This window comes from Mesorhizobium sp. 1B3 (assembly GCF_050958605.1).
Classification (GTDB): Bacteria; Pseudomonadota; Alphaproteobacteria; order Rhizobiales; family Rhizobiaceae.
In genome coordinates this window covers 1-43,540 of record NZ_JBJHDO010000024.1, presented here as the reverse complement: position 1 = coordinate 43,540, position 43,540 = coordinate 1, and the positions used below count along the sequence as shown (strand labels likewise).

General features: G+C 64.9%; 39 protein-coding genes and 2 pseudogenes. 19 read left to right on the top strand and 22 right to left on the bottom strand.

The window, feature by feature from the left end:
- Positions 1-149: 149 nt before the first annotated feature.
- From ACCO56_RS32595 to ACCO56_RS32580, 4 genes are all read right to left on the bottom strand, one after another.
- On the bottom strand, positions 150-1,067 hold the full coding sequence (locus ACCO56_RS32595) for an amidohydrolase family protein (RefSeq protein WP_433645131.1): 918 nt from the start codon (positions 1,065-1,067) through the stop codon (positions 150-152).
- A gap of 18 nt (positions 1,068-1,085) precedes the next feature.
- A complete protein-coding gene (locus tag ACCO56_RS32590; RefSeq protein WP_433645130.1) occupies positions 1,086-2,936 on the bottom strand; it encodes a feruloyl-CoA synthase in 1,851 nt (616 codons plus the stop codon).
- A 26-nt stretch (positions 2,937-2,962) separates the two neighbouring features.
- Positions 2,963-3,748, bottom strand: coding sequence for a crotonase/enoyl-CoA hydratase family protein (locus ACCO56_RS32585; RefSeq protein WP_433645129.1), 786 nt, complete (start codon positions 3,746-3,748; stop codon positions 2,963-2,965).
- A gap of 322 nt (positions 3,749-4,070) precedes the next feature.
- Positions 4,071-4,550 (bottom strand): MarR family winged helix-turn-helix transcriptional regulator, encoded by a 480-nt coding sequence (locus tag ACCO56_RS32580; protein WP_433645128.1) that lies wholly within the window; start codon positions 4,548-4,550, stop codon positions 4,071-4,073.
- 127 nt (positions 4,551-4,677) lie between these two features.
- On the opposite strand from ACCO56_RS32580, the gene ACCO56_RS32575 reads away from it, so the two are divergent.
- The 3 genes from ACCO56_RS32575 to ACCO56_RS32565 are packed head-to-tail and all read left to right on the top strand — an operon-like array spanning position 4,678 to position 8,181.
- A complete protein-coding gene (locus ACCO56_RS32575) occupies positions 4,678-5,712 on the top strand; it encodes a branched-chain amino acid ABC transporter permease (protein ID WP_433645127.1) in 1,035 nt (344 codons plus the stop codon).
- 1 nt (position 5,713) lies between these two features.
- The gene (locus tag ACCO56_RS32570; RefSeq protein ID WP_433645126.1) at positions 5,714-7,474 is read left to right on the top strand and encodes a branched-chain amino acid ABC transporter ATP-binding protein/permease; all 1,761 of its coding nucleotides are present in this window, start codon (positions 5,714-5,716) and stop codon (positions 7,472-7,474) included.
- Complete coding sequence (locus ACCO56_RS32565; protein ID WP_433645125.1) at positions 7,471-8,181, top strand: ABC transporter ATP-binding protein; 711 nt, start codon at positions 7,471-7,473, stop codon at positions 8,179-8,181. Before ACCO56_RS32570 ends, ACCO56_RS32565 begins: the two co-directional genes overlap by 4 nt.
- A 295-nt stretch (positions 8,182-8,476) precedes the next feature.
- Here the strand turns inward: ACCO56_RS32565 and ACCO56_RS32560 are convergent, their stop codons facing one another.
- From ACCO56_RS32560 to ACCO56_RS32520, 9 genes and pseudogenes are all read right to left on the bottom strand, one after another.
- On the bottom strand, positions 8,477-9,619 hold the full coding sequence (locus ACCO56_RS32560) for an ABC transporter substrate-binding protein (protein WP_433645124.1): 1,143 nt from the start codon (positions 9,617-9,619) through the stop codon (positions 8,477-8,479).
- A gap of 140 nt (positions 9,620-9,759) precedes the next feature.
- On the bottom strand, positions 9,760-10,449 hold the full coding sequence (phoB, locus tag ACCO56_RS32555; protein WP_433645123.1) for a phosphate regulon transcriptional regulator PhoB: 690 nt from the start codon (positions 10,447-10,449) through the stop codon (positions 9,760-9,762).
- Between the two features lie 79 nt (positions 10,450-10,528).
- Positions 10,529-11,236, bottom strand: coding sequence for a phosphate signaling complex protein PhoU (gene phoU, locus ACCO56_RS32550; RefSeq protein ID WP_433645122.1), 708 nt, complete (start codon positions 11,234-11,236; stop codon positions 10,529-10,531).
- 43 nt (positions 11,237-11,279) lie between these two features.
- The gene (pstB, locus tag ACCO56_RS32545) at positions 11,280-12,104 is read right to left on the bottom strand and encodes a phosphate ABC transporter ATP-binding protein PstB (RefSeq protein ID WP_433645121.1); all 825 of its coding nucleotides are present in this window, start codon (positions 12,102-12,104) and stop codon (positions 11,280-11,282) included.
- 17 nt (positions 12,105-12,121) lie between these two features.
- Complete coding sequence (gene pstA, locus ACCO56_RS32540; protein ID WP_433645120.1) at positions 12,122-13,438, bottom strand: phosphate ABC transporter permease PstA; 1,317 nt, start codon at positions 13,436-13,438, stop codon at positions 12,122-12,124.
- Entirely contained in the window at positions 13,435-14,901 is a 1,467-nt protein-coding gene (gene pstC, locus ACCO56_RS32535; protein ID WP_433645119.1) for a phosphate ABC transporter permease subunit PstC, read from the bottom strand. The genes pstA and pstC overlap by 4 nt, the downstream gene beginning before the upstream one ends.
- 68 nt (positions 14,902-14,969) lie before the next feature.
- Complete coding sequence (locus tag ACCO56_RS32530) at positions 14,970-16,007, bottom strand: PstS family phosphate ABC transporter substrate-binding protein (protein ID WP_433645118.1); 1,038 nt, start codon at positions 16,005-16,007, stop codon at positions 14,970-14,972.
- Between the two features lie 413 nt (positions 16,008-16,420).
- Positions 16,421-18,478 (bottom strand): annotated as a pseudogene (locus ACCO56_RS32525) (response regulator); the annotation flags it as partial.
- Between the two features lie 33 nt (positions 18,479-18,511).
- Positions 18,512-19,258: pseudogene (locus ACCO56_RS32520) on the bottom strand (PAS-domain containing protein); the annotation flags it as partial.
- Positions 19,259-19,705: 447 nt separating this feature from the next.
- On the opposite strand from ACCO56_RS32520, the gene ACCO56_RS32515 reads away from it, so the two are divergent.
- Entirely contained in the window at positions 19,706-19,945 is a 240-nt protein-coding gene (locus ACCO56_RS32515; RefSeq protein ID WP_433645117.1) for a hypothetical protein, read from the top strand.
- 253 nt (positions 19,946-20,198) lie between these two features.
- Positions 20,199-20,405, top strand: coding sequence for a hypothetical protein (locus ACCO56_RS32510; protein WP_433645116.1), 207 nt, complete (start codon positions 20,199-20,201; stop codon positions 20,403-20,405).
- Between the two features lie 25 nt (positions 20,406-20,430).
- On the opposite strand, the gene ACCO56_RS32505 is transcribed toward ACCO56_RS32510, so the two are convergent.
- On the bottom strand, positions 20,431-20,751 hold the full coding sequence (locus ACCO56_RS32505; protein WP_433645115.1) for a sulfurtransferase TusA family protein: 321 nt from the start codon (positions 20,749-20,751) through the stop codon (positions 20,431-20,433).
- A gap of 111 nt (positions 20,752-20,862) precedes the next feature.
- Positions 20,863-22,119 (bottom strand): molybdopterin molybdotransferase MoeA, encoded by a 1,257-nt coding sequence (locus ACCO56_RS32500; RefSeq protein ID WP_433645114.1) that lies wholly within the window; start codon positions 22,117-22,119, stop codon positions 20,863-20,865.
- Positions 22,120-22,280: 161 nt separating this feature from the next.
- Between ACCO56_RS32500 and fdhD the strand changes: the two genes are divergently transcribed.
- Both fdhD and mobA read left to right on the top strand, forming a co-directional pair.
- Positions 22,281-23,174, top strand: a complete 894-nt coding sequence (gene fdhD / locus ACCO56_RS32495; RefSeq protein WP_433645113.1) for a formate dehydrogenase accessory sulfurtransferase FdhD — start codon at positions 22,281-22,283, stop codon at positions 23,172-23,174.
- Complete coding sequence (gene mobA, locus ACCO56_RS32490) at positions 23,164-23,793, top strand: molybdenum cofactor guanylyltransferase MobA (protein WP_433645112.1); 630 nt, start codon at positions 23,164-23,166, stop codon at positions 23,791-23,793. The genes fdhD and mobA overlap by 11 nt, the downstream gene beginning before the upstream one ends.
- 240 nt (positions 23,794-24,033) lie before the next feature.
- Here mobA and ACCO56_RS32485 read toward each other — a convergent pair whose 3' ends face one another.
- Genes ACCO56_RS32485 through ACCO56_RS32465 form a run of 5 tightly spaced genes read right to left on the bottom strand, consistent with a single transcriptional unit; the run spans position 24,034 to position 29,440 of the window.
- Complete coding sequence (locus tag ACCO56_RS32485) at positions 24,034-25,983, bottom strand: molybdopterin biosynthesis protein (protein WP_433645111.1); 1,950 nt, start codon at positions 25,981-25,983, stop codon at positions 24,034-24,036.
- Positions 25,980-27,122 (bottom strand): molybdopterin-binding protein, encoded by a 1,143-nt coding sequence (locus ACCO56_RS32480; RefSeq protein WP_433645110.1) that lies wholly within the window; start codon positions 27,120-27,122, stop codon positions 25,980-25,982. The genes ACCO56_RS32485 and ACCO56_RS32480 overlap by 4 nt, the downstream gene beginning before the upstream one ends.
- Before the next feature lie 42 nt (positions 27,123-27,164).
- Positions 27,165-28,001: an extracellular solute-binding protein gene (locus tag ACCO56_RS32475; RefSeq protein ID WP_433645109.1), complete on the bottom strand. Its 837-nt coding sequence runs from the start codon at positions 27,999-28,001 to the stop codon at positions 27,165-27,167.
- Between the two features lie 20 nt (positions 28,002-28,021).
- Positions 28,022-28,744, bottom strand: coding sequence for an ATP-binding cassette domain-containing protein (locus tag ACCO56_RS32470; protein WP_433645108.1), 723 nt, complete (start codon positions 28,742-28,744; stop codon positions 28,022-28,024).
- 3 nt (positions 28,745-28,747) lie between these two features.
- A complete protein-coding gene (locus ACCO56_RS32465) occupies positions 28,748-29,440 on the bottom strand; it encodes an ABC transporter permease (protein ID WP_433645132.1) in 693 nt (230 codons plus the stop codon).
- Positions 29,441-29,540: 100 nt separating this feature from the next.
- Here ACCO56_RS32465 and ACCO56_RS32460 point away from each other — a divergent pair, with 100 nt between their 5' ends.
- Complete coding sequence (locus ACCO56_RS32460) at positions 29,541-30,416, top strand: substrate-binding domain-containing protein (protein WP_433645107.1); 876 nt, start codon at positions 29,541-29,543, stop codon at positions 30,414-30,416.
- Positions 30,417-30,445: 29 nt separating this feature from the next.
- Here the strand turns inward: ACCO56_RS32460 and ACCO56_RS32455 are convergent, their stop codons facing one another.
- Positions 30,446-30,652 (bottom strand): DUF6494 family protein, encoded by a 207-nt coding sequence (locus ACCO56_RS32455; RefSeq protein ID WP_433645106.1) that lies wholly within the window; start codon positions 30,650-30,652, stop codon positions 30,446-30,448.
- A 106-nt stretch (positions 30,653-30,758) separates the two neighbouring features.
- On the opposite strand from ACCO56_RS32455, the gene ACCO56_RS32450 reads away from it, so the two are divergent.
- The gene (locus ACCO56_RS32450; protein WP_433645105.1) at positions 30,759-32,045 is read left to right on the top strand and encodes a hypothetical protein; all 1,287 of its coding nucleotides are present in this window, start codon (positions 30,759-30,761) and stop codon (positions 32,043-32,045) included.
- Here the strand turns inward: ACCO56_RS32450 and ACCO56_RS32445 are convergent.
- Positions 32,042-34,087: a 4Fe-4S binding protein gene (locus ACCO56_RS32445; RefSeq protein ID WP_433645104.1), complete on the bottom strand. Its 2,046-nt coding sequence runs from the start codon at positions 34,085-34,087 to the stop codon at positions 32,042-32,044. The genes ACCO56_RS32450 and ACCO56_RS32445 overlap by 4 nt on opposite strands.
- A gap of 88 nt (positions 34,088-34,175) precedes the next feature.
- Between ACCO56_RS32445 and ACCO56_RS32440 the strand changes: the two genes are divergently transcribed.
- The 10 genes from ACCO56_RS32440 to ACCO56_RS32395 all read left to right on the top strand — a co-directional run bounded on the left by ACCO56_RS32440 (position 34,176) and on the right by ACCO56_RS32395 (position 43,349).
- Positions 34,176-34,922 carry a biotin/lipoate--protein ligase family protein gene (locus ACCO56_RS32440; protein ID WP_433645103.1) on the top strand — a complete coding sequence of 249 codons (747 nt, stop codon included), beginning with the start codon at positions 34,176-34,178 and terminating at the stop codon, positions 34,920-34,922.
- Complete coding sequence (locus tag ACCO56_RS32435; RefSeq protein ID WP_433645102.1) at positions 34,913-35,455, top strand: DUF6505 family protein; 543 nt, start codon at positions 34,913-34,915, stop codon at positions 35,453-35,455. The genes ACCO56_RS32440 and ACCO56_RS32435 overlap by 10 nt, the downstream gene beginning before the upstream one ends.
- Positions 35,452-36,468, top strand: coding sequence for a DUF6352 family protein (locus ACCO56_RS32430; protein WP_433645101.1), 1,017 nt, complete (start codon positions 35,452-35,454; stop codon positions 36,466-36,468). Before ACCO56_RS32435 ends, ACCO56_RS32430 begins: the two co-directional genes overlap by 4 nt.
- A gap of 9 nt (positions 36,469-36,477) precedes the next feature.
- Positions 36,478-36,990 carry a DUF3305 domain-containing protein gene (locus ACCO56_RS32425; RefSeq protein ID WP_433645100.1) on the top strand — a complete coding sequence of 171 codons (513 nt, stop codon included), beginning with the start codon at positions 36,478-36,480 and terminating at the stop codon, positions 36,988-36,990.
- Positions 36,987-37,721, top strand: a complete 735-nt coding sequence (locus tag ACCO56_RS32420) for a DUF3306 domain-containing protein (RefSeq protein ID WP_433645099.1) — start codon at positions 36,987-36,989, stop codon at positions 37,719-37,721. Before ACCO56_RS32425 ends, ACCO56_RS32420 begins: the two co-directional genes overlap by 4 nt.
- Positions 37,722-37,797: 76 nt before the next feature.
- A complete protein-coding gene (locus tag ACCO56_RS32415; RefSeq protein ID WP_433645098.1) occupies positions 37,798-38,502 on the top strand; it encodes a TorD/DmsD family molecular chaperone in 705 nt (234 codons plus the stop codon).
- Positions 38,503-38,540: 38 nt separating this feature from the next.
- Positions 38,541-38,753 (top strand): formate dehydrogenase, encoded by a 213-nt coding sequence (locus ACCO56_RS32410; RefSeq protein ID WP_433645097.1) that lies wholly within the window; start codon positions 38,541-38,543, stop codon positions 38,751-38,753.
- Between the two features lie 7 nt (positions 38,754-38,760).
- Entirely contained in the window at positions 38,761-41,673 is a 2,913-nt protein-coding gene (locus tag ACCO56_RS32405) for a formate dehydrogenase subunit alpha (protein WP_433645096.1), read from the top strand.
- A gap of 15 nt (positions 41,674-41,688) precedes the next feature.
- Entirely contained in the window at positions 41,689-42,285 is a 597-nt protein-coding gene (gene fdh3B, locus ACCO56_RS32400) for a formate dehydrogenase FDH3 subunit beta (protein WP_433645095.1), read from the top strand.
- A gap of 50 nt (positions 42,286-42,335) precedes the next feature.
- Entirely contained in the window at positions 42,336-43,349 is a 1,014-nt protein-coding gene (locus ACCO56_RS32395) for a formate dehydrogenase subunit gamma (RefSeq protein ID WP_433645094.1), read from the top strand.
- Positions 43,350-43,540: the final 191 nt, after the last annotated feature.

Sequence of the window (43,540 nt, the reverse complement as noted above, 5' to 3'; positions counted from 1 at the left end):
CCAAGCGGGGAGAGAGACGCCTGCCGCTTGGCTTTCGCCAATCGGCAACGTTGGCGATTAGCGAAGGCGGAGATGAGAGCGGTCTTCTCCCCGTGCAAACGGGGAGAAGTGGCCGGCAGGCCGATGAGGGGCTGCCAAAGCGGTCATTCCTAGCTGCCACCCGCGTTAGACCGCTGCTCAGTCCTGATGCTGCCCCCTCCCAGCCCCAGCAGCTTCATCGCGTTCTGCTTGAGGATGAGCGGGCGCACTTCGGGCTTGATGTCGATCTTCTCGAAATCGGAGAGCCAGCGGTCGGGCGTGATCACCGGCCAGTCCGAGCCGAACAGCACCTTGTGCCTCAGAAGCGTATTGCAGTAGCGCACGAGGATCTCGGGGAAATATTTCGGCGACCAGCCGGAGAGGTCGATATAGACATTAGGCTTGTGGGTCGCGACCGCCAGCGCCTCCTCCTGCCAGGGAAAGGAGGGGTGGGCGAGGATGATCGGCATGTCCGGGAAGTCGGTCGCCACGTCGTCGAGATACATGGGATTCGAATATTTGAGCCTGATGCCGTTGCCGCCCGGCATGCCCGCCCCGACGCCGGTCTGCCCGGTGTGGAAGAGCGCCGGCACGCCGGCCTCGGCGATCGCCTCGTAGAGCACATAGGCTGAGCGGTCGTTGGGAAAGAAGCCCTGCATGGACGGGTGGAACTTGAAGCCGCGAATGCCGAAGCTCTGGACCAGGCGCCGCGCCTCGCGCGCGCCGAGCTTGCCCTTGGCCGGGTCGATCGAGGCGAAGGGAATGAGCACGTCGCTGTTTTCGGCGGCGAGCTCGGCCATCTCCTCGTTGTTGTAGCGGCGGAAGCCGGTCTCGCGCTCGGCGTCCACGGGAAAAATCACGCAGGCGATCTTGCGCTCACGGTAATAGGCGGCCGTCTCCGGAACCGTCGGTGGATGGGCGTGCGGCGACTTGAAATATTTCGCCATCGCCGCCTGGAAATCGTCATAGCCGTCGTCGGGGTGCGTGCCGCATGGTTCCTCGGCATGGGTGTGGATGTCTATGGCGACGACGTCGTCGGGATTGATCATCGGTCTCTCCTCCTGAACTCAGGCGACCAGGACACGCGGTGAATACGGCTTGGCGTAGAGTTCCTCGACAAGGTCGCGCCGGCTGGCGAGCACCGCCATCTGGCTGATCGTGCCCTTGTCGGTGAGTTCGCCGCGGTCGATGTCGGGCGGCGCGGCAAGCAGCAGCGCGCGGGCGACGCGATTGGACGAGCCCGTGGCGGCGCGCGCCGCGGCGGCAAGCCTTTCCGCGAAAACCGAACGGATTTTCGGATCGGCAAGCAGCGCCTCGCCGGAAAGACCCGGCGCGAGGCGGGCAAGCGCATCGAAGTCGGGAAAAATGAGAATGGCGATTTCGTCGCGGTTCAAGCCGGCGACGATCACGTCACGGGCAAGCGGCGCAAAGCGCGAGACGAGGTCGGCGCGCAACGGCCCGACGCTCACCCAGGTGCCGGAAGACAGCTTGAAGTCTTCGTTGATGCGTCCGTCGAAGACGTAACCTTTCACCGGGTCCGTTTCGTCGGCCAGCCGCAGCGCGTCGCCCAGGCGATAATAGCCGTCTTCGTCGAACGCGGCCGCCGTCAGCTCTGGTTCGCGCCAATAGCCCGGTGTGACGCTCGGCGCCCTCACCCGCGCCTCCATCTTGCCGTTGACCGGGGCGAGCTTCAGCTCGACCCCGGGCACGGGAAGGCCGACCCGTCCGGCGCCGGCATGTTCGAGGTCGCAGACCATGGCGAAAGGCGCGGTCTCGGTGGCGCCGAGCCCTGTCAGGATCGGAACCCGGTGGCCGATGGTCTCGACGGCAAGATCCTCCATCGCCTTCCAGACCGCGGGCGATATGCCGGCGCCGGCGAAGAACAGCATCTTGAGCCTGGAGAAGAATTGCCCGCGAAGGGCGTCATCTGCCTTAAGGCGTGGGACGAGCTCCTCGAACCCTTTGGGCACGTTGAAATAGACGGTGGGCGCGATCTCGCGCAGATTGCGCAGCGTCTCCGGAATGCCGGCCGGGGTGGGCTTGCCGCCGTCTATATAGAGCGAGCCGCCATTAAAGAGCACCAGCCCGCAATTGTGGCTGCCGCCGAAGACGTGGTTCCACGGCAGCCAGTCGATCAGCACCGGCGGCTCGTCCTTCACGAAGGCAAGGGTCTCGCGCAACATCACCTGGTTGGAGCAGAGCATGCGCTGCGTGGTGACGACGCCTTTCGGATTGCCGGTCGAGCCCGAGGTGTAGAGGAACTTGGCGATCGTATCGGGCCCGACCGTGCGATGGGCGGCTTCCGCCGCATCGGTGGGTTCGGTCGCAAGCAGATCGGCAAAAGGCGTCGCCGCGCGACTGCCCTCGCCGCGCGAGACCACGATCTCCACATCCGCCGGAACGACAGCGTCGAGCGCTCGGCCATAGGCCTCGACATCCGATGCGAAAACGAGCCCCGGCGTCAGCTTGGCCATGATGTATCGGAGCTTGTCGAAATCGGCGGAGACCGTCGAATAGGCGGGCGAGATCGCGGCGAACGGAATGCCGGCATAGAGGCAGCCCAGCACCAGCATGGCATGATCGAGGTCGTTGCCGGAAAGGATCGCCACCGGTCGCTCGGCCGAAAGCCCGCGCGCCACGAGCGCCGAGGCCACGGCCCGCGCATGGGCGAGCGCCTCGGCATAGGTGATCTCACGCCAGCCGCCGGCGGAGCCGCGTTCGGCCATGTAGACGCGATCCGGCGCAACCTCGGCCCAATGGAGAAGCCGTTCTGTCAGCTTGTCGGGATAGGGCGGCAACGGCTCGGTCGGCCTGACATGGACGACGCCACCCGGCTCGTGCGTGAAGTCGACGCTGTTCCTGCCAAGCGGCACCGGCAACCAGCCGGGATCCCCACCTTGCCTTCTCTTGTCCAGCATCTCCGGCCCTCCCTGCCGTCCTCTGCCTAGCCTCTATGGGAAATCTTCGGCGTTCTTTTGGCGAGGAAATCCTGGAGCCGCTGCTTCGCTTCCCGGTCGTCCTGGGCGATGGAGGACAGCAGCGCCTCCACTAGATAACCCGTCGGGCGGTCGGCGTCGGCGATACGCGGCAGCCCGTGGATCAGGGCAAAATTGGTCATGGAAGCATTGCGCGCTATCGCTGCCGCGAGCTCCAGCGCCTTGGCCTCCGCCTCGCCGGGCTCGACAAGATAGTGCGACAAGCCGAGGCGCTCGCCCTCCTCCGCCGAGAGCGTTCGCCCGGTCAGCATCATCTCCATCATGCGCGAGGTGCCGATGAGGCGCGGCAGCCTGACGGAACCACCGCCCCCCACATAGATGCCGCGCTGTCCTTCGGGCAGGGCATAGTAGGCGGTGCGATCGGCGACGCGCACATGGGTCGCGCTGGCGAGCTCCATGCCTCCGCCGATGACGGCGCCATGCAGCGCCGAGACGACCGGCACGGGACCGAACTCGATCGCCTCGGTGACGCGGTGCCACATGCGCGAATGTCTAATGGCTTCCGCGACCTCGGTCTCGATCAGTTCCGAAAGGTCGAGTCCGGCGCAGAAATGCTCCCCTTCACCGAGCAGAACGGCGACCTTCACCGCACCCGGGAAAGACGCGAAAGCTTCTTCCAAGGCCAGCATGGAAGCCTCGTTGAGCGCATTGCGCTTGCGCGGCCGCGCCAGGCGCACCACTGCGATCGTGTCCCTGATCTCGACTGTGACGGGTTGTTCCTGCGGTGCTCTCACGGGCTCGCTCGTTCATGGTTATTGTTATGTGATATAACTAATTTATGTGGGAAGCAAGCCGTCCCTTTTGGGCTTGCGTCGCCCCTCATCGGCCTGCCGGCCACTTCTCCCCGTAAAACGGGGAGAAGAACGCTGGCTTCTCCACTTTCGCCAACCGTCAATGTTTCCGATTGGCGAAACCAGGGCGGCCGGCTCTCTCGCCCCGCTTGCGGGGAGAGATGTCCGGCAGCACAGTGAGGGGCCAGCTAGAACGGCCAATCATTGCCCCCGAAAGATGTAACGCACGCCAGCCCATGGTCGGGATGAAAACTGCCCGACGGCATCATCCGAGCATGCGCCGGAGCAGGCCGAGAAGCTGCTCGCGCTCCCTGGGGCGGAGCCGGGTGAGGACTCGGGCCTCATGCTCGGCCTGCACTTCCATGGCATCGGCGAGCAGCTTCTCCCCCGCCTCGGTGAGGAACAGAGCATGGGAGCGGCGATCGTTGGGAGCCGGCTCGCGCCGGGCTAGACCACGTTCCTCGAGAGCGTCGATGATCGCCACGAGATTGGTGCGCTGAAGCCCGAGGGCCTCGCTCACCGCAGTCTGGGTGGAGCCGGGATTGGCCTTGATGACGCAGAGCGCGCTGAAGGATGCGGGCCTTAGGCCCACGGCTGCCATGGAGCCGATGAAGTCCTCGAAGACGACGAGTTGCGCGCGCCGCAGCATGTAGCCGACGAAGGACGGCAAGGGCGAAAGATCGAGCTGCGGCGAAAGAGTATCGTTTCCCGTCTGCTTCGGCTCGACTGCAGTATGGTCCGCCAAACTCGGATCCTCCCCGTTTTTTCCGCAAACAGCCTCTTGGCTTCACCCGCAAGATAGTTATACGATATTACAATCTGAGGGGTCCGGCTTCAATCCCTCGGGCCACGACCTCGGGAGGAGAAAGAGGGTGGACCCAACAGTCCTTGCGTTCCTGATTCAGGACGGCGTGACGAACGGCGCGATCTATGCGCTGCTCGGCCTGGCCCTCGTCCTCGTCTTCGCGGTGACGCGCGTGATCTTCATTCCGCAGGGCGAATTCGTTACCTATGGCGCGCTCACCCTTGCGAGCCTCGATGCGGGCCGCCTTCCGGGAACGGCCTCGCTGCTCGTCTGCTTCGGCGTCGCAGCCTTTCTTCTCGACGTCTGGGAGGTCCGGCGCGGACTGCAGCTTTCCGCCCTGGCGCGAAACGCGCTGCTCAACCTCGCCCTTCCCCTTGCGATCTACGGCATCGTGGTGCTGATCGATCCCGCTGCGTTGCCCCCGATCGGCAAGGCGCTTCTCACGATAGCGCTTATCGCGCCGATGGGCCTCTATCTTTACCGCATCGCCTTTCGGCCGCTGGCCGACGCCTCCGTGCTGGTTCTGCTCATCACCTCGGTGGGCGTGCACCTTGCCATGATGGGGCTCGGGCTCTTCTTCTTCGGCGCGGAAGGCTTGCGCGGCCAGCCTCTGGCGCCCGGCACCTACACGATAGGCTTCCTGCCCGTCTCGGCGCAGAGCCTGTGGATATATGGCACGACCATCGCGGCGATGGCCGGGCTTTACTTCTTCTTCGAAAAGACGATTCTCGGCAAGGCCCTCAGGGCGACGGCTGCCAACCGGCTGGGCGCACGGCTGGTGGGCATCCGCACCCAGCTTACCGGCGGCACGGCGTTCGTGCTCGCGGCAATTATCGGCGCCGTTTCCGGCGTGCTCATCTCGCCCGTCACCACGATCTACTACGACACGGGCTTCCTCATGGGACTCAAGGGGTTCGTGGGCGCGATCCTCGGCGGGCTCGCAAGCTTCCCGGTCACCGCGCTCGCGGCTCTCGGCGTTGGACTGGTCGAAGCTTTCGCCTCCTTCTTCGCCAGCAGCTACAAGGAGATCATCGTCTTCGCCCTGATCATCCCCATCCTGCTCTGGCGCTCCCTTGCGGCCGGCGAGCATGAGGAGGAATAGGATGCGCTCGCTTCCAGGGCTTCTCGCGATCGGCGTGCTCGCCGCGATCCCGCTCCTGCCGGTGCCGCCCTTCTGGATCACGCTTCTCAACAATATCGGCCTGGCGTCGCTGGTGGCGATCGGGCTGGTGCTGCTGACCGGCGTCGGAGGGCTGACCTCCTTCGGCCAGGCGGCCTTCTGCGGCTTCGGCGCCTACACGACCGCGGTGCTGACGACAGCCTACGGCTTCTCGCCCTGGGCGACCCTGCCGTTCTCTCTCCTCGTCGGCGCGGCGGCGGCCCTGCCGCTCGGCCTGATCACCGTGCGGCTCTCCGGCCATTACCTGCCGCTCGGCACCATCGCCTGGGGGATTGCGCTTTATTACCTCTTCGGCCAGATCGAGTTGCTCGGCCGCTTCGACGGCATTTCCGGCATTCCACCGATCGAGCTCGCGGGCCATCGTTTCATCTCCGGCCAGTCGATCTATTATCTCATCTGGGCCTTCGTCATCGCCACGGCGCTTGCCGCCCGAAACCTGCTGGATTCCAGGGTCGGGCGCGGCATACGCGCGCTGCGCGGCGGCCGGCGCGCGGCCGAGGCCTTCGGCGTGGACATCGTGCGGGCCAAGCTGACCGTCTTCGTTCTTGCAGCGGTGGTGGCGGCATTGTCGGGCTGGCTCTATGCGCATATGCAGCGCACCGTCAATCCGACCCCGTTCGGCCTCAACATGGGCATCGAATATCTGCTCATGGCCGTCATCGGAGGGGCAGGCCATGTCTGGGGCGCCATCTTCGGCGCGGGCATCGTGCTCATCCTCAAGGAAGTGCTCCAGCGCGTCCTGCCCGGGCTTGTCGGCGCCACCGGCAATTTCGAGATGATCGTATTCGGCATCCTTCTGGTAGCAATGCTGCAATTCGCCCGGGACGGGCTGTGGTCCTTCGTGTTCAAGCTTTTGCCCAGCCGCGCCCCGGCTGCCCTGCCGGTCCCGCAAAGGGCGCTCCCCAGGCGCGAACCGGCGCCCGCGGGCACGCCGCTCATCCAGGTGCAGAAAGCGCGCAAGACCTTCGGCGGCCTCGTCGCCGTCAACGATCTGAGCTTCGAGGTCAAGGCCGGAGAGATCGTCGCTCTCATCGGTCCGAACGGCGCCGGCAAGAGCACGACCTTCGATCTCATCACCGGCATGCTCTCCCTCACAGGCGGCCGTATCGTCTTCGGCAACCGGGACGGAGAGCTGCGCCGGCCCGGCGCGATCGCCCGACAGGGCATCGCCCGCACCTTCCAGCACGCCAAGATCCTGCCGGACATGACGGTGCTGGAGAATGTCGCCCTCGGCGCGCATCTTCGCGGCAAGGCGGGTGTGGTGCGCAGCCTACTGCATCTCGAACGCGAGGAAGAGGGGGTGCTGCTGGCGGAAGCCGAGCGGCAGCTCGAGCGCGTCGGCCTCGCCGAGCACAGGGACCGGCCGGCCGGCGATCTCGCGCTCGGACAGATCCGTATCCTCGAGATCGCCCGTGCGCTGTCGCTCGATCCGAGCGTACTGCTGCTCGACGAGCCCGCAGCCGGTTTGCGTCACGGCGAGAAGCAGGACCTCTCGGCGCTTCTCGCCAAGCTGCGCGGCCAAGGAATGGCCGTGCTTCTGGTGGAGCATGACATGAGCTTCGTCATGGGGCTTGTGGATCGTGTCGTGGTGATGGATTTCGGCACGCTGATCGCCGAAGGCGTGCCGGCCGATGTGCGCCGGCATCCCGCGGTGATCGCGGCCTACCTCGGAGGCGTGGCGTGAGCGGCAAGCTTCTCCAGGTGAACGACATCCGCGTCTCCTATGGCCATGCCGAAATCCTGCACGGCATTTCGTTCGGGATGGATGCGGGCAGCATCGTCACGGTGATCGGCGCCAACGGCGCCGGCAAGACGACGCTTCTCAACGCCATCATGGGCGTCGTCCCCTGTTCGGGAACCGTCCTTTACCAGGGCCGCCCGGCGCCCCGCTCCGTCGAAGGCAGGGTTTCGGCCGGCATGTGCCTCGTGCCCGAACGGCGCGAGCTCTTCGCCACAATGTCGGTCGAGGACAATCTGGAGCTCGGCGGCTTCCTGCGCCGCGCCGCCGACCGCAAGGAGACGCTCGGCGAGGTGTATCAGCGCTTTCCCCGGCTGGCCGAGCGGCGCCGCCAGCTCGCCGGCACGCTTTCAGGCGGCGAGCGGCAGATGCTGGCGCTGGGCCGCGCGCTGATGAGCCGGCCGCGGCTCCTTCTGCTCGACGAACCGAGTCTGGGGCTCGCGCCGAAGATCGTCGCGGAGATCCTCACGATCGTTTCGGAGCTGCGCTCGTCCGGCGTCTCGATCCTGCTGGTCGAGCAGAACGCGCGGGCGGCGCTGGAGATCGCCGACGAGGGCCATCTCGTCGAGCTCGGCGAAATAAGGCGCTCGGGCCCGGCGGCGGAACTCGCCGTCGACCCCGCACTGATGGCAAGCTATCTCGGCGGGGAGTAGAAAGACATCCGCTATTGCAGCGCTGCGGCTGCGGCAGCTTCGGAACCGCCGGGCGGCCTGCCGCGATGACACGGAATGGATCCTCGGATCACCTTCGGCTTCGCTTCGCTCGCCTGCGGGTCCAGGATGACGATGTCATCTAGGCCGCCGCCAATCACAAACGTTGGCGATTGGCGTCAGCCTCAATGCGATCGTCATCCTCGGGCCGGCGCCGAGCGAAGCGATGGCGGCGTGACCCGTGGATCCATTCCGTTCCCTGGCGGCCGGCCACCCAACAGTGCAGAACCCGGCCGTCTTACTTCACCAGTTCGAACTTGCCATCCTTCGCGGTCAGCAGCACCACGGCGCGCTCGTCGAGACCGTAGTGATCGTCCGCCTTGTATTCGAAGACGCCCTGGCTGGCCGGGAACGGGCCGCCGCTTTCGATGGCGTCACGAAGGGCCGCCTTGAATTCCGGCGTGCCAGGCTCCGCCTTCTTCTTGGCCTCGGGGATCGCCTTCTTGAGGATCGCCATGGCGTCATGGATATGGGCGCCGAACTGGGTGCGGGTGCCCTCACCGAACTTCGCCTCGTAGGCGGTCACATAATCCAGCCCCTCCTTCTTGGTCTCGGAGGAATCCGGTTGCAGCTCGGCCACCATCACCGGTCCCGAGGCGAAGACGGTGTTGTCGACCGAAGCGCCGGCGATACGCAGGAAGTCGAAGGTCACCGCGCCGTGGGTCTGGTAGATCTGCCCCTTGAAGCCGCGCTCGCGCAGCGCAAGCTGAGGCAGCGCCGCGCCGGTGCCGGAGGCGCCGACGAAGACGGCGTCGGGCTGGGCGGCGACCAGCTTCAGAACCTGACCGGAAACGGACGTATCGGGCCGGGCATAGCGTTCCTCGGCGATGAGGTTCAGCCCATAGTCCTTGCCCATCGCCTTGAACTGGTTGACCCAGAGATCACCGTAGGAATCGGAGAAGCCGATATAGCCGACATTCTTCACCCCATCCTTCTGCATCCTGGCGAAGAGGGTGCGGGCGATGAGATCGGCGGCCTGCGGCAACACGAACGTCCATTTGGCGCCGGCGACATTGGGCGGCACCGGCGAGCAGGCGAGGTGCGGCGTGCCGGTTTCGGTCGCCACGCTGGAGACAGCGATGGATGCCGGAGTGAGCGCCGAGCCGATGATGACGTCGACCTTGTCGTCATTGGCGAAGCGCCTTGCATTGGTGGTCGCGACCGACGGGTCACCCGCGTCATCGAGCACGATGACGTTGAGTTTTTCGCCGTCGATTTCACTGGGCCACAGCTCGACGGAGTTCTTGAGCGGAATGCCGAGCGCCGCTCCCGGTCCGGTCGACGAGACGGTGACGCCGATCGTGACGTCGGCGCTGGCCGCCCCGGCCAGCAAGGGAAGCAAGAAGGTGGCGGCAGCCGCCGCGCGAATGAATCTTTTCATGCCAGTCCTCCCGATTGAGCGGATGGCGGCAGCCGCCCCCGCGCCAATTGTTATATTGTATAAGTATTATTCGGGAGTCAACGAGCCTCGCGAAGCGAGGTCGGATGAGGGGTTTTCGAGCGCCGGACAAGAAGGATCGTCTACGCCTCGTTGATGGCGTAGCCGGCGCCGCGGATGGTGCGGATGACGTCGGGCGCGCGCGGCGTGTTCACTGCCTTGCGCAACCGCCCGACATGGACGTCCACGGTGCGCTCGTCGATGTAGATCGTCTCGCCCCAGACATTGTCGAGAAGCTGGCTGCGCGAGAAGACGCGGCCGGGATGCTGCATCATGAATTCCAGCAGCCGGAACTCGGTCGGGCCGAGCTTGATCTCGCTTTTCTTGCGGTAGACGCGGTGCGACTCGCGGTCGAGCACGATGTCGCCCACCTTGAGCACGGTCGACAGCACTTCGGGCTTGGCCCGGCGCAGCAGCGCCCGCACCCGCGCGATGAATTCAGGCGTCGAGAAGGGCTTGACCAGATAGTCGTCGGCGCCGGTGGAGAGGCCGCGCACGCGGTCGCTTTCCTCGCCGCGCGCCGTCAGCATGATGATCGGCAGCCGCTCGGTCTCCGGCCGCATCCTGAGCCGACGGCAGAGCTCGATGCCGGAGACGGCCGGCACCATCCAATCGAGTACCAGGAGGTCGGGCACGTTTTCCTGAAGGCGAAGCTCGGCTTCGTCGCCGCGCGTGACGACCTCCACCTGATAACCCTCGGCTTCGAGATTGTAGCGCAGGAGAACGCAAAGCGGCTCCTCGTCCTCGACGACCATGATCTTGGGTGCAATCATCCGTCCTTGGCCTCCGTGGGCTAAGCAGGTTTCGAAAAAGTGGCCGACGTTTTTCCGACAGAAACCTGCTTGGAAGGGATTATTCGGCGAGCGCGATCTGCGATGTCTCGTCGAGCTTGGGGCGCTGCACCGGCAATTGCTCACCCGTCATCACATAATAGGCGTTCTCGGCGATATTGGTGACGTGATCGCCGATCCGCTCCAGATTCTTCGCGCAGAAGAGCAGATGCGTGCAGGCCGTGATGTTGCGCGGATCCTCCATCATGTAGGTGAGGAGTTCGCGGAAAATGGCCGTGTACTGGATGTCGATCTTCTCGTCGTCGGCGCGCAGCTTCACCAGCGCCTGCGTGTCGCGCGCCACATAGTGCTCGACCACGGCGTTGACCTGGACGAGCACCAGCGCCGACATCGCCTCGATGGAATGCGACAGCCCGCGCGGCATGACGCTCTGGCCGACCGCACCGACCCGCTTGGCGATGTTCTTGGCGAGATCGCCGACCCGTTCGAGATCGGCAGCCATGCGGATGGCGCCGACCACGGCCCTCAGATCCTGCGCCATGGGCTGGCGCTTGGCGATGATGGTGATGGCACGCTCGTCGAGCTCGCGCTGCTTGGCGTCCATCACCGCATCGTCGGAAATGACGCGCTGGGCGAGCGCGGTGTCGGAAGCGAGCAGTGCCTTGATCGAACCTTTCACCATCGCGCCGCCGAGATCGCCCATGTCGCGGATCAGCCGGTCGATGTGGCCGAGTTCCTCGTCGAATGACCTGACCGTATGTTGGGCCATGTTTACGTCCTCGTAAGTGTGTCCGCCGCAACCCGTCGCCGGCTCAGCCGAAGCGGCCGGTGATGTAGTCCTGGGTGCGCTTGTCGTCGGGGTTGGTGAACATCTTGTCGGTCGCCCCCTCCTCGACGAGATAGCCGAGATGGAACATGGCCGTGCGCTGCGAGACGCGCGCCGCCTGCTGCATGGAGTGGGTGACGATGACGATCGTGTAGTTCTCGCGCAGTTCGTCGATCAATTCCTCCACCTTGGCCGTGGCGATCGGATCGAGTGCCGAGCACGGCTCGTCCATCAGGATCACCTCGGGCGAGACCGCGATGGCGCGGGCGATGCAGAGCCGCTGCTGCTGGCCGCCGGAAAGGCCTGTGCCCGGCTCGGCGAGGCGATCCTTCACCTCGTTCCAGATCGCTGCCCGCTGCAGGCTGCGCTCCACGATCTCGTCGAGTTCGGCCTTGTTCTTGGCGAGCCCATGGATACGCGGGCCGTAAGCGACATTCTCGTAGATCGACTTCGGGAAAGGGTTGGGCTTCTGGAACACCATGCCCACCCGGGCGCGCAACTCGACCACGTCGATCTTCGGGTCGTAGATGTCCTCGCCGTCGAGCGTGATCGTGCCGCCCACCTTGGCGCTGTCGATCGTATCGTTCATGCGGTTCAGGCAGCGCAGGAAGGTCGACTTGCCGCAACCGGAGGGCCCGATGAGAGCCGTCACCTGGTTCTCGCGCACGTCGAGATCGACGTCGAACAGGGCCTGCTTGTCGCCGTAATGGACCGTGACCTTGTCGCCGCGGATCTTGATCGCTTCGTTCGGCGTCCCGGCCATCTTGTTCCTCACTGCTTCTTCGAGCTTGTTTTCCGTCATCACATTCATGGGGACATGGCTCCTTTTTACCAGCGCCGTTCGAAGCGGCGCCGCAGCACGATCGCCGTGATGTTCATCGCCATCAGGAAGATGAGAAGGATGATGATGGCTCCCGACATGCGCTCCACGAAAGCGCGCTCGGCTTCGTTGGCCCACATGTAGATCTGCACCGGCAGCGCCGTCGCCGGGTCGAGCGGCGTGGAGGGATAATCGGCCACGAAAGCGACCATGCCGATAAGGAGCAGAGGCGCGGTCTCGCCGAGGGCGCGGGCGAGCCCGATGATCGTGCCGGTCAATATGCCCGGTGCGGCGAGCGGCAGGACATGGTGGAAGACCATCTGCGTCTTCGAAGCGCCCAGGCCGAGCGCGGCCGAGCGGATCGACGGCGGCACGGCGGCGAGCGCGGCGCGCGTCGCGATGATGATGGTGGGCAGCGTCATCAGCGTCAGCACCATGCCGCCGACCAGCGCGGCCGACCGCGGCAGGCCGAGGAAGTTGATGAAGACGGCGAGGCCGAGCAGGCCGAAGACGATAGACGGCACCGCTGCCAGATTGTTGATATTGACCTCGATGATATCGGTGAGCCGGCTCTTCTTGGCGAATTCCTCAAGATAGATGGAGGCCGCGACACCGATGGGCAAGGCCAGCAAGAGCACGATCACCATCATGTAGAAGGAGCCGATGATGGCGACGCCCATGCCCGAGGTTTCCGGCCGGCTCGACGCGCCATAGGTGAAAAGGCCGGTGTTGAAGCGTCCGGTTATGCTGCCTTCGGCCTTGAGCTGGTTCATCCAGGCGATCTGCTGGTCAGACACCTTGCGGTTCGTTTCTGCGACGTCGAGATCGATCTGGCCCTTGAAGGCGGAGTCGATGTTCGCCCCGGCCAGTACCCAGACGTTTCGGGTCGTGCCGATGATCGAGGGATCGGCCATGACCATGTCGCGCAGCTGAGTGCGTACGCCGTCGGACAGAAAGCCCTTCAGCTTGCCCACCGCTGCCCTGTCGTCCGGATCGATGCCGAGCTTGGCGGCGAGCGCATCGCGGGCAAGGTTCGGATAGTTCGCCCTGATCAGCACGTTCGGGTCACTGTCGCGCTTGCCCTGTGGATCGATGGTCTTCTCGCTGAAGGTGATCGGCAGGTTGACCGAGGTCTGCCAGAAGGCGGTGTAGCCTTTCGACACGATCGAAGAGAGCATGATCGCCAGGAACAGGAGGCCGACCGAGATCGCCAGCACCCCATAGATCCGGAAGCGGCGTTCCGCGGCATAGCGGCGCTTGAGGCCGATGTCGCGGCGCGGCTTGGCGGTCGCCCCGGCGAATGTATCGAGCGGTATGTCGGTCATTCGTACTGCTCCCGGTATTTCCGCACGATGTAAAGCGCGACGATGTTCATGACGAGCGTGATCGCGAAGAGCGTGATGCCCAGCGCGAAGGCGACCAGCGTCTGCGGGCTGTTGAATTCGAGATCGCCCGTCAACTGGTTCACGATCTTGACCGTGATGGTGGTCATCGCCTCGAAAGGATTGAGCGTGAGATTGGCGGCAACGCCCGCGGCGAGCACCACGATCATGGTCTCACCGATAGCGCGCGAGGCGGTCAGCAGCACCGCGCCGACGATGCCCGGCAGCGCCGCCGGCAGGATGACACGCTTGATCGTCTCCGACTGGGTCGCGCCGAGGCCGAGCGAGCCATCGCGCATGGCGCGCGGCACGGCCGTGATGATGTCGTCGGAAAGCGAAGAGACCACCGGGATCAGCATGATGCCCATGACGAAGCCGGCGGTGAAGATGCTCTGGGCCTGGATGAAGGGCGAGCCGCCGGTCAGCGCCGCGCTCAGGTCGCGCAGGAAGGGCCCAAGCGTCACCAGCGCGAAGATACCGTAGACGATCGTCGGGATGCCGGCGAGCAGTTCGAGAGCCGGCTTGACCACGGAGCGGACGCGGCGCGAAGCGTATTCCGACATGTAGACGGCCGACATCAGCCCGATCGGCACGGCCACCAATAGCGCCACCAGCGCGATGTAGAGCGTGCCGGCGAGCAGCGGGATCAGGCCGAACTGGCCTTCGGTATTGCCGGCGCCGGCGGCTGCGAAGCGCGGATCCCAGACGGTGCCGAAAAAGAAGTTCGTCACGGACACGCGGCTGAAGAAATGCAGCGTCTCGAACAGCATCGACAACACGATGCCGACCGTCGTGAGGATGGCGATCATCGAGGAGCCGAGCAGCGCTCCGAGCACGACGCGCTCGACCTTGTTGCGGGCGCGGCCGCGCGGCTCGATCTGGCGGATGCCGAACGCGGCGCCCGCGATGGCGAGCAGGAAGCCGAGGCCAGCGCCGATCAGGCTGAGCCGGTCGCTCGTGCGGTTCGCCTCGACGGCGATCGGGATCATGTAGTCCTGGGTGTCGGGAGCGAGCGCAATGCCTTTGGCCGAAAGCAGCGGCTGCAGCTCGCCGAAGGTGCTCGGCAGCTTGGAAAGCGTCTCGCCGTCGAGCCTTCGCAGGCCATTGGCGAGGCTCCTGACCATGCCGAGCTCGAGAGACTGGTTGGCGATGGGGCTCTCGGCGGTGTGCTCGGGCAGCAGGCCCTCGACATGGGTCCGCATATAGACCGACGAGCCGATGCTCCACAGCACCAGGAAAATGACGGCGGGCACGGTGGCGAGCAGGAATGCCCACCAGCCGTGATAGTGGATGCGCGAATGCTGCTTCACGCCGGAACCGGCCTGGGACACGGCGCGCTGCCGTCCGACGACGAAGGCGACGATGCCGATGAGGGCGACGATGGCAAAGGCGTAGATCAGCGGCATCCATTACCCCTGAAAGGATCGGAAAGGAAAATGCGGCGCGGACATGATGTCCGCGCCGCAGGCCAAACTTACATGGTCTTTCCGGCGGTGAAGGCGTCGCGCTGTTCCTGACGCTCGGCGTCCGGAGCGGCGACCAGGCCATAGTCGGCGAGCGGGCTGTCCGGGCCGATCATCTGGTCGTCGAGGAAGAACTCGACATACTCCTTGAGACCGGGAACGACCCCGAGATGCGCCTTCTTGACGTAGAAGAAGAGCGGACGCGACACCGGATATTCGCCGGAAGAGATCGTCTCGGTGGACGGCGTGACGCCGCCGACGGTCGCCACCTTCAGCTTGTCGGCATTGTTCTCGTAGAAGGACAGGCCGAACACGCCGACGCCGGTCTTGTTGCTGTCGATGCGGGCGAGCGTCTCGGTGTAGTCGCCGTCGATGTCGACGGCCTTGCCGTCCTTGCGCACCGCCTTGCAAGCGGCCTCGGCCGCCTTCTCGTCGAGGCCCGAAGCCTTGGCCGCTTCGATACCGCCCGATTCCTCGCAGCCGGCGATCAGCAGCTTCTCTTCGAAGACTTCGCGGGTGCCGTGCTTCTCGCCGGGGATATAGGCGGCGATGTCCCAGTCGGGCAGGTTCGGATTGACCTGGTTCCACTTGGTGTTCGGGTTGTCCACGAGCTTCCCGTCGACCGCGACCTTGGCGGCCAGCGCCTTGTAGATGTCGGCCGGGGTCAGCGCCCAGTCCGGACCCTTGATATCGGTGGCGAAGACGATGCCGTCATAGCCGATCTTGACTTCCTGGATGTCCTTCACGCCGGCGGAGACGCAGGACTTCACCTCGTCTTCCTTGATCTTGCGCGAGGAGTTGGCGATGTCGATGGTGTTGTCGCCGACGCCCTTGCAGAATTCCTTGATGCCGGCGCCGCTGCCGCCGGATTCGACCACCGGGGTCTTGAAGTCGGTGAAGGTCTCGCCGAAGGTCTCGGCGACGATCTTGGCATAGGGCAGCACGGTCGACGAGCCTGCGATCTGCACCTGGTCACGCGCGGCGGCGTAACCGGCGGACGCGGCGAGCGCGAAAGCCGCGGCCGACGCCGTGAGGAGGAATTTGTTCATCTGGCCTACTCCTGTCCGGAATTTGTTGCCGACGCCTGACTTCAGCGTCCGGCCATGGCCAATAAGGGCGTTATGTAACAGTTCGATGACAGTTTTATGTCGCCCCGGTAAAGCTTCGCGGGGAAGCTTTCAAGGACTGGGTGATGGTTTCGCTTAAGTCGTTGAGAATGTAGAATATCGGACAGATAGCCGATTAAGAAAGTCCGCTCTCTTTGAAATTGCATCAGTCGCGGCTGGCCCCACCCCCCTCTGTCCTGCCGGACATCTCCCCCTCAAGGGGGGAGATTGGCAGCTTTGGTCTCGGCGCCTCTTCCGCAACGTCGAGGATTGGCGAAACCAGGCGGGGCAGCCAATCTCCCCCCTTGAGGGGGAGATGTCCGGCAGGACAGAGGGGGGTGCCTCGCGCCGACGCCCTACCCTGCCTTGCGCTCGCCCTTGCCTCCCGTCCACCGCTCGACCTTTTCGAGCAGCGCGCGGGGGCTGATCGGCTTGGGCAGATAGTCGTCCATGCCGGCGTCCAGGCAGCGCTCTCGGTCGCCCTTCAGCGCATGGGCCGTGACGCCGATGATCGGCACGTGCCCGCCCGAGACCGCCTCGGCTTCGCGGATAGCAGCCGTCGCCTGGAGCCCGTTCATCTCGGGCATCGACACATCCATCAGGATCATGCGCGGTCCGAACTCGCGCCACGCTTCGACGGCGCGGCGGCCGTTGTCGACGATCTCGAAGCCCAAGCCGGTATCGACGAGGATCTGGGTGAAGACGAGCTGGTTCACCTCGTTGTCCTCGGCCACCAGTATGTCGAGCCGACCGCTCGGCGTCGCGGCCTGCGTCTCGCCTGGCGTAGCTGGAGCGATGGAGGCTGCAGTTGCCTGCGCCGCCAGCCGCACGGGAATGGCCGGGGCGGCGCCGGCGCGGCGCTTCTGGATCACTGAGACCAGCGTCTCCAGGAGGATTGAGGCGCGAGCGGGCTTGATGAGATGCGCGTCGATGCCGAGACCGCGATAGGCGGCCAGCGACTGGTCGACCGATGTCAGCATGACGATCGGGGTGGCGGCAATCGATGGCGTCTCCCGGATCAGACGGGCGGCCTCCCCACCCGTCATGCCGGGCATCTGATAGTCAAGGATCACGCAGTCGACGGCGAGGCCGAACCGCGCCGCTGCCGCGAGTACTTTCAATCCTTCGGATCCGCTCTCGGCCGCGCAGGCGTCGAAGCCCCAGGAGGCCATCTGCTCGGAAAGGATCGCCCGGTTCACCTGATTGTCGTCGATGATGAGCACACGGGCACCGCTGACGTCGATCGGCGTCACACTCGCCTTTGCCGGCTTTCCGGCGTTAGGCAAGGCGAGGGTGAACCAGAAGGTGGAACCTTCTCCGAGCCTGCTCTCGACTCCGATCTTCCCGTCCATCAGCGCGACCAGGCGGGACGTGATGGCGAGCCCCAGGCCGGTCCCCTCGTGGCGGCGCGTCGAGGAGCCGTCGACCTGGCTGAATTTCTCGAAGACGAGCTGCAGCTTGTCTTCTGGGATGCCGATGCCGGTATCGGTGACGCGGATCTTGAGGCGCGTCGCGTCCGCCTCGCGCTCCCCGGTCACCTCGACCAGCACGTGACCGGCCTCGGTGAACTTCACGGCATTGCCGACGAGGTTGGTGATGATCTGCCGGATGCGGCCCACATCGCCGACATAAAGCCCGTGGAGCTTCGGCTCTACCCGCACGATGAGCTCCAGATCCTTCTCCTTGGCGCGCGCGGAGACGAGCGTGGCGACGTCCTCCACAGCCTCGGCGAGGTTGAAGGGCGCGGGATCCAGCACGAGCTGGCCGGCGTCGATCTTGGAGAAGTCGAGAATGTCGTTGATGATGGTGAGCAGCGCGTTGCCCGACTTCACGATGATGTCGGTGAAGGTCTTCTGCTTGGGGTCGAGATCGGATTTGGCCAGCAGCTCGGCCATGCCGAGCACGCCGTTCATCGGCGTGCGGATCTCATGGCTCATATTGGCGAGGAACTCGGATTTGGCGCGGTCGGCGAGCACGGCCCGGCTCTGCGCGTCGCGCAGCTCCTGCTCGCGGCGCTTGAGCTCGGTGATGTTGGTGGTGGAGCCGATGAGATATGGTGAGCCGTCCGACGCCACCATGGCGCTCTTTCGGGCGATCTGCCAGCGGATCGATCCGTCGGCCTCGGTGACCGTCTCCTCGATCTCCCGGGCCTCGCCGGTGGCGAGCACGGCGCGATCGCCTTCCATGAAGGCCTCGCCGTCGAAACCGAAGATCTCGGCATCGGTGCGGCCGATCGCCTGCTCCCTGGTGAAACCGGTGAGATCGCACCAGCTCTTGTTGACATAGGCGAGGCGAAGGTCCGGCCGCTTGGCGTAGATCGACACCGGAACGTTGTCGATGAGGCTCTGGTAAAGTTCGTTGGCGCGCAGGCTGTCCTGCAGGCGGCCTTCGCGTTCCTTCATCTCGGTGATGTCGTAATAGCAGACCAGCCGCTTGCCTTGGGAAAGCGCGGTCACCGAATAGATCATGGTGCGGCCGTCGGCTCTGGCGAATTCTCGCGGCGCGACGTCGCCGGCCCTGATCTCGCCGAGACGCGAGGCGACATAGTCCTCCCAGCGTTCGTCGTCGATGTCGTAGATGCCGTTGTGCCGGTTGATGTCCATCAGCGCCCGGAACGGCCTGCCGACGCCGACATCGTCCGGCGTGACCTTCCAGAGATCGTAGAAGGCCCTGTTTATGATGCTCGCCGTCATGTCCTTGTCGAGCAGCACGATCGCCATCGTCATGGCATCGAGCGTGCGCTGGAGATCGGCAAGCAGCGTGTCGCCGCCGGGCTCGTTTCCCTTGAGGGCCGCGACATCCGTAGCGATGGCGACGGTGCCGCCGTCCCGGGTCCGCGTCTCGCGCCAGACGACGCATCGTCCGTCGGCGAAGCGTGCCGTGGCCCGGGAGCGGTCGCTGCCCTGCCGCCGCGCCAGCGCCGCTTTCAGCCACTCGGCCTGGGACATGTTCTTGATATCCCAGATGCCGCGACGAAGCCCCGCCTGAACGAGATCGCGATAGCGAGTGCCGGGCCGGATGACATCCTCTAGCCCCGGATGCATTTCCACCATCGCCTGGTTGAAAAGCACGAGCCGATCGTCCGGGTCGTAGTAGCAGAAGGCGTCCTGCAGCCCGTCGAGCGCGTCGGCGAGCAATGCCGCGAGGCCGCCAGCGCCTGCGACCGGTTCCGTCTCGCCATGTCCTCCCGGCATGAGGGGTGGTTCTTCACCCGCCATACCTCGCCCATCCCGCAATGCCATCGGCAGAGCCCCCTCGGTCGAGCCAAGTCTGGAGCGGACTGTGCCCGAGAAGCCTTAACGATGGGCTAACCATCGCGGCGTCGCGGAGAGCAGCCGGCTAAATCTCACGTGCCGGCTCTCACGGGGAAAAACCGGCCGGGACGTGCCCGACCGGTTGCCCCCATGGGAACGGACTGACGGTTGGGGAGGGACAGCCCGTCCTATCGTATCAGGGACGAAGCCACGCTGGAGCGCTGCGAGTGTTTCGCCCTGGGTCCCATGCCGGTGGGACGACGCCACAATGACGGGAAACCGTGATGGTGCCGTGACGGCACCGTGAAAGGCCGGCCACCTGCGCCGGCGGGCGGGAACGGCCGAACCGTTTGCACGTTGAAGAGGATGCAAGCGGAAAATACCTCTGTGAAAACTATTCGCGAGACCATTCGGCGCGGTGCTCCCCGGACAGGAGACGAAGCCCGCCAGCTGATGGCCGTGGTGCGCGAGTGTTTTCCCGCCGCGCCGGCGGAATGGGAGGGGCGCCTTTCCACCGCGCTCACCGAAATCCTCATCGGCGCGGTGCTTCACCAGCCAACCTATGAAGCGCGCGCCCAGGCGATGGGAGCGCTCGACGCGATGGAGCGCGACCTCAGAAAAACGTGATCCAAGAACTTCAACGAGCAGCGCGCGGCCGATCGGACACGCAGGGGCGCTCTATGGCCTTGAATCCGTTGAATTGGGCCGAGGCCCGCATTCGTTAACGATCGAATCGAGTTTCCGGCCAAAACCGGTGGCCCAATCGGAATGCCCAAGTTTGCGCTGGTCAGCCGGAACGATTTGCGTATGATCCGTTGCGGGGACGTAAGGCGTTCGCGTTTCGGAGGTGCCCTCCATGGCATGTCTGGCGGAGAAATCCTTGATTGTGTCCGACGAGAGCGAGACCGTCTCTTCGGTGCTCTCCGGTTACCAGGCTGGCGACATCGTCTCCACCGCCGCGCTTCTCAGGGACATCAGACAGCGCCTTCCCGGCAGCCGCATGACGGACGAGGATCTCGTCGGGCTGATCCTGCAAGGATTGTCCGGCAAGGCTCTCGGATTGAGCTTCGACCACCGCACCGGCTAGACCGTCGAAAGTTGGGCCGCAACGCCTACACGGGTGCAGCCTGGATCTTCTCGATCAAGAACACGATGCCGTCTCCGCTCCGCTCCGTGGCCTTGAGGCGATCGCCCATCTCGTTGAGCAGATTAGGTATATCGATGATCGCCATTGGATCGGTGCAGTGAACTTCGAGCCGCTCACCCGGTTTCATGCCCTTAAGCGCCTTGCGGGTCTTCAGCGCGGGCAAAGGACATTTCAATCCGGTCAGGTCGAGCTTTGTGATCGTCATGATGCCGTGCACGATGCCGGACCGGTACCGGATCGTCAATCGACACGAAGCGCCGCCGAGGCCGGCTGCTATCGGATTCACACTTTCCTGCACGGTTGCCTGGCGGCCAATCTTTTGCAGATAAACGTCGCGCGTGCGCCAGAGGGGGACCTGCCAAGCAATGGGGAAGGACTTTTTCAAATGTGTGGAGCCTCAGAGAAGGCTTGCATAGGCGAGGAACGGGACGGTATGGCCTGGCTCGACGCGTGTCGTTTTCTCCCCAAGCTCGACGAGACCATCCGTCTCCACCAGGGATGACAGCAGGCCCGCGCCCTCGCGTGGGAATTTGACGACTTCGTATGAGCCGTTTTCGTGCCGGCGCAGGCTCGCCCGTACATATTCTCTCCGCCCCTCCTTCTTCTTGTACGAGAAGGCCGCGCGCACGAATGCGGGAACGAGGGGCTGCTGTCGCGCCCCCGCGAGTGCGAGGATCGCGGTGCGCGCGATATGGGCAAAGGTCACGAAGCTGGCCACCGGATTCCCGGGAAGTCCGATGAAAGCCGTTCCCCCGATAACCCCCATGGCGACCGGCCGGCCGGGCTTTATGGCCACACGCCAGAACACGAGCTTCCCCACGCTCTCGACGGCGCTCTTGACGTAGTCGGCCTCTCCGGTCGAGACCCCTCCCGAGGCCAGTATCAAATCATGTTTCGGGGCGACTTCGCTCAATGCATCCGCGATGCGCCTGCTGTCGTCGGTCAGAACACCGAGGTCGGTGATCTCGCAGCCCAGCCTCGTAAGCATGGCCATCAGCATGAAACGGTTCGAATCGAAAAGCTGCGCGGCTCCGCGAACGCTTCCGGGCGCGACGATCTCGTCTCCGGTCGAGAAGATCGCGACGCGTATCTTCCGCCGCACCTCGATTTGCGTCATGCCGAGAGCCGCGGCCAGCGCGATATCCTGCGGGCGCATGGCTTGGCCCGCTTGCAGGCCCACCTTCCCCACCGGGATATCTTCGCCCGCCGGCCGAACATTGGCGCCCCTTTTCAGCCCGGGCGGAAGAACCACCCTGCCGGCATCGTCGAGGCGCACGTCTTCCTGCATATACACCGTATCGGCCCCATCGGGCATGGGCGCGCCGGTAAAGATGCGCGCCGCCTGTCCAGGCGCCACGGACAGGCCCCTCGCCATCCCGGCCTGGATCCTGCCTGCCACGGGAAAAACCTTCTCGACCGTTTGCGGCAGGTCTTCACCGTGCACTGCATAACCGTCGACAGCCGAGTTGGTAAACGGCGGCAGCGGCAGCGGCGCCACGATATCCCTCGCCAGAATACGGCCGTCGGCGCCTAGCAGCGGGACCAGCTCGCTCTCCGTGACAGCGTCGAGCCGCGATGCGATGATCGCCGTGGTTTCGTCGACCGTCTGCATGGGACCGCCGAACGCGAAGCAGTCATCCGAAAGCTGTGCCATTCACTCTTCAGTCTCTGCGACCTTTACCGAACCAGAGGCCGGCGCCACCTCAACCGCGGCTGGCTTGCGTTATTGTCGACCAGCCTTTTTGAACAGTCTATAGGTTAGAGGTCAAGCTCGCGCCGCCATGCGGCGGCCCGGGACGCTGAGTTGGGGTCGACATGCAACTGATGAAAAACCGACCAAATCCAGACATCATCCTGCCGAATCCGGCGGATCCGCGGTTGACGGAACTCGTCGGCGGCCTGGATCATACCGGCGCGGCAGTCGAGGTGCGCGTGCCGGTCGAACGTCCGCTGACGCTTTATCTGAATGCTCAAGAGATCGTCACCATGATGACGATCAGCGACTATCCCGAATACCTGGCGCTTGGCTATCTGCTCAACCAGAACATGCTCAAATCCGACGACGTCGTGACCGAGGTCGAGCACGATGACGACCTCCAGGTCGTGATCGTACGCACCGAGCGCAATACGAACTACGAACAGAAGCTCAGAAAACGGACGCAGACTTCAGGCTGCGCGCAGGGAACGGCTTTCGGCGATCTCCTCGAAGCGCTGGAGAATACTGCCCTGCCCGCCGCCGAATTGCGCACGTCCTGGCTCTACCAGATGACCCGCACGATCAACACCACACCCTCGCTCTATCTCGAAGCCGGTGCCATCCATGGCTGCGTGCTCTGCAAGGAAGGGACGCCAATCTGCTACATGGAGGATGTCGGCCGCCACAACGCCGTCGACAAGATCGCCGGCTGGATGTACCGGCACGACGTCGATGCCGCCGACAAGATCCTCTACACGACCGGCAGGCTGACGTCGGAAATGACGATCAAGACGGTCCGCATGGGCATTCCTATCCTCGTCTCGCGCTCGGGCTTCACCGCTTGGGGTGTCGATTTGGCACGTCAGGCGGGTCTGACGCTGGTCGGCCGCGCACGCGGCAAGAGGTTCGCCGTTCTATCCGGGGAGGAGCGGATCGTCTTCGACCAGGACCTCGCCCATGTCGAGGAGGAGGCGCCGCGCCACAGACGCAAGGGCGCTGACAATGCCGACTGAACAGACGCCCACGCTCGGGGTCGTTCTCGCCGGTGGATTGGCGCGTCGCATGGGTGGAGGCGACAAGCCGATGCGCCGGATCGCCGGGCGCACGATCCTCGACCATGTGATCGAGCGGATTGGCCCGCAATGCGACGGCCTTCTTCTGAACGCCAATGGCGACCCCTCTCGTTTCGCCGGCTTCGGTCTGCCAGTCGTCGCCGATACGGTCGAAGACTATCCAGGTCCGCTAGCCGGCGTGCTGGCCGGCCTCGACTGGGCGGCCATGAACCGACCCGATACCCGATGGATCGTCACCACCGCCGGCGATTGCCCCTTCCTGCCGCGCAACCTCGTCGCACGCTTGCAGCAGGCGCGTATGGCCGAGGATGCGGATCTGGCGGTAGTGGCGTCCGGCGACCAGACCCATCCGGTCGTCGGGCTCTGGAAAGTCGCGCTAAGGGATGAACTGCGTCATGCGCTGGTGGTCGAGGATATCCGCAAGATCGACCGCTGGACCGCGCGCTACCGGGTCGCGACCGTGTCCTGGCCGGCCGAGCCGGTGGATCCGTTCTTCAACGCCAACACGATCGAAGACCTCGAACAGGCCGAGCGCCTCGCCGCGCTTGTTGCCGATTAATACCAATAAGATTGACCGTTCGGGCAGGCCCCTCATCTGCCTGCCGGCATCTTCTCCCCGTGAAGGTGTTTGGACTGGGGAGAAGACCGCTTGTCATCTCCGCTTTTGCCAATCGCCACCGTTGGCGACTGCGAAACCCAAGCGGCCGTCGTCTCTCTCCCCGCGAATTTGCGGGGAGAGATGTCCGGCAGGACAGTGAGGGGCAACTCGCGACCGGTCAAATATCTAACGCCCATGGTATTAGACAGCCCGGCTGAAGCCCGCCTGCCCCAGCGCCGCGTTGATTTCGGGCAACCGCAAGGCGTCCATGAATGCCTGCACCGCGGGCCTCTCCTTGCGCATCGAGACGAGCGTGAAATCATAGTGCTCTTCAGCCAGCGGTATGAAACCCAGCCCTGCGGCTCGCGCGACGGGCGCGATGGTGACACCCCAGTCGGCGCGCTTCTGCATCACGGCCGCGGCCACCGCATTGTGCGAGCGTGGCTGATTCCAATAGCCGTCCGGGCGCGCCGAGCCGAGCAGTTGGTCGATCAAGATGCGGGTGCCGGAACCCTGGTTGCGGTTCACCATCATGCATTCAGGATCGGCAAGTGCGGCGCCCAGGGCCTCCTGCGGGTCGCGCGCCTCGAAGCGCTCGTCGCCCGCGCGGAACACGAGCCCCTGCATGCGCCGCCAGCCCGGCACCAGTTCGAGCCCGTCGCCAAGGAACGGCGCGTTATAGCTCAGCGTCTTCGGGTCGAAGAGGTGGATCGGCGCGATATCGCATTCGCCGCGCTGCGCGGCGGACAGGCCGCCCAGGCTGCCGACCGCGAGGGTGCGTACCGACAATCCGGCGCGGAAGAGTGCGCCCACCACAAGATCGAGCCCCGTGCAGTGGCTGCCGATGATGACGAGGTCGGGAACGCGGACCTGCGGTGTGAACAGCGTTACGGGCACCTCGCTCCCAGCCGGAACGTGATCGGCCAACGCCTCGATGCGGATAAAACCGTCGGCCTGGGCGAAGGACGTTATCGCGCCGGAGCCCTTGCCCGTGGGATAGGCCGTAAGCCCATCCTGCCCTTCGACCAGGGACACCATGACGAATTCGGTGCGGCCGAGCTCGGAAGGAACACGGAAAGGAATTTTGGCCGAGACTTGCGCGTCCACGCGCCGAGGCAGGCCGGCCATGCGCCGCAGGATCGGCACGATCATGTCGTGGAAGGTAAACATCGCCGAGGTCGGAAAGCCCGGCAGGATGATCACGGGTTTGCCGTCGCACACGGCAAGGCAGAGCGGCTTGCCGGGCTTCAGCGCCACGCCATGTGCGATCACGCCGGGCTTGCCGAGGCGCCCGACGATTCCGTGGCTGAGATCGCCGACGCCCTTGGATGTGCCCCCCGAGAGGATCAGCACGTCATGCGCCGCTAGTGTTGCGCGCATGGCGGCCTCGAGCCTGGCTTCATCGTCCGGAAACGCGCCGAGAAAGCTCACCTCACCGCCGTTTTCGGCCACCGCTGCGCTGACGATCGGCCCGTTGGCGTCATAGATCGCGGCGGGCCGCAGCGCCTCGCCCGGCTGGACGAGTTCGTTGCCCGTCGACAACACCGCCACCCGCAGCTTCCGCGCTACGGACACATGCGCGACGCCGCAAGCGGCAAGCATGCCGATCTCTCGCGAGCCGACCACCGTCCCGGCGCGCAGAAGCACCTCGCCTCGGGCGATGTCGGACCCCGCGTAAGACACAAACTGGCCCGGCGAGATGCCCCGCCTCACCTCGATGGCATCCCCCTCGAGCGGATCGGTGTGCTCGACCATGACGATGGCGTCGGCGCCGCGTGGAAGGGGGCCGCCAGTCGCGATCGGAGTCGCCGTACCCGCCAGGACGCCGGACTGCGGAACGGTGCCGCAGGCGATCGTCTCCGCATTGAGCGCAAGCCGGATGGGGCGCATTTCCGACGCGGCGGCAAGGTCGGCCGCCCGCACAGCGAAGCCGTCGACGTTGGAGCGGTCGAAAGGCGGCACGTCGATCGGCGCCGTGACGTCGGCCGCAAGCGCAAGGCCAAGCGCCTCAGCCAGCACACGCTCTTCAGCAGGTATCGGCCGCGGAAACAGCGCCGCCTCGAAGCGCGTCAGCGCCTCCTCACGCGACAATATCGTCAGGAATTGCTCCTGCCGGGCATCCCGGCGGCCGGAGGTATGGGAATTCGTCATTCGGGCGGGCTCTCATTGGCGCGAAGCGGGAAGGCGCCGACGGGCGTTCCGGCGGCATATCCTTCGCTGCCGCTTGGAATGGAAAGCCAGGCGTCAGCCAGACGCATGGCGTCCAGCGAGAATTCCCCCACGGCAAGCGGCGTCCAGGCATCCCGCTCCCGTCGGAGCAGGACGATTTCGGTCAATCCGACAGACGACGCGATCTTTCTCACGAGCGGCAGGACGATGGGCCGGCGTTCGGACCTCCCCGACAGACGATCGAGGACCGGCCACACGACCGCAAGAAGGGCCCCGAAGGCCTGGTCCGGCGATCCGGGGAGCGCGACGACCGGCACGTCGCCGAGCCCGCCGACGGCCGTGGTCCCGCCGGGCCGCACCGCAATCCGATGCGCAATCAGCATTCCGCTCCGCGCAAGGGCCTCGGCAGTGGCATCGGCGCGGCCGTCGCCCGTTCCTCCGATCAGGATGATCAGATCGCAGGCAGCCCTATCAAGCGTGGCGGCGATCGAGGCGACATCCCGCGCCGTAGCCTCGATCGCGACCATTGGAACGCCCGAGGCCTTCGCGCTCTCGGCGACGAGAAGCGTCGAGAATGTCTCGCCGCTCGCGGCGGCGACATCGATCACGCGGATGCGCGGAGCACGCACGGCAAGTTCGCTGAGCCCCGCCTTGCGCGCGACCAGAAGATCGGCGGCGGATATCCTTTGTCCGGGCAGCACGACCGGACGGCCCGCCGCAAGGTCCTCGCCTGCGCGCCGCACGCCCTGGCCGGGGGCAGCCTCCGCCACCGCTCGGGCCATAGGGCCGCTGCAATCGACGAGGTCGGCGTGGAGGACACAGTCGCGGCCCTCCGGCATGGCATCGCCCGTGTCCACCCAGACCGGAGGAACCATGAGTGGCAGCGGTGAATAGGCGGACCCGCCGACGAGATCGAGGCTTCCGCACGCCCAGCCGTCCATTGCAGCAGTGTCGCCCGCCGGCTGCGCCTGTGCGAGGGGCAGCATTTCAGCCGCGATGCGACCGAGCGCCTCGTCAACGGGCACGGATGTCGGGGCGATCGGCGCAATGCCGTCGAGCAGTGCGGCAAGAGCCGAATCCAGGCTGGTCAGCGGGCCGGCTGAAGGCTGTATTCTCATCATGCCCGATGATGGGACAGATCAGAACCGCTTTGCAACCGCCCTTCAGGAACGCCCGCCCTCGGCATTTGGAAAGAAGAGCTGCTTGCCGTCGATCTTGTACTCGCCGATCGCGTTCTGCCCTTCCGGCGAGATCAGCCAATCGATGAAACGCTGGCCGGCTTCGGCTTTCACGCTCGGATGCTTCTCCGGATTCACCAGCATGACGCCGTACTGGTTGAACAGCCTCTTGTCGCCCTCGATGACGATGTCGAGTTCGCCGCGATTCTTGAACGACAGCCAGGTGCCGCGGTCGGAAAGCACATAAGCGTCCATGGCGGAGGCCGTGTTCAGCGCCGCTCCCATGCCCTGCCCGATCTCCTTGTACCACGGCCCCTTCGCCGCCGCGATGTCGATGCCCGCAGCCTTCCAGAGCTTCAGCTCGGCGGAATGGGTACCGGACTTGTCGCCGCGCGACACGAACGGCGCTTCCTTGGCCTCGATCGCAACAAGCCCGGCTACGATATCCCCCGTGCCGCTAATCCCCGCGGGATCGCTCTTCGGGCCGATCAGAACGAAATCGTTGTACATCACGTCGAAGCGCTTCACGCCGAAACCTTGGGCGATGAACTCCTCCTCCTGCGATTTCGCATGGACGAAGACGACGTCGGCATCGCCCCGGCGGCCGGTGTCGAGAGCCTGGCCGGTTCCTTGCGCGACGACCTTGACGTCAATGCCGGTTTTCGCCTTGAACAAGGGAAGGATATGGTCGAACAGGCCGGAATCCTGCGTCGAGGTGGTGGAGGCGACCACGATCGACTGGTCCTGCGCCAGGGCCGGCATACCGCCGGCGGCCAGGAACAGGAGTGCCGCGATTGCGGAAAAGGTTCGGCGGTTCAACATCTCAAGCTCCGTTCGGTTGATCACAGGACGAGATCGCCGCGGAGGAAGTCGGCGGCTTCGGGCGTCGAGGGGCGTTCAAAGAAATCCGCGGTGCTGGCGTGCTCGCGAAGCCGGCCGCGAACCAGGAAAACGACGTCGCCGGCAAGCCTGCGCACCTGGCCGAGATCGTGCGAGGCCATGACGATCTTGGTGCCGGACTGGGCGGCCATGAGGATGATCTCTTCGACGAACCGGGTTGCCGCCGGGTCGAGGCTGGCCGTCGGCTCGTCGAGCAGCAGGATTTCGGGATCGCGCGCAAGCGCCCGGGCAAGCGCAAGCCGCTGCTGTTCACCGCCGGACAAGCGACGCGCCGGGCGTGTCGCAAGATCGAGCAGACCGACCCGTTTGAGCAGTTCCTCCGCGCGGGCGGCTCGAAGCCGGCGCGGGCAGCCAGCTTGAACAAGCCCGTAGACGATGTTTGCCGCTGCCGAGCGGCGCAGCATGAGAGGTTTCTGGAACAGAATCGCTCGACGCGCAGGTCCGCGGTCTGTCCGTCCACCCCAGCTCACGGTGCCCGCCGAGGGCGCGGCAAGCCCCATGCAAAGCCTCAATAGCGAGGTTTTGCCGGAGCCGTTCGGGCCTATGATCAACGTCGGCGCGCCCGGAGTGATCGTCACGGTCAGCCGATCGAGCATTGTGGTTGGTCCCGCGGAAAGCGAGACGCGATCCAGGACGAGAGGAAGATCGCTCGAAGGGGCCCGCATCAGTCACCCCGCCCGCTGTTCCGACCAGAGCCGGACGCTCCAGGCCGCAGCGTTGATCAGGATGATGAGGAAAATGAGAACGAGCCCGAGCCCCATTGCCAGCGACAGGTTTCCCTTGGAAGTTTCGAGCGCGATGGAGGTCGTCATCGTGCGGGTGAAGCCATCTATGTTGCCGCCGACGATCATCACCGTGCCGACCTCGGCCGCGGCTCGCCCGAAGCCGGCGAGCAGCATCGTGACCAGACTGAAGCGGCTGTCCCATAGAAGGGTCGCCACCTGCCCAAGTGGCCCCACCCCCATCGCGGTCAGTTCCTCGCGGTATTCGCACCACAGATCCTCGATGGTCTGGCGCGTCAGCGCCGCGATGATGGGCAGCACGAGGACGGCCTGAGCGATGATCATGGCGGTCGGCGTAAACAGGAGGCCGTACTGACCGAGCGGCCCGGATCGGGACAGCAGCAGGTAAACCGTCAGGCCGACGACGACCGGCGGCAGGCCCATGAAGCCATTCAGGATCACGACGACAGCCGAGCGCCCCGGGAAGCGCGTCAGAGCCAGGAAGGCTCCCAAGGGCAGGCCCACGACCACTGCGATGGCGACCGCCGACAGGCTGACAGCTATCGACAGGCGCACGATGGCGAACAGCGTCGCGTCGCCGCTCGCGATCAGTTGCCATGCGCCGAGCCCTTCCGACATCTCACCATGCCCCGGTATCGTTCCCGGTGCCAATGTCCTGCACTTCTTCCGCCAAAGTCAAATTGTTGAACCTGCACAGGAATATGCATATCAATGCAGGATGGAACTGCTGACGACATCGCAGGCCGCCGACTATCTGCGCATTGGCGAGCGCAAGCTTTATGAACTGGTCGCGGAAAACCGCATCCCTTGCAGCAAGGTGACGGGCAAATGGCTGTTTCCGCGGCACGAACTCGACCGCTGGGTTCTGTCCGGATTAGCGCGTCCCACGGGGATGATACCGCACGAGCCGCCGCCGATCGTCGGCGGCAGCCAGGACGACCTGCTTGAATGGAGCCTGCGTCAGTCGGGCTCCGGCCTCGCCTCGCTGTCGGAGGGCACGGAAGGCGGCGTGGCGCGCCTTCTGCGCGGCGAGGTCGCGGCGGCGGCGATCCATTTCCATGGAGACGCAGCGGACGCGAATATTGCTGCGGTAGCCGCGATGGCGCGCCTCTATGATGCGGTGCTGATCGGTTTCGTTCGACGTGAGCAGGGACTGCTTCTGCCGCCCGGCAACCCCAAATCGCTTTCCAGCCTCGCTGATGTTCTCGAGAGCGGTGCGAAGATGGCGGCGCGCCAGCGGGGCGCCGGCGCGGATATGCTGCTGACCAAGCTCCTTGCCCAAGCCGGTGCCGCACAGAGCGATCTCAGCCGGCTCGAGCCGGCTTGCCTGACGGGCCCCGACCTTGCGGCGGCAATTCGCACCGGTGAGGCGGATTGCGGCATCGCCACACACGCCGCGGCCCGGGCCGCCGGCCTCGATTTCGTACCGCTCGCATGGGAAAACTTCGACCTGCTGATGCGGCAGCGGACCTACTTTCAGCCCTCGATCCAGGCGCTGTTACGATTTTTGCCGCAGGAAAGCTTCGCTTTGCGCGCAGCCGAACTCAGCGGGTACGATACGAGCTCGGCTGGGCAAATCCGGTTCTTCAAGTAGCCGTCGACGCTGTCGCGTCGTGTTTTTTCTCACCCGAGGTCGATCTCGCCTTCGACGACATGATGCAGGCCGGCGCGCTCCGACGTGATGACGGCCTTGACGGTCAGGCGCCCCTGCCCTTTCAGCCCCTTCTGCTCGACGGCTTTCTCGATGGCCTGCTGCGAAGTCACGCCGACCTGCTTCAGGAACTTGCGCATCGAGACGTTGAAGGGATCGGTTTCCATGTTCTGGGTCATATGATTGCCTCGAAAAACGTGAAGGTATGGCCGGTCCGGCAAGCTCGACAGCGATTGCCGCGAGCGGCGCTGCCGGTCAACGGAGCACGGAACGGGCTGCTGCGCAATGAATATGACGCTCACGAGACTCTTGCTGGTGTGTGCTGCGTTCCTTGTCGGCGCGGTCGCTCAAGGTATGGAGCTACGCGGCCATGGCGGCCCCGTAAGGGCGATCTCCGTTACAGCGGATGGGAAAACGGCGATCACCGGCAGCTTCGACAGCAAGGCGATCATCTGGTCCCTGGATAAGGGCGAAGCGCGTGAGGTGCTTCTCTTTCACGACGGTCAGGTCAATGCCGTCGCAGCCCTCCCGAATGGGCAGTTTGCCAGCGCGGGCGCGGACGGTCGCATCGCCATCTGGACGCCTGGCGAGAGCGCACCTGCCCGCATCCTTCAAGGGCATACCGCACCCGTGGCGGCGCTTGCCGTCTCACCCGATGGCTCCGCGCTCGCATCCGCGTCCTGGGATACCAGCGTGCGGCTCTGGACGCTTTCAGGCGGCGAACCACGCGTGCTCGAAGGCCATCGCGGCAATGTCAATGCCGTCGCCTTCCTCTCCGACGGCACGCTCGTCAGTGCCGGCTACGACGCGACCGTCATCTTTTGGCCTGACGAAGCCGCCGCGGCTCCCATCCGCGTCGTCATGCCGGCCCCGCTCAGCACGCTTGCGACATCGGCGGGCGACCGCCTGTTCGCCGGCGGCGCCGATGGCAAAGTACGCGAACTCGATCGCAGCGGCACGATCCGGGCGGAGGTCGAGGTCTCGTCCAAGCCCCTGATTGCCTTGGCCGCCTTGCCCGACGCGAAGTATCTCGCCGTCGCGGGCGTCAATGACCCGATCGTATTGCTCGACGCCACGACCCTGAAGCCTGTTCGCGCGCTCGATGTGTCCGGCGTGCCGATATGGTCGCTCGCCTTCACGGCTGGCGGCAAGACGCTGTTGGCCGGCGGAGGGGATCATCTCGTGCGGGAATGGGACGTAGAGACCGGGGAGCGTCTCGGAACGACAGCCGCCGGCCAGGCCGATCCCATGGCCGAGTATGCCGGCAATCCGGATGCGGAGGTCTTTCGCGCCTGCGTCGCCTGCCACACGCTGGGCCCGAACGACGGCAACCGGGCCGGCCCCACGCTGCATGGCGTCTTCGGCCGCAGAATCGCATCCGTGCCGGGCTACCACTATTCGCCCGCTTTCAAAGGGATGGACATCGTCTGGACGCCTGAAACGGTGTCGAAGCTCTTCGAGCTTGGCCCAAGCAAATACACCCCTGGCACCAAGATGCCCGAACAGACGATCAGCAATCCCGAAGATCGGGCTGCCCTGATCCGCTTTCTGCAGGCAGAGACCGGCGGCTAGACTTTGATCCGTTTTGTTGGTGAGACCTCGCGCTCGCGGAGATAATCCTCGGTCGTCCGTGGCGCGGGGCGGGCCGAACCTGCATAGGGATCGAACCGCTCGTTCACGACGGCATCGACGCGACAATCGTCGCACATGCGCACGAGATTGAGCCGTTGTGCATTCTCGCCCGCGTACATCCAGTGCTTGCCCTCGAGCTTGGCGACGATCCGCTCGACCGTGCTCCTGGTACCGAAGGGCTTGCCGCAGCGGATGCAGTCGTAGGGCTCTTCCTGCTTCACCACCCGGCGCGGCGCGCTCCATGCGTGGAAATCCACCTGCGGAACCAGGGTGATCACCTTTTCCGGACAGGTCGCGGCGCAGAGGCCGCATTGCACGCAGGCGCTCTCGGAAAAATACAGGGCCGGCCGCTCTTCGCTGTCGGAGAGCGCGCCGGTCGGGCATGCCGAGACGCAGGAGAGGCACAGGGTGCAGCCCTCGACATCGACCTCCAGGCCGCCGAACGGGGCGGCGGCCGGCAACGCCACGCAGTCGACCGGCGTGGGCGCGGCCTGATGCAGCGCGATCATCGTGCTCCTCAACAGGCTGCGCTTGTCGCCGAGCGGCAGGAAGGTCGCCGGCTTCCGAAGGCCCGAACCCAGGCTCATCTGGTCCAGCGCCGACCGGAGACTATCGGGGTCGTCGGTTTCGATCACTCCGCAGATCTCCGCGCCGTAGCCGAGCGACTGGCCGAGAAGGTTGGCGATGGCGACGTTCCCGGTCAAGCCGGAGAGCTCGTGCTTCGGCTTGGCCGGGCAGAGCGCCCGGACCGCGACAGCGCCCCAGGCAACCGGCGCGGTCCACGCCTCGACACCCAGTTGGGTAATTTCATTGACAGCCACTGGCAGGACATTTGCCGGCAGGCCCGCGCCGAAGCGGGCAAGCGCATCGATGAGAGGCTCGCCGTGCCCGGCGTCATGGAACAGCAGGATGGGGTCGCCGCCGCCCGCCTCCCGATAGGTGACCAGCAGCGTGCGCAACCGCCGCAGCAGCAACTCGGCATCGGGCATGGCATAGGCCGCAGCGCCCGTCGGACAGGCGGCCGCGCAGTTCCCACAGCCGGCGCACACTTCCGCGTCTATCGCCACGTGATTGCCGGCGGGCGTTATCGCTCCGGTCGGACAGAGATCGAGGCAGCGCGTGCAGCCGACGATCCGCGACCGCGAATGCGCGCACAGCTCGGCCGAAAAATCGATGTAGCGCGGCTTGTCGAATTCGCCGACCAGATCGGCCGCCTTCGCGATCGCTCTGGCGACGCCCGCCTGGTCGGAGGGATCCGCCTTCACATAGCCGTCACGCAGTTCATGGGCGGGGAAGAGCGGAACGCCGCCGGAGAGGTCGAGAATGATGTCGGCGTTCGAGACCGCACCATCGCGCGACGTTCCGAAACGCAGACGGTCGCGCGAAGATGGAGCCGGCAATGCGAAATCGTCGACCGTCAACTCGAAGGCCCCGAGATGACCCCGCGCATTCCGGATCGTGCCCTGCACCACCGGGAAATCCCAAACCCGGTGCGGCGCGACCTCGTCGGCATGGCTGAGGACAACCGTGACGTCCAGCTTGTCCGCGAGCTCCTGTCCAGCCTCGATCGCCGTCTCGCCGCGGCCGTAGACGAGGATCACGCCGTTGCTGGAAAGCGTGACGAGCGCGGGTGCCGATGCCGGCTCGGCGGCCATTGCGACAAGCGCTGCCGCCTTTGCGCCCGCCTCTGCGGCCTGCTGTGACCACCCCGCCATCTCGCGGATGTTCACGAAAGCGAGATCGCCTTCGAAGCCGGCTTCCTCCGAGACCTCGCGGAAAAGCGGCGCCTGCTGCGTGCAGGCTATCGTCACCGCTCTGTTGCCGCTCAATGCGCTGCGGACGCGATCGAGCTCGACGCCGCAGAATTGATCTCCGGACTCGATCCGTGCGTTCCGGCATCCACGGCCAACGCTATTGCCAAACCCCGGCATGCTCCGTTCACAGGAGCAGACGAAGATCGTGCGCGGTTTGTCCAGGCTCATCCCGCCTCCCGGCGACGCCGTAGCGCCACCTCTTTGGAAGTATTATAGAGAATGTGAGACAGCCGTCATCAACTTATGGACCGGCACCATGTCCACTCGCGCATCGGTCACCGACCGCGCTCTCGACCTGCCCCCGCCCTATGACCTCGTCCCGTTGCGAGAGGCCGGGGATGCATTCGCGCATGCCTGCGCGGTCGCCGACGAGCAAGGTGCCGGGACGCTCGTGTGGGTGCGACGCTACGATTTGGCCGAATTCGCGGTGGTGCTTGAGCCCGAGGAGCCTCTGGCCGAGGCGCGCCGCGCCATCTATGCAGGCATGAACGCGTTGGCGAAGGCGCTTACGATGCATGCGCCGCCTTCGCGGCTGGTGACCTTCGACTGGCCCGACACGATCCGCATCGACGGGGTTCTCGTCGGAGGCGCCCGCCTGGGCTGGCCGGAAGGGACACCGGAGAACGAGACTCCCGACTGGCTCGTTTTCTCCGCCATGATCCGCACGGCCGTGATTCGCGCCGACGAGCCGGGAGGGCGGCCGCTCCTTGGCGGGCTCGATGAACTGGGGTTCGAAACGGCCGATCCAGGCGACATCATCGCCAGTTTCTCCCGTCACCTGATGGCCGAATTCGACGAGTGGAGCGAAGCCGGTTTCTCACCGATCGCGAGGCTATGGCTCGAGCGCCTGAACCGGAGGGGCGATGGGGCTCGGCTTGCCGACAACGGCGATCTCATGATTTCCGAGACGCCCGGCCGCGGATTCTCGGGACGGCAAAGGCTGGCGGCGGCCCTCGCATCGCCGTCCTGGCTCGACCCAGCGACTGGAATGCCATGGCTTTGAAGCTGCCGCGAACGATCCGCCTCGATCCTTCGGATACCTTTGTCTATCCACGCGCCGCGGAACCGGGCGAATGGGCCGTCACCGGCACCTTCCTTTTCTTCGGCGCCGACGTCGAGAAGCTCTCGGGCAAGCACCGGCAAGCCTTTCGCGCCGGCTTTCTCGGCATCGAGAGCTTTGGGTGGTCCACCCTCGTCGTCGTGACCGAGGCGACGATCGAGGAGCGCGCGGCGGCAGTTGAACGGCTGGCGGAGCAGCTTGTCGCGCACTGCGGCGCGCCCGGTATCGAGGCCGCACGACCCGCCGCCGAGGAGGAGATAGCCTTCGCGCAATCCCTGTGCGACCATCCGCCGAACACGTTGCTGGCACTCCACCGCGCTGCCGAAGATGCCGGAATCCGGGAGTCGTTCCGGACGCTCCACCGCAAGGTGAGCCGGCTGGACCCTGCCGCCGCTTTCCGCTTCGTCGAGGTCGAGGAGGAAGAGAGGTCGGCGGGAGAGATCGACCTTCTCACACTGGCCGGAGGGCGGAAATGAAGGATTTCTGGATCTCCTCGGGCCACCATCTGCTGGATCGGGACGGGAACGGCCGCCTGCAGGTGACCGACGCATTTCTGAAGACATATCTCGCGCGGCCCGAGCTTCTCCCGCCGGAGACGGCCTGCGAGGCGGAGTTGCGCCTGCACCACGAACTTTTGATGCATCATCCGCGCCGCCCAGTGGGCAAGGAGGAGATCTCCGCGCTGGAAGACGCCGACGCACGCGAGAATTGGGAGGTCATGATCGCCTTCCGCGATCATCTTCTCTCCCATCCTTCTCTCGAGGCCGCCTATCTCTCGCTGGCGCGCGGTTCGGCCATCTCCATTCCGTCGCTCTTCATGAACCAGCTCGCGCAGGTGGTGCTCCGCAATGCGTTGAATGGAGAACAGGATCCCCATGTCCTTCGCGCGGCGGAATTGTTCTATCGGCCACAGCGGGTAACCTTCCATGAGGGAGCCCTGCTCCTCGCAGATGCCGAAATCATCGAAGTGCACGAGCAGAACCGCCACGCCTCGCCTCTCCTGAGCATGCTCGGCGGCCCGGCCGTTACCGAGCTCGAAATTCTGGAAGAGAAGAACGCTGCAAGCTACTTCGAGAGGAGCGACGCTTTCGACATGGTGCTCAATCTCGGAGGCGCCGGCAGCAGCGCGCGGCGCGGGTTTGCGAATGCGATGGAGATCTGGATACGCCATCTGCTCGCGGTCGAGGTGAAGATCGAACCGGTCGAGCGGATCGAGGACGAGGACTGGGCGTGGTTCGTGGGGCTGGACGCCGAGGCCACGCGCATCGGCAACGGATTATGGACGGGCAAGGAGCTTGATCCGGAGGCCGCCGAGCGTGTCATCGCCCTGTTCCGCCTCAGCTTTTCCGACATTATCCAGGTGAAGCCGGCGGTGGGAGCGCGGCCCGTCTGGCTGATCATGGCCATGACGCCCGATCGGGCGGTTCGCATGAAGCCGCAGAACCTCGTCGCCGGCCTGCCGCTGCGCAGCATGGCCGGGGCGAACTAGGAGCAGCGCATGATACGGGAGACGGCCGAAATCGGTGTGATCGTCGAGCGGCGGGCGCTGAAGAACCCATGGGTCGATCACGTGTGGGTGCCCGTTGCCGTGCTGGCGGGCGCACCCATGGCGGCGCCTTGGACGGTGCTGCACGAAGCCGCCGGAGTGACGCGTTATTTTGCCGGAACATTCGAGCTCGAGCTCTTCGGTTCCGACACGGCGATGTATCGCGACAACCTCCGCTCCCAGCGGCCCAGCCTGTGGGTATCGCTCCGGCAAACGAATGCGGCGCCCGGCGTTGCGCTGCACCTGGTGACGGCTGACCCTGCCGAGGCGGAGGCGCTGACTGAAACAGCCACCGAGGTCATCGAGGCCGTGCCGATGCCGGCCGAACTGCAACAGCAGCTCGTCGCCTTCGTGGAGGCGCACCACGTCGAGCGGCCCTTCATTAAGCGCAAGCGCGATCGCGCCGATCCCGAGGCGATGGCCAGGCGGGATCCTCGTTCTCGGCCCAGGGACGACACCAGATGAGCGCCGGGAACGAAAATCTTTTCGCCCGCTGGTCGCGCCGCAAACAGGCCGCGCGTTCCACCGAGTTTCAAACGCCGGATGAAGAGGCGCATGCGCTCGATAAGCCAACGGCCCAGGCCAAGGCAGACTCTATCGATCAGCAACTCGCTCCAGCGGAACCGGATACGACGGAGGCCGAAACGGTAGAGCCAATCGAGTCGCTCCCCCGCGTCGAGGACCTCACCGTCGATAGCGACTTGTCGGTGTTCCTGCGAAAGGGCGTGCCCAAGGCATTGAAGGGCGCGGCGATGCGGAAGATGTGGTCACTCGATCCAGCCATACGCGACTATGTCGGTCCCGCAGAATACGCCTGGGACTTCAACCAACCCGGCTCCATGGCCGGTTTCGGTTCGCTCGACCCAAACGACGCCGTCGTTGACTTCCTGTCGACGATAGGCCGCGCGCTGGACGCCGACGCGGGAGAGAAGGCTACGGCTCCGGGCGCGCCGCAGGCGCAATCGGCACGAGCGCCGGCTGACCTGTCCGAACAACAGGCGGACACACCTCCGGACGACACCGATCACCCTGCTTCCAGCGACGTGCCGCCCGAGCCTCGGCAGCTTTCGGCAAGCTCGCAATCTCCCACATCCGACCCGTTCGAGACGGTCGTCAGCCAAGAGGGAACGGCCGAGCCTGAGCAGTTGTCCCAGCCCACTGCCCGGCCGCGCCACGGAAGCGCGCTGCCACGCTGAGGCGAGCGGCCGCCCGAACAACCAGCTCAGCAACTTTTGCCTAGAACCTGTTGCATTCGTTGAATGTCGGGCTACTATGAATCACCCACTCTTGGGCAGCACGGTCGAGGTCATGATGAACCCAGACTTGGCCCTGGACCAGGCAACATCAGGCGGGGCGGACGTTCCGACCCTGGACGCCAGGGCTGTTGAGCTTGACGAGGTCGATCTTGCTCGTGCCAATGAGTACGCCCTCCTCGCCTCGCTTCTGCTCGGCCCTCCCGATGCCGATTTGCTGAGGCGGCTTTCCGGCCTGCAAGACAGCACCGACACACCACTCGGCCAGGCTCACGCCGCCCTTGGGCGAGCAGCGGCAACGGCTTCCGCCGACAAGATCAGCCGGGAGTATTTCAACCTGTTCATCGGAGTCGGGCGCGGCGAACTCCTCCCCTACGCGTCATACTACTTGACCGGCTTCCTCAATGAACGGCCGCTGGCCCGTCTTCGCGGCGACATGAAGCGGCTTGGGCTCGAGCGGGCCGAGGGCCATTCCGAGCCCGAGGATCACCTCGGCACGCTCTGCGAAATCATGAGCGGATTCGCCGCGGATCATTTCGTGATCTCGGCCGAGGAGGAGCAGGACTTCTTCGAGCGGCATATCGCGCCATGGGCGCCGCAATTCTTCGCCGACCTGGAGAACGCCAACGCCGCCAGTTTCTACAGCGCAGTCGGCATGACCGGCCGGCTGTTCATCGACATCGAAACCAACGGCTTCGCCATGGAGACGCGGCGAAGCACATAGACATACGCCACCGGCCCGGATGCCCAGAGGAGGATGAAATGCAGGAAAAGCGACAGACGGCGCTCAGCCGCCGCAACTTCCTTCGGGCTTTCGGCGGCGCATCCACCACTGCCGTGGCGGCTGCCACGCTCGCTCCGGGAGAGGCGCAGGCCTATGACCCCGGGGAGGAAGAAACGCGGGCCCGCTATCAGGAGACCGACCACGTCAAGGCCTTCTACCGTGTGAACGGCTACGAGACGTTGAAGAAGTGAGGGCGCCATGCTGACGAAGCGGAAGAACGGACAAGCAAGCCGCACGAGACTGCAGGCCCTGATCGGAACTGCGGCGGCGGCTCCGATGGACCGGCGAGCATTTCTTCGCCGCTCCGGGCTCGCCGCCGGCGCGATGGCCGCGTTCGGCTCGTTTCAACTCGGCACGGTCAGGAAGGCTGCCGCGATCAGCCCTCCGCAGCCGGGCGTGCCGATCGAACTGAAGAAGAGCATCTGCACGCACTGCGCTGTCGGCTGCACGGTCACCGCCGAAGTCCAGAACGGCGTCTGGACCGGACAGGAGCCGTCCTGGGACAGCCCCATCAACCGCGGTTCCCATTGCGCCAAGGGCGCGAGCGTGCGCGAGCTCGTGCATAGCGACCGTCGGCTCAAATATCCGATGAAGCTGGTCGGCGGGCAGTGGGAGCGCACGACCTGGGACGAAGCGATCAACGCGATCGGCGACAAGCTGTTGGAGATCCGCGAGAAATCGGGGCCGGAATCCGTCTACTGGATGGGGTCGGCGAAATTCTCCAATGAAGGAACTTATCTTTTCCGCAAGCTCGCCGCGCTGTGGGGTACGAACAACCAGGACCATCAGGCACGTATCTGTCATTCGACGACTGTCGCCGGCGTCGCCAACACGTGGGGCTACGGCGCGATGACGAACTCGTTCAACGACATCCGCAACTCCAAGACCATGGTGATCATGGGCGGCAACCCGGCCGAGGCGCATCCGATCTCGATGCAGCATCTGCTCGAAGGCAAGGAGCTCAACAAGGCCAACCTGATCGTCATCGATCCGAGGTTCACCCGTACCGCGGCGCATGCGACGGAATATGTCCGGTTCCGGTCCGGCACGGACATCGCGCTTTTGTGGGGCATGCTCTGGCACATTTTCGAGAACGGCTGGGAAGACAAGGAATTCATTGCCCAGCGCGTCTACGGGATGGACGAGATTCGCAAGGAAGTGGCGAAATATCCCCCGGAAGAGGTGGAACTGATCACCGGGGTTCCCGGCGAACAGGTGAAGCGTGTCGCCGAGATGTTCGCCACCCAGAAACCGGCGACGATCATCTGGTGCATGGGCCAGACGCATCACACCGTCGGCACGGCGAACACGCGCGCGAGCTGCATCCTTTGCCTCGCCACCGGCAATGTCGGCAAGCCGGGCACCGGCGCGAACATCTTCCGCGGCCATGACAACGTACAGGGCGCGACCGACATCGGGCTCGACGTGGTCACCCTGCCCTTCTACTACGGTCTAACGGAAGGCGCCTGGAAGCACTGGTCGCGGGTCTGGGAGATTCCTTACGAGGACCTTCTCGGCCAGTTCGCGTCCAAGGAACTGATGGAGACGCCCGGTATTCCGCTGACGCGGTGGTTCGATTCGGTTGCGCTGCCAAAGGATCAGGTCCAGCAGCCGGAAACCATGCGGGCGATGTTCGTGCAGGGTCACGCAAGCAACAGTATCGCTCGCATCCCGGAGTCGATGAAAGGCCTGGCAGGCCTGGAACTCCTGGTCGTCGCCGATCCCCACCCGACCACCTGGGCGTCGCTGGCAGTTCAGGCGGGACGCCAGGACAATACCTACCTCTTGCCGGTCTGCACGCAATTCGAGACCTCTGGTTCGCGCGTCGCCTCCAACCGTGCCCTCCAATGGGGTGAGCAGATCGTCAAGCCGAGCTTCGAGCAGAAGGACGACTATCAGGTCATCTATCTGCTCTCGAAGAAACTCGGCCTCGCCGACTGGATGTTCAAGAAGATCGCCGTCGAAGGCGACCGCCCGGTGCCGGAGGACGTGTTGCGCGAGATGAACCGCGGCAGTTGGTCCACGGGCTATTGCGGCCAGTCGCCCGAGCGGCTCAAGGCGCATATGAAGAACCAGGCGAAGTTCGATCTGGTGACGACGCGCGCGCCGAAGGACGATCCCGAGGTCGGCGGCGACTATTACGGCCTGCCTTGGCCGTGTTGGGGAAAGCCGGAAATCCGCCACCCCGGAACCGCCAATCTCTACAGCACCGGCCTGCACGTCATGGATGGCGGCAGCCCCTTCCGCGCCCGTTTCGGCGTCGAGCGGAACGGCGAGACGCTCCTGGCGGAAGGATCCTACACGCAAGGCTCGGAACTCACCGACGGCTATCCGGAGTTCACCATGGCCGTGCTCAAGAAGCTCGGCTGGGACAAGGACCTGACGGCGGAAGAACTCGCCGTGATCGAAAAAATCGGCGACGACATCGACAAGGTATCCTGGTCGACCGACCTCTCAGGCGGCATCCAACGCGTGGTGCTGAGCCATGGCTGCCATCCCTATGGGAACGGCAAGGCGCGCGCGGTCGCCTGGAACCTGCCGGACCCGGTGCCGATCCATCGCGAGCCGATCTATACGCCCAAGGTGGAGCTGGTCGCGAAATATCCGACTTATCCCGACGCCACGCAGTTCCGGCTGCCCAACATCGGCTTCAGCGTGCAGAAGGCGGCAGTGGACAACGGCATCGCCAAGTCCTTCCCCATCATTCTCACCTCGGGCCGGCTCGTCGAATACGAAGGCGGCGGCGAAGAGACACGGTCGAACCGGTGGCTGGCCGAATTGCAGCAGGAGATGTTCGTCGAAATCAACCCGGCCGATGCGTCGGAACGAGGCATCAGCGACGGCGCCTGGGTCTGGGTGAACGGGGCGGAGAACAACTCGAAGGCCAGAGTGAAGGCGCTGGTGACCGAGCGCGTCGGCAGGGGCGTCGCGTTCATGCCCTTCCATTTCGGCGGCTGGTTCCAGGGCAACGACCTGCGGGCCAACTATCCGCAAGGCGCCGATCCCTATGTGCTCGGCGAAAGCGTCAATTCCGTCACGACCTATGGCTATGACCCGGTGACGGGAATGCAGGAGCCGAAGGTCACGCTTTGCCAGATCTCGGCGGTGTAAGAGGAGGAACGAAAAATGGCCAGGATGAAGTTCCTTTGCGACGCCGACCGATGCATCGAATGCAACGCCTGCGTGACGGCCTGCAAGAACGAGCATGACGTGCCGTGGGGCATCAACCGTCGCCGCGTTGTCACGATCAATGACGGCAAGCCGGGCGAGCGTTCCGTCACGATGGCGTGCATGCATTGCACCGACGCCCCATGTGCCGCGGTCTGTCCGGTCGACTGCTTCTACACGACGGCCGACGCGGTGGTCCTGCACTCGAAGGATCTGTGCATCGGCTGCGGCTATTGCTTCTACGCCTGCCCGTTCGGCGCACCGCAATATCCCCGCGTCGGCAATTTCGGGTCGCGCGGCAAGATGGACAAATGCACCTTCTGCGCAGCCGGTCCGGAACCGGATTCCACGGAGGCCGAATACGCCAAATACGGCGCCAACCGGCTGGCCGAAGGCAAGCTGCCGCTTTGCGCCGAGATGTGCTCGACCAAGTCGCTGCTTGCCGGAGACGGCGAGATCATCGCCGCCATCTACAAGGAACGTGTGACCCAGCGCGGCTACGGCTCCGGCGCATGGGGCTGGCAGACGGCCTATCGGGAGACGATCACGGTCTGAAGGCGATCTGGTCTGCCGCCGCGAAGAGGTGAACTAGGGAGGACTGAAGAATGCAGGTCTGGAACCTTGGTCGACTGATTGCGCCGACTGTCGCGGCATTCATTCTGGCTCTGGGGCTGCTCGTCCCGGCAGGAGCGCAGGAGACGTCCGGGAGCAATCCGACTGCCCAGGCCGTGAACGAGCAGCAGCTTCTCGAAGAGCTGAACAAAATCCAGGGCCGCGTCACCATACCGGACGGGAAAGCGGCGACTTTGCAGCAGCCGCAGGGGCGCGATTATCGCGGCTTCCACGAGGGCGCATTGCCCTGGATCGGCGGCATCGCCATACTCGGCATGCTGTTGGTGCTGGCGTTGTTCTATTTCATCAGGGGCCGCATCCGCACACGGGCGGGTGAATCGGGGATCAAGATCCTGCGCTTCAATGCGATCGAACGGCTCGCCCATTGGACCACGGCGACAGCGTTCATCATCCTGGCCATCACCGGTCTGAACTTCGTCTTCGGCAAGCGCCTGCTGATGCCGCTCATCGGCCCGGAGGCATTCTCGACCTGGTCGGTCTGGGCGAAATACGCGCACGACTTCGTTTCCTGGGCATTCATGCTCGGCGTTCTGGTCATGCTGGTTGCGTGGGTTTGGGATAATCTTCCCGACCGTTACGACGTGAACTGGCTCAAGGTCGGCGGCGGCTTTTTCGACAAGTCGAACAGGACACACCCGCCGGCGGGACGCTTCAACACTGGCCAGAAGCTCATCTTCTGGGCGGTCGTACTGGGGGGGATTGCCCTCTCCGTCTCGGGCATTTTCATGCTGTTCCCGTTCGCCTTTGCCGATATCAACGGCATGCAGACGGCTCAGTATATCCACGCGATTGTCGGCGTCCTCATGATCGCCGTCATCATCGCCCACATCTATATCGGCACGCTCGGGATGGAAGGCGCTTATGAAGCGATGGGGTCAGGCACCGTCGATCTGAACTGGGCAAAGGAGCATCATAGCGTCTGGGTCGAGAAGCAGCAGGCGAAGGCCAACGCTGGCGTGCCCCCGCGCACGGTGCCCGCCGAATAGTTTGACAGTTGTTATTGATCGTCGCTTCAACGCGACGGCCTTCGCTCGTGGGGGTCGAGCCGGCCTCAAGTGCTGCAACCGCCTCAACTCAGATCGCGCCCTACGACACCCCCCTCTGTCCTGCCGGACGATCTCCCCCTGTGGGCTACGACATTCACACATCTCACGGATCGTCGGCGGTCTCTGGAACA

Bases quoted from the DNA above. Each gene is read 5' to 3' on its own strand.
- ACCO56_RS32595 (WP_433645131.1), bottom strand. From the start codon at position 1,067: ATGATCAATCCCGACGACGTCGTCGCCATAGACATCCACACCCATGCC.
- ACCO56_RS32590 (WP_433645130.1), bottom strand. From the start codon at position 2,936: ATGCTGGACAAGAGAAGGCAAGGTGGGGATCCCGGCTGGTTGCCGGTG.
- ACCO56_RS32570 (WP_433645126.1), top strand. From the start codon at position 5,714: ATGCGCTCGCTTCCAGGGCTTCTCGCGATCGGCGTGCTCGCCGCGATC.
- ACCO56_RS32560 (WP_433645124.1), bottom strand. From the start codon at position 9,619: ATGAAAAGATTCATTCGCGCGGCGGCTGCCGCCACCTTCTTGCTTCCC.
- phoB (WP_433645123.1), bottom strand. From the start codon at position 10,449: ATGATTGCACCCAAGATCATGGTCGTCGAGGACGAGGAGCCGCTTTGC.
- phoU (WP_433645122.1), bottom strand. From the start codon at position 11,236: ATGGCCCAACATACGGTCAGGTCATTCGACGAGGAACTCGGCCACATC.
- pstB (WP_433645121.1), bottom strand. From the start codon at position 12,104: ATGAATGTGATGACGGAAAACAAGCTCGAAGAAGCAGTGAGGAACAAG.
- pstA (WP_433645120.1), bottom strand. From the start codon at position 13,438: ATGACCGACATACCGCTCGATACATTCGCCGGGGCGACCGCCAAGCCG.
- pstC (WP_433645119.1), bottom strand. From the start codon at position 14,901: ATGCCGCTGATCTACGCCTTTGCCATCGTCGCCCTCATCGGCATCGTC.
- ACCO56_RS32530 (WP_433645118.1), bottom strand. From the start codon at position 16,007: ATGAACAAATTCCTCCTCACGGCGTCGGCCGCGGCTTTCGCGCTCGCC.
- ACCO56_RS32500 (WP_433645114.1), bottom strand. From the start codon at position 22,119: ATGGCACAGCTTTCGGATGACTGCTTCGCGTTCGGCGGTCCCATGCAG.
- fdhD (WP_433645113.1), top strand. From the start codon at position 22,281: ATGCAACTGATGAAAAACCGACCAAATCCAGACATCATCCTGCCGAAT.
- mobA (WP_433645112.1), top strand. From the start codon at position 23,164: ATGCCGACTGAACAGACGCCCACGCTCGGGGTCGTTCTCGCCGGTGGA.
- ACCO56_RS32485 (WP_433645111.1), bottom strand. From the start codon at position 25,983: ATGACGAATTCCCATACCTCCGGCCGCCGGGATGCCCGGCAGGAGCAA.
- ACCO56_RS32480 (WP_433645110.1), bottom strand. From the start codon at position 27,122: ATGATGAGAATACAGCCTTCAGCCGGCCCGCTGACCAGCCTGGATTCG.
- ACCO56_RS32475 (WP_433645109.1), bottom strand. From the start codon at position 28,001: ATGTTGAACCGCCGAACCTTTTCCGCAATCGCGGCACTCCTGTTCCTG.
- ACCO56_RS32470 (WP_433645108.1), bottom strand. From the start codon at position 28,744: ATGCGGGCCCCTTCGAGCGATCTTCCTCTCGTCCTGGATCGCGTCTCG.
- ACCO56_RS32465 (WP_433645132.1), bottom strand. From the start codon at position 29,440: ATGTCGGAAGGGCTCGGCGCATGGCAACTGATCGCGAGCGGCGACGCG.
- ACCO56_RS32460 (WP_433645107.1), top strand. From the start codon at position 29,541: ATGGAACTGCTGACGACATCGCAGGCCGCCGACTATCTGCGCATTGGC.
- ACCO56_RS32455 (WP_433645106.1), bottom strand. From the start codon at position 30,652: ATGACCCAGAACATGGAAACCGATCCCTTCAACGTCTCGATGCGCAAG.
- ACCO56_RS32450 (WP_433645105.1), top strand. From the start codon at position 30,759: ATGAATATGACGCTCACGAGACTCTTGCTGGTGTGTGCTGCGTTCCTT.
- ACCO56_RS32445 (WP_433645104.1), bottom strand. From the start codon at position 34,087: ATGAGCCTGGACAAACCGCGCACGATCTTCGTCTGCTCCTGTGAACGG.
- ACCO56_RS32440 (WP_433645103.1), top strand. From the start codon at position 34,176: ATGTCCACTCGCGCATCGGTCACCGACCGCGCTCTCGACCTGCCCCCG.
- ACCO56_RS32435 (WP_433645102.1), top strand. From the start codon at position 34,913: ATGGCTTTGAAGCTGCCGCGAACGATCCGCCTCGATCCTTCGGATACC.
- ACCO56_RS32430 (WP_433645101.1), top strand. From the start codon at position 35,452: ATGAAGGATTTCTGGATCTCCTCGGGCCACCATCTGCTGGATCGGGAC.
- ACCO56_RS32425 (WP_433645100.1), top strand. From the start codon at position 36,478: ATGATACGGGAGACGGCCGAAATCGGTGTGATCGTCGAGCGGCGGGCG.
- ACCO56_RS32420 (WP_433645099.1), top strand. From the start codon at position 36,987: ATGAGCGCCGGGAACGAAAATCTTTTCGCCCGCTGGTCGCGCCGCAAA.
- ACCO56_RS32415 (WP_433645098.1), top strand. From the start codon at position 37,798: ATGAATCACCCACTCTTGGGCAGCACGGTCGAGGTCATGATGAACCCA.
- ACCO56_RS32410 (WP_433645097.1), top strand. From the start codon at position 38,541: ATGCAGGAAAAGCGACAGACGGCGCTCAGCCGCCGCAACTTCCTTCGG.
- ACCO56_RS32405 (WP_433645096.1), top strand. From the start codon at position 38,761: ATGCTGACGAAGCGGAAGAACGGACAAGCAAGCCGCACGAGACTGCAG.
- fdh3B (WP_433645095.1), top strand. From the start codon at position 41,689: ATGGCCAGGATGAAGTTCCTTTGCGACGCCGACCGATGCATCGAATGC.
- ACCO56_RS32395 (WP_433645094.1), top strand. From the start codon at position 42,336: ATGCAGGTCTGGAACCTTGGTCGACTGATTGCGCCGACTGTCGCGGCA.